This window comes from Agrobacterium sp. DSM 25558, from assembly GCF_900100825.1.
GTDB lineage: Bacteria > Pseudomonadota > Alphaproteobacteria > Rhizobiales > Rhizobiaceae > Agrobacterium.
In genome coordinates this window covers 114,973-172,093 of the sequence record NZ_FMUD01000002.1, presented here as the reverse complement: position 1 = coordinate 172,093, position 57,121 = coordinate 114,973, and the positions used below count along the sequence as shown (strand labels likewise).

The 57,121-nt window shown below is 56.8% G+C and carries 52 protein-coding genes, 1 tRNA gene and 4 pseudogenes (2 of these 57 running past the window's edge); 23 read left to right on the top strand and 34 right to left on the bottom strand.

The genetic code is table 11. The features are described from left to right. From DSM25558_RS03295 to DSM25558_RS03285, 3 genes and pseudogenes are all read right to left on the bottom strand, one after another. Positions 1-682 carry the 5' portion of an RlmE family RNA methyltransferase gene (locus DSM25558_RS03295; protein WP_077101758.1) on the bottom strand. 44 nt of this gene lie to the left of the window's left edge, so only the first 682 of its 726 coding nucleotides appear in the window; it begins with the start codon at positions 680-682; its stop codon lies beyond the left edge, outside the window. Next, positions 679-2,225: pseudogene (locus tag DSM25558_RS03290) on the bottom strand (Ppx/GppA phosphatase family protein). Before DSM25558_RS03290 ends, DSM25558_RS03295 begins: the two are co-directional and overlap by 4 nt. 187 nt (positions 2,226-2,412) lie before the next feature. Further along, positions 2,413-2,489, bottom strand: a tRNA-His gene (locus DSM25558_RS03285). A 399-nt stretch (positions 2,490-2,888) separates the two neighbouring features. Between DSM25558_RS03285 and DSM25558_RS03275 the strand changes: the two genes are divergently transcribed. From DSM25558_RS03275 to DSM25558_RS03260, 4 genes are all read left to right on the top strand, one after another. Next, positions 2,889-6,521 carry an ATP-binding protein gene (locus DSM25558_RS03275; protein WP_077101753.1) on the top strand — a complete coding sequence of 1,211 codons (3,633 nt, stop codon included), beginning with the start codon at positions 2,889-2,891 and terminating at the stop codon, positions 6,519-6,521. Between the two features lie 194 nt (positions 6,522-6,715). Beyond that, positions 6,716-8,302 (top strand): ABC transporter permease, encoded by a 1,587-nt coding sequence (locus DSM25558_RS03270; RefSeq protein WP_083716293.1) that lies wholly within the window; start codon positions 6,716-6,718, stop codon positions 8,300-8,302. A gap of 118 nt (positions 8,303-8,420) precedes the next feature. Further along, positions 8,421-9,518 carry a GSCFA domain-containing protein gene (locus DSM25558_RS03265; RefSeq protein WP_077101751.1) on the top strand — a complete coding sequence of 366 codons (1,098 nt, stop codon included), beginning with the start codon at positions 8,421-8,423 and terminating at the stop codon, positions 9,516-9,518. Continuing rightward, positions 9,511-10,230 (top strand): hypothetical protein, encoded by a 720-nt coding sequence (locus DSM25558_RS03260; RefSeq protein ID WP_077101749.1) that lies wholly within the window; start codon positions 9,511-9,513, stop codon positions 10,228-10,230. Before DSM25558_RS03265 ends, DSM25558_RS03260 begins: the two co-directional genes overlap by 8 nt. 224 nt (positions 10,231-10,454) lie before the next feature. Here DSM25558_RS03260 and DSM25558_RS03255 read toward each other — a convergent pair whose 3' ends face one another. From DSM25558_RS03255 to DSM25558_RS03235, 5 genes and pseudogenes are all read right to left on the bottom strand, one after another. Beyond that, positions 10,455-11,267, bottom strand: a complete 813-nt coding sequence (locus DSM25558_RS03255) for an ABC transporter permease (protein WP_077101747.1) — start codon at positions 11,265-11,267, stop codon at positions 10,455-10,457. Between the two features lie 2 nt (positions 11,268-11,269). Next, positions 11,270-12,178 carry an ABC transporter permease subunit gene (locus DSM25558_RS03250; protein ID WP_077101745.1) on the bottom strand — a complete coding sequence of 303 codons (909 nt, stop codon included), beginning with the start codon at positions 12,176-12,178 and terminating at the stop codon, positions 11,270-11,272. Positions 12,179-12,189: 11 nt separating this feature from the next. Next, positions 12,190-13,331 (bottom strand): annotated as a pseudogene (locus DSM25558_RS03245) (ABC transporter ATP-binding protein). 76 nt (positions 13,332-13,407) lie between these two features. Continuing rightward, complete coding sequence (locus tag DSM25558_RS03240; RefSeq protein WP_077101743.1) at positions 13,408-14,508, bottom strand: polyamine ABC transporter substrate-binding protein; 1,101 nt, start codon at positions 14,506-14,508, stop codon at positions 13,408-13,410. A gap of 134 nt (positions 14,509-14,642) precedes the next feature. Beyond that, positions 14,643-16,061, bottom strand: a complete 1,419-nt coding sequence (locus DSM25558_RS03235) for a helix-turn-helix domain-containing protein (protein ID WP_077101741.1) — start codon at positions 16,059-16,061, stop codon at positions 14,643-14,645. Positions 16,062-16,297: 236 nt separating this feature from the next. Between DSM25558_RS03235 and aceA the strand changes: the two genes are divergently transcribed. After that, positions 16,298-17,587 carry an isocitrate lyase gene (aceA, locus tag DSM25558_RS03230; protein WP_077101739.1) on the top strand — a complete coding sequence of 430 codons (1,290 nt, stop codon included), beginning with the start codon at positions 16,298-16,300 and terminating at the stop codon, positions 17,585-17,587. A 31-nt stretch (positions 17,588-17,618) separates the two neighbouring features. Further along, positions 17,619-17,864: an SMc00767 family acetate metabolism repressor gene (locus tag DSM25558_RS03225; protein ID WP_045229770.1), complete on the top strand. Its 246-nt coding sequence runs from the start codon at positions 17,619-17,621 to the stop codon at positions 17,862-17,864. A gap of 8 nt (positions 17,865-17,872) precedes the next feature. Here the strand turns inward: DSM25558_RS03225 and DSM25558_RS29205 are convergent. The 4 genes and pseudogenes from DSM25558_RS29205 to DSM25558_RS03215 all read right to left on the bottom strand — a co-directional run. After that, positions 17,873-17,974: pseudogene (locus DSM25558_RS29205) on the bottom strand (LysR family transcriptional regulator); the annotation flags it as partial. A gap of 54 nt (positions 17,975-18,028) precedes the next feature. Next, complete coding sequence (locus DSM25558_RS03220) at positions 18,029-18,664, bottom strand: LysE family translocator (protein ID WP_077101737.1); 636 nt, start codon at positions 18,662-18,664, stop codon at positions 18,029-18,031. Positions 18,665-19,097: 433 nt separating this feature from the next. After that, entirely contained in the window at positions 19,098-19,229 is a 132-nt protein-coding gene (locus DSM25558_RS29630) for a hypothetical protein (protein ID WP_256387052.1), read from the bottom strand. Positions 19,230-19,371: 142 nt separating this feature from the next. Further along, the gene (locus tag DSM25558_RS03215; protein ID WP_077101736.1) at positions 19,372-20,556 is read right to left on the bottom strand and encodes a BaiN/RdsA family NAD(P)/FAD-dependent oxidoreductase; all 1,185 of its coding nucleotides are present in this window, start codon (positions 20,554-20,556) and stop codon (positions 19,372-19,374) included. Between the two features lie 128 nt (positions 20,557-20,684). Between DSM25558_RS03215 and DSM25558_RS03210 the strand changes: the two genes are divergently transcribed. The 5 genes from DSM25558_RS03210 (at position 20,685) to edd (ending at position 27,663) form a co-directional block, all read left to right on the top strand. Then, entirely contained in the window at positions 20,685-22,121 is a 1,437-nt protein-coding gene (locus DSM25558_RS03210) for a glutamine synthetase family protein (RefSeq protein WP_077101734.1), read from the top strand. A 10-nt stretch (positions 22,122-22,131) separates the two neighbouring features. After that, positions 22,132-23,418 carry an NAD(P)/FAD-dependent oxidoreductase gene (locus tag DSM25558_RS03205; protein ID WP_077101732.1) on the top strand — a complete coding sequence of 429 codons (1,287 nt, stop codon included), beginning with the start codon at positions 22,132-22,134 and terminating at the stop codon, positions 23,416-23,418. A 155-nt stretch (positions 23,419-23,573) separates the two neighbouring features. Beyond that, positions 23,574-25,049, top strand: a complete 1,476-nt coding sequence (gene zwf / locus DSM25558_RS03200; protein ID WP_077101730.1) for a glucose-6-phosphate dehydrogenase — start codon at positions 23,574-23,576, stop codon at positions 25,047-25,049. Between the two features lie 10 nt (positions 25,050-25,059). Then, positions 25,060-25,758, top strand: a complete 699-nt coding sequence (gene pgl / locus DSM25558_RS03195; protein WP_077101888.1) for a 6-phosphogluconolactonase — start codon at positions 25,060-25,062, stop codon at positions 25,756-25,758. An 87-nt stretch (positions 25,759-25,845) separates the two neighbouring features. Beyond that, the gene (edd, locus tag DSM25558_RS03190) at positions 25,846-27,663 is read left to right on the top strand and encodes a phosphogluconate dehydratase (protein ID WP_077101728.1); all 1,818 of its coding nucleotides are present in this window, start codon (positions 25,846-25,848) and stop codon (positions 27,661-27,663) included. A gap of 62 nt (positions 27,664-27,725) precedes the next feature. On the opposite strand, the gene DSM25558_RS03185 is transcribed toward edd, so the two are convergent. The 6 genes from DSM25558_RS03185 to DSM25558_RS03160 all read right to left on the bottom strand — a co-directional run bounded on the left by DSM25558_RS03185 (position 27,726) and on the right by DSM25558_RS03160 (position 34,826). Then, positions 27,726-28,082 (bottom strand): hypothetical protein, encoded by a 357-nt coding sequence (locus tag DSM25558_RS03185; RefSeq protein ID WP_077101887.1) that lies wholly within the window; start codon positions 28,080-28,082, stop codon positions 27,726-27,728. A gap of 300 nt (positions 28,083-28,382) precedes the next feature. Then, positions 28,383-29,471: an ABC transporter ATP-binding protein gene (locus DSM25558_RS03180; RefSeq protein WP_077101726.1), complete on the bottom strand. Its 1,089-nt coding sequence runs from the start codon at positions 29,469-29,471 to the stop codon at positions 28,383-28,385. Between the two features lie 20 nt (positions 29,472-29,491). Next, positions 29,492-31,168, bottom strand: coding sequence for a beta-galactosidase BglA (locus tag DSM25558_RS03175; RefSeq protein ID WP_083716291.1), 1,677 nt, complete (start codon positions 31,166-31,168; stop codon positions 29,492-29,494). A gap of 6 nt (positions 31,169-31,174) precedes the next feature. Next, positions 31,175-32,335, bottom strand: a complete 1,161-nt coding sequence (locus tag DSM25558_RS03170) for a carbohydrate ABC transporter permease (protein WP_077101722.1) — start codon at positions 32,333-32,335, stop codon at positions 31,175-31,177. A gap of 1 nt (position 32,336) precedes the next feature. Continuing rightward, positions 32,337-33,350, bottom strand: a complete 1,014-nt coding sequence (locus DSM25558_RS03165; protein ID WP_077101720.1) for a carbohydrate ABC transporter permease — start codon at positions 33,348-33,350, stop codon at positions 32,337-32,339. A gap of 114 nt (positions 33,351-33,464) precedes the next feature. Beyond that, positions 33,465-34,826 (bottom strand): ABC transporter substrate-binding protein, encoded by a 1,362-nt coding sequence (locus DSM25558_RS03160; protein ID WP_077101718.1) that lies wholly within the window; start codon positions 34,824-34,826, stop codon positions 33,465-33,467. 280 nt (positions 34,827-35,106) lie between these two features. On the opposite strand from DSM25558_RS03160, the gene DSM25558_RS03155 reads away from it, so the two are divergent. Beyond that, positions 35,107-36,129, top strand: a complete 1,023-nt coding sequence (locus DSM25558_RS03155; protein WP_077101716.1) for a LacI family DNA-binding transcriptional regulator — start codon at positions 35,107-35,109, stop codon at positions 36,127-36,129. A gap of 5 nt (positions 36,130-36,134) precedes the next feature. Here DSM25558_RS03155 and folD read toward each other — a convergent pair whose 3' ends face one another. Beyond that, positions 36,135-37,034, bottom strand: a complete 900-nt coding sequence (gene folD / locus DSM25558_RS03150; protein WP_077101715.1) for a bifunctional methylenetetrahydrofolate dehydrogenase/methenyltetrahydrofolate cyclohydrolase FolD — start codon at positions 37,032-37,034, stop codon at positions 36,135-36,137. 82 nt (positions 37,035-37,116) lie between these two features. Next, complete coding sequence (locus DSM25558_RS03145) at positions 37,117-38,880, bottom strand: GumC domain-containing protein (RefSeq protein ID WP_077101886.1); 1,764 nt, start codon at positions 38,878-38,880, stop codon at positions 37,117-37,119. A gap of 230 nt (positions 38,881-39,110) precedes the next feature. On the opposite strand from DSM25558_RS03145, the gene flgB reads away from it, so the two are divergent. The 10 genes and pseudogenes from flgB (at position 39,111) to fliP (ending at position 45,281) form a co-directional block, all read left to right on the top strand. Then, positions 39,111-39,500: a flagellar basal body rod protein FlgB gene (flgB, locus tag DSM25558_RS03140; protein ID WP_077101713.1), complete on the top strand. Its 390-nt coding sequence runs from the start codon at positions 39,111-39,113 to the stop codon at positions 39,498-39,500. Next, positions 39,501-39,914 carry a flagellar basal body rod protein FlgC gene (gene flgC, locus DSM25558_RS03135; RefSeq protein WP_077101711.1) on the top strand — a complete coding sequence of 138 codons (414 nt, stop codon included), beginning with the start codon at positions 39,501-39,503 and terminating at the stop codon, positions 39,912-39,914. A 2-nt stretch (positions 39,915-39,916) separates the two neighbouring features. Further along, on the top strand, positions 39,917-40,261 hold the full coding sequence (locus tag DSM25558_RS03130) for a flagellar hook-basal body complex protein FliE (protein ID WP_077101709.1): 345 nt from the start codon (positions 39,917-39,919) through the stop codon (positions 40,259-40,261). Between the two features lie 18 nt (positions 40,262-40,279). Further along, a complete protein-coding gene (gene flgG, locus DSM25558_RS03125; RefSeq protein WP_077101707.1) occupies positions 40,280-41,068 on the top strand; it encodes a flagellar basal-body rod protein FlgG in 789 nt (262 codons plus the stop codon). 17 nt (positions 41,069-41,085) lie between these two features. After that, a complete protein-coding gene (flgA, locus tag DSM25558_RS03120; RefSeq protein WP_077101705.1) occupies positions 41,086-41,574 on the top strand; it encodes a flagellar basal body P-ring formation chaperone FlgA in 489 nt (162 codons plus the stop codon). A gap of 83 nt (positions 41,575-41,657) precedes the next feature. Beyond that, positions 41,658-42,695, top strand: a pseudogene (locus DSM25558_RS03115) (flagellar basal body P-ring protein FlgI); the annotation flags it as partial. After that, on the top strand, positions 42,692-43,222 hold the full coding sequence (locus DSM25558_RS03110) for a MotE family protein (RefSeq protein WP_371479376.1): 531 nt from the start codon (positions 42,692-42,694) through the stop codon (positions 43,220-43,222). The pseudogene DSM25558_RS03115 and the gene DSM25558_RS03110, both read left to right, overlap by 4 nt. After that, the gene (flgH, locus tag DSM25558_RS03105) at positions 43,219-43,944 is read left to right on the top strand and encodes a flagellar basal body L-ring protein FlgH (protein WP_077101701.1); all 726 of its coding nucleotides are present in this window, start codon (positions 43,219-43,221) and stop codon (positions 43,942-43,944) included. The genes DSM25558_RS03110 and flgH overlap by 4 nt, the downstream gene beginning before the upstream one ends. 69 nt (positions 43,945-44,013) lie before the next feature. Continuing rightward, positions 44,014-44,547 carry a flagellar basal body-associated FliL family protein gene (locus tag DSM25558_RS03100; RefSeq protein ID WP_077101699.1) on the top strand — a complete coding sequence of 178 codons (534 nt, stop codon included), beginning with the start codon at positions 44,014-44,016 and terminating at the stop codon, positions 44,545-44,547. Beyond that, positions 44,544-45,281 carry a flagellar type III secretion system pore protein FliP gene (fliP, locus tag DSM25558_RS03095; protein WP_077101697.1) on the top strand — a complete coding sequence of 246 codons (738 nt, stop codon included), beginning with the start codon at positions 44,544-44,546 and terminating at the stop codon, positions 45,279-45,281. Before DSM25558_RS03100 ends, fliP begins: the two co-directional genes overlap by 4 nt. 146 nt (positions 45,282-45,427) lie before the next feature. Here fliP and DSM25558_RS03090 read toward each other — a convergent pair whose 3' ends face one another. Genes DSM25558_RS03090 through flhA form a run of 6 tightly spaced genes read right to left on the bottom strand, consistent with a single transcriptional unit; the run spans position 45,428 to position 50,195 of the window. Further along, positions 45,428-45,961: a hypothetical protein gene (locus tag DSM25558_RS03090; protein ID WP_077101695.1), complete on the bottom strand. Its 534-nt coding sequence runs from the start codon at positions 45,959-45,961 to the stop codon at positions 45,428-45,430. Further along, a complete protein-coding gene (locus DSM25558_RS03085) occupies positions 45,958-46,323 on the bottom strand; it encodes a hypothetical protein (RefSeq protein WP_077101693.1) in 366 nt (121 codons plus the stop codon). Before DSM25558_RS03085 ends, DSM25558_RS03090 begins: the two co-directional genes overlap by 4 nt. Positions 46,324-46,343: 20 nt before the next feature. Further along, the gene (locus DSM25558_RS03080; protein ID WP_077101691.1) at positions 46,344-46,898 is read right to left on the bottom strand and encodes a rod-binding protein; all 555 of its coding nucleotides are present in this window, start codon (positions 46,896-46,898) and stop codon (positions 46,344-46,346) included. Positions 46,899-46,938: 40 nt separating this feature from the next. After that, positions 46,939-47,346 carry a hypothetical protein gene (locus tag DSM25558_RS03075; protein WP_077101689.1) on the bottom strand — a complete coding sequence of 136 codons (408 nt, stop codon included), beginning with the start codon at positions 47,344-47,346 and terminating at the stop codon, positions 46,939-46,941. Positions 47,347-47,355: 9 nt separating this feature from the next. After that, entirely contained in the window at positions 47,356-48,108 is a 753-nt protein-coding gene (gene fliR / locus DSM25558_RS03070; protein ID WP_077101687.1) for a flagellar biosynthetic protein FliR, read from the bottom strand. Then, positions 48,105-50,195, bottom strand: coding sequence for a flagellar biosynthesis protein FlhA (gene flhA / locus DSM25558_RS03065; RefSeq protein WP_077101685.1), 2,091 nt, complete (start codon positions 50,193-50,195; stop codon positions 48,105-48,107). Before flhA ends, fliR begins: the two co-directional genes overlap by 4 nt. A gap of 284 nt (positions 50,196-50,479) precedes the next feature. Between flhA and DSM25558_RS03060 the strand changes: the two genes are divergently transcribed. Continuing rightward, positions 50,480-52,657, top strand: a complete 2,178-nt coding sequence (locus DSM25558_RS03060) for a DUF1217 domain-containing protein (protein ID WP_077101683.1) — start codon at positions 50,480-50,482, stop codon at positions 52,655-52,657. Between the two features lie 99 nt (positions 52,658-52,756). On the opposite strand, the gene yacG is transcribed toward DSM25558_RS03060, so the two are convergent. From yacG to murA, 8 genes are all read right to left on the bottom strand, one after another. Next, positions 52,757-52,987 (bottom strand): DNA gyrase inhibitor YacG, encoded by a 231-nt coding sequence (gene yacG / locus DSM25558_RS03055; RefSeq protein WP_077101682.1) that lies wholly within the window; start codon positions 52,985-52,987, stop codon positions 52,757-52,759. Positions 52,988-52,991: 4 nt separating this feature from the next. Further along, positions 52,992-53,615 carry a Maf-like protein gene (locus tag DSM25558_RS03050; protein WP_077101680.1) on the bottom strand — a complete coding sequence of 208 codons (624 nt, stop codon included), beginning with the start codon at positions 53,613-53,615 and terminating at the stop codon, positions 52,992-52,994. Between the two features lie 30 nt (positions 53,616-53,645). Further along, positions 53,646-53,864 (bottom strand): translation initiation factor IF-1, encoded by a 219-nt coding sequence (gene infA, locus DSM25558_RS03045; RefSeq protein WP_027673809.1) that lies wholly within the window; start codon positions 53,862-53,864, stop codon positions 53,646-53,648. 105 nt (positions 53,865-53,969) lie between these two features. Next, on the bottom strand, positions 53,970-54,449 hold the full coding sequence (locus DSM25558_RS03040; RefSeq protein ID WP_077101678.1) for an arsenate-mycothiol transferase ArsC: 480 nt from the start codon (positions 54,447-54,449) through the stop codon (positions 53,970-53,972). 2 nt (positions 54,450-54,451) lie between these two features. Continuing rightward, positions 54,452-54,925 (bottom strand): UPF0262 family protein, encoded by a 474-nt coding sequence (locus DSM25558_RS03035; RefSeq protein ID WP_077101676.1) that lies wholly within the window; start codon positions 54,923-54,925, stop codon positions 54,452-54,454. A gap of 5 nt (positions 54,926-54,930) precedes the next feature. Beyond that, a complete protein-coding gene (gene hisD, locus DSM25558_RS03030) occupies positions 54,931-56,229 on the bottom strand; it encodes a histidinol dehydrogenase (RefSeq protein WP_077101675.1) in 1,299 nt (432 codons plus the stop codon). 152 nt (positions 56,230-56,381) lie between these two features. Next, on the bottom strand, positions 56,382-56,819 hold the full coding sequence (locus tag DSM25558_RS03025; protein WP_077101674.1) for a DUF2948 family protein: 438 nt from the start codon (positions 56,817-56,819) through the stop codon (positions 56,382-56,384). 110 nt (positions 56,820-56,929) lie between these two features. Beyond that, positions 56,930-57,121: the end of a UDP-N-acetylglucosamine 1-carboxyvinyltransferase gene (gene murA, locus DSM25558_RS03020; RefSeq protein ID WP_077101673.1), read on the bottom strand. The gene runs 1,101 nt beyond the window's last position; the window shows 192 of its 1,293 coding nt (coding positions 1,102-1,293); the start codon falls outside the window, past its right edge; the stop codon is at positions 56,930-56,932.

Here is a 57,121-nt window from a genome sequence, read left to right as displayed (position 1 = left end):
TGAAGTGCTTGGCCAGCAGGAACATTTCCACCGACTCTGAGCGTGACGACGCTGGCTTGATGTGGATGACCTGCTTGAAGTTCTGTTTCAGCATATCCAGCAGTGTTTTTTCCGTGCCGCCCTGGAAGGTCTTGGCCAGGAAGTGACCGCCTTCAGCCAGCACCTGCACGGCAAAATCCGCCGCCACTTCGCAAAGATGCATGGTGCGAATATGGTCGGTCTTCTGGTGACCGGTCGTCGGTGCTGCCATATCCGACAAAACCAGATCCGGTGTGCCACCGACAGATTCGATCAGAAGGTCAGGTGCACTCGGATCGAGGAAGTCGAGATGCAGGATCTTGACGCCGGGAATCGGGTCAAGCTCGAGGAAGTCGATGGCGGCGACGCGGATATCGTCTTCGGTCGAATCCGTAACCTTGGCGGCAATCTGCGACCAGCTTCCTGGTGCGGCACCCAAATCAATGATGCGGCGCGCATCCTTCAAAATCTGGTGCTTATCGTTGATTTCCAGCAGCTTGAACGCCGCGCGGGCACGGTAGCCCTCGAGCTTTGCGCGCTGCACATAGGGGTCGTTGATGTGACGCTCGATCCAGCGGCGCGAAGACGGCTTCAACTTCGCCTTCTTCACCTTCTGGCCGATCTTGCGTCCGGTACGATTGGTACTAATGGGCGCCTTGGTCATATCAAACTTTCCGTTCCGGTTTGCCTTGCATCTGTGCGCGGCGAATTCGTGTGCGACGCCATGCGCCATCATCTGCCATCATATCCGTCAAAAGCCCCTCGCGAAGCCCCCTGTCGGCAACCCGCATGCGCCTTGAAGGCCAGCGCTTGCGAATGGCCTCGAGAATGGCGCAGCCAGCCAATACCAGATCCGCACGATCCGGGCCGATGCAGGCGTTGGCGGCACGGCCGGCGAAATCCCAGGCCAGCAACTTGTCCTGCATGGCCGTCACTTCATCATCCGATAACCACAGGCCATCGACCTTGCGGCGATCATACCGTGGCAGATCGAGATGCACACCTGCAAGCGTGGTGACGGTTCCCGAGGTTCCGATCAGGTGGAAATCCTCGTGCGCGACCTCACCGAGAGGTGGGCAATGGAAGCCATCCAGCAGTCCCTCGACCTCGCCAACCATAGCCGCAAAGACTTCGGGTGTTACGTCTCGTCCGCCGTGCCGCTCTGACAGGGTCACGACACCGACCGGCAGTGACGTCCAATGCGTGATATGGTTGGCAAGCCGGTTGGAGCGATTTTCTCCGACATGAATGACAGCGATCTCCGAAGAGCCACCGCCAATATCAAACAGCACGACGGAACGCGCTTCGCGACCGACAAGCGATGCACAGCCGGACACAGCCAAACGGGCTTCCGTCTCACGGCTGATGATTTCCAGTTGAAGGCCTGTTTCTCGGGTGACGCGCTCCAGAAATTCTTCGCCATTGACTGCCGCGCGGCAGGCTTCGGTTGCAATCAACCGCATGCGACGAATGGAACGTCCTGACAGTTTCGATGCGCAGACACGCAAGGCCTCGACGGCACGGTCCATGGCATCATCGGACAGGCGACCGGTGGATACCAGCCCTTCCCCAAGCCGCACGATGCGCGAAAAAGCATCCACGACGCGGAACTGTCCGGGTCGTGTCGGCTGCGCAATCAGCAGGCGGCAATTGTTGGTGCCGAGATCGAGCGCGGCATACATGTCCGCGCTGCCATCAAACCCGCCGTCCCGATGAGAGCCCTGCGGACGGGAATGAACATGACCGCGCTGATCTTCCGACAAAACCGTATGAGTGGGCGAGGCCACGCCGTTTTGCCGTGCGGCCGGCTTGGGCGCATGCGTCGGTACAAGCGGTCTGCCTTGCGGGCCACGGTGATTGCGCTTCCCGCCACGGGAACTACGCTTACCTTGAGATGAAGGGGTCTGCGGTCCCTGTTCGACCTTTGCAGTGACAGCAGGTGTCGCCTGTCCACCGCCCTGCCCGCGCGAACGCCTGCGGCGCTTGCGCTTTCGCGGCTCCGCATCTGGCTCGACATGGCCATTGGATGAGGAATCCGGTGGGGAATCGGCATTGCGTAGCTGTGACGGAGCAGCAACGTTTCGGGGCTTCCCGTTACGCCTGCTTTTGCCACGACGGGAACGCTTCGCATCCCCTTTTTCCACCGCCGACGCCCCTGATTCCGACGGCGTTGTGCCGTTGCCGGGGTCTGTCACTGTTTTATCCATTCCGCCGCGCGAAAGCTGAAAGCAATGCTGCTGGCGTCCATAAGTTACGTTGCGCCCAGCATATCAGCGCCCATCATTTTAGCCAACCAGTTTTTGCAGGGCAAAAATGCGGGAGATATCAGACGCCCAACGATATCAATCGCAACAGGGATAAGGCGAGGATAAGACTATAGATGAAGTGGAGAAATGGTACGGTTGGCTGGAATCGAACCAGCGACCTCAGGATCCACAAACCTGCGCTCTAACCAACTGAGCTACAACCGCACATCAAACGCCGCGTCGGCGTCACGGGGGCTCACATACGGGGAGTTTTTCCGTTTTGCAAGTCCTTCGGCAATTTTTGCGAAAAAAGCTTTGGAAAGCAAGCGGGTTTTCACGGTCGGCCAGCGGCTGGCAAAAAGTCTTTGGATTGAGGTGAATACCGAGACATTGTCGATTGCAAAAAATGGCTGGCCAACCCACATTTCGGGTGATGTGCATATCTTGTCCAGGCGTTTGGTAAATTAACTGTAATTGGCAATTCCCGCCGCAGATGATGGACCAATCCGCCCTGTGAAGTTATTTAAGATTCTGTTAACATCGAGCCGATGCAGGCTGTATGGTACCTCATGATGAGGTCTTGCGGTTGTTTGAGGTCAGGTCGTGCCCAGAATAGGTCCCCACATGCCCGCCGTTCAATATCCGTTTATAGACATTGCAGTACATGAGCGTGTTCGAGATCATTTCGGTCGCGGCGAAGCCATGGCGCTGTTCTCGATGGACCTTCAAAGCGCACTCTGGGCAAATGGTCGCGGTGCGGCTTTGTTCGGCACCCCGATGATCTATGATTTTCTGGAGCGCGGGCCGAAACAGCAGGATGTGACCTTCCGCCAGCTTTCAGCAACCGTCGCTCGGCTGAAGACGACAGGCGACAGCGCGCAGTTTACGATCCGCATTCACTCAGGCTTCAAAAGCGTTTCGGTTGTCGCAACCGCCGAAATCATCGAAGCCGAGCCGGGCCAGCCAGCCATTTTGTTTACCGCACCCATCGACCAGAGAACCCCCTCGCTGCAAGAGCGCGCACGCCGGATGATCGAGGGGTTCGACGATCCCGACATTCACATGGCGGTGCTGGATGCCGACAGCAAGATTTTGGTGGCGTCCCAGGGTTTCGCTGGTCTCGGCATAACTCCGGTCACGACCCGCACATTGATTTCGATGGCATCCGGCCAGCCGGGCAAGCTGGTGAAAAGACCTGTGCCTGCTGGCAAAGGCTATCTTCCCGCCGCAGCCGGACAACTATCGCAAGATCCGGAACTGAACCTGCTTTTTGTCGTCGAAACCGTCATCGGCACTCTCGATCCATCCGCCGAGTTTACCCAAGCGAAGGCAGAGGTTAGCCAGCCCGTTGTGGTCGAAGAAGACGATCATGTAGAAACGGAACGTCAAGAGTTCGCCCCCGTGCTGGAGGCGATTGCTGATATAGAAGAGATTCCAGAGCCGCAGGACGCGAACGAAGATACCGACATCGTTGCTGAAACCACCACCACGGCGGACGTTCAGCCTGAAGAGGACAACGAGCCGGTTCCAGCGGATGATCAGGACGAGATCTTCCTTGATGAGCCACAGCCGCAGCAAGCCGAGATAGAACCTGAGCTTCCATTGATCGAACAGCATTCAGCCATTGAGGTTGAGCAGGTTGAGCAGGTTGAGCAGGTTGAGCAGGTTGAGCAGGTTGAGCAGGTTGAGCAGGTTGAGCAGGCGACCATACCTGCCGGAGAAGACAAGCCCTTTGTTTTCGATCCGCATCGACGTGCTTCTCGTTTCGTCTGGAAAATCGATGCTGCTGGCCGCTTCAGCTCCATTTCTCATGAATTTGCCGAAGCGGTAGGGCCAAAAGCTGCCAATGTTGAAGGCATGAGCTTTACCGACCTTGCGGCCCTGTTCAGCCTGGACCCGGATGGCAAGATCACCGAACTTCTGAACAAGCGCGATACGTGGTCCGGCAAGACCATTCATTGGCCGGTGGAAGGTACGTCGCTTACCGTTCCGATCGATCTTGCAGCCTTGCCGACATACACACGTGCCCGTGAATTCGATGGTTTCCGTGGCTTCGGTATTGTGCGCATTGCCGATGCGGTGGAAGATCCAAACGCTGTCGGCCTATCGCTGACCGGCGAAGCGCAACCTTCTGCACCGTCACAATCCGAGACGGCAGAAGAAACACATGTCGATGAGGACACGCTGTTTTCGCTACCGGATCCAGACGAAGAGACAGAGATTTCGTCATCCTCCATCCCGGAAGCTGTGAACGAAAATGTCGCTGACGGTGATCGTCCAGAAGACGATACCCGCACCTATGTCCCACCCGAGAGCGAAGTGCCCGCTCTCAAAATCACGGAGACGCCAAGCAGGCGTCACTCCGATAAGGTTGTGCAGCTCGAAGAGCGTCGCAGCAAAAACAGGGACCAGCTGAGCGCCACCGAGCAAGCCGCTTTCGATGAGATTGCACGCACCTTAAAGCCAGTCATCACGGATGAAGAGCATGTAGCGGATACGCTTGAGGCGGGTGATATCGCCCCGCCGCTGAATGATGTGCCCACCGAAGAAGATGTATCACCGTCTGAAGACGCTGTTTCACTGGAAGCTGAACCCGCTGTTTCGACAACGCAGGATGACGATGACTTCGCCGATTATACGCGCGGCGATACGGCGGTTAGCTTCGTGGCTCCGCAAAATCCGGTTCGTATCGCTGATGCGGAGAACTCCGTCGAAGCAGGTCCCGATGCACCTCTTCGTCCACACGCTGCCTTGAACGCAGAAACCGTGGACCAGATGCCGATTGCACTTCTGATCCACAGTGGAGATAGGCTGATCCATGCCAACCCGGAATTCCTCCGATTGACGGGTTACGCAACGGTGGACGAACTGGTCGAAGTGGGCGGCCTCGACGCACTGCTGCAACGTGACGAGCTCGACTCAGTTTCAGAGCGGTCCGGCGGCATGGTTGCCGTCAGCGCCGACAACGACCTCATCCCCGTCAAGGCAAGGCTGCAATCGGTTCGTTGGGACGAGACAAGCGTACTGATGCTGTCGCTTATCCCGACCGAGGAAAAAAGCACAAGCCATCTGGCCGCCAATGAAAATATGCATGTCGACGCGGTCGAGACTGAAACGGACAGGGAACTGACCGGCCTTAAAGGTCAGGTCGAGGAACTGCATTCCATTCTCGAAACGGCGACGGATGGTGTCGTTCTGCTGGGCGAAGACGGTACCATTCGCTCATTGAACCGATCCGCCAGCGCGCTTTTCAATTATGACAATGACGAAATATCTTCAAAACCCTTTGTCACGCTGTTTGCCCATGAAAGCCAACGAGCGGTGCTGGATTATCTCTCCGGGCTTGCCAATAACGGCGTCGCCAGCGTTCTGAACGATGGCCGCGAAGTCATCGGTCGTGAAGCATCCGGCGGTTTCCTGCCGCTGTTCATGACAATCGGCAAGCTGAAGTCCTCGAATGGATATTGCGCCGTCATCCGCGACATCACCCAGTGGAAGCGCACCGAAGAGGATTTGCGCAACGCCAAGCGCGCCGCCGAAACCGCAAATGCACACAAAACGGATTTCCTGGCACGCGTCAGCCATGAAATTCGCACGCCGCTCAATGCCATCATCGGCTTTGGCGACATCATGGCGACGGAACGTTTCGGACCGATCGGACACTCGCGTTACATCGAATATTCCAACGACATCGTCCGCTCCGGTCGCCACGTTCTGGATATCGTCAATGATCTCTTGGATATCTCGAAGATCGAAGCAGGGCAGATGGATGTGGACTTCAAGGCGGTTGCCTTGAACGATACGATCGCGGAAGCCGTTTCGATCGTGCAGCCGCAGGCGAATAATCAGCGCGTCATCGTCCGCACAGCGCTGTCCCAATCCGTGCCGCAGATCGTTGCCGATTTGCGTTCGATCAAGCAGATCATGCTCAATATTCTGTCGAACGCCATCAAGTTCACCCCATCGGGCGGACAGATCGTGGTGTCCACGGCCTATGAGGCCAATGGCAGTGTCGTGCTGCGCATTCGTGATACCGGCATCGGCATGAACCGCTCGGAGCTGGAACAGGCCATGAAGCCTTTCCGGCAGGTCTCCTCCTCCAGCAACCGGGTCCGTGGTGACGGCACCGGCCTGGGCCTGCCTTTGACCAAGGCGATGGTCGATGCCAACCGCGCCAATTTCTCCATAACATCGGCTCCCAACGAAGGAACGCTGGTGGAAATCAGCTTTCCCTCGCAGCGCGTGCTTGCGAACTAAGCACTTCCGGGATTAGCAATATCCGAGAGCGTCAACCGCTCTCGGATATTTTACGTCTAGGCATCGGGTCCACCGATGTCGGAAGGATAAGAGCATTGTCGCTGTCCCCACATTCGTCTGCCGGTTGGGTGATCCCAAGACTTAGACCTTCGGGACTGTCGCTTTGGACCATCCTGCTCGCATTAGCGGTCGCCATGCCGCTGATTGCCATCCTCTGCATCGCAGCCACGGGCGGAACGGATGGCTGGCGGCACCTGCTGGTTAATGTGCTGCCACGTGCAGGCGCGCAAACGTTGATGCTTCTCGTCATGACCGGGATGGTGACCGCATGTTTCGGCATTCTCACGGCATGGCTCGTCAGCACGTTTGAGTTTCCGCTGCGACGCGTCCTGTCTTTTGCGCTGGTGTTACCTCTCGCCATTCCATCTTATTTGGCGGCCTATGCCTTTGGCGAGTTTCTGGATTTCACCGGGCCGGTGCAAACAGCTGTTCGTACCCTGTTTGGCTACCACACGGTTCGGGATTACTGGTTTCCCGATATCCGCACGCTTGGTGGTGCCGTGCTGGTCTTGAGTTCGGTTCTTTATCCCTATGTCTATTTGTCCGTCAGAGCGGCATTCGGTCTTCAGGGGCGCTTTGCCACGGACGCGGCAAGGACGCTGGGCGCTGGCCCGGTGCGGATATTCCTGTCCGTGCAATTACCCATGGCAAGACCCGCAATCATCATCGGGCTCGCTTTGGTCATGATGGAAACATTGAACGATATCGGTGCGGTCGAATATCTCGGCGTTCGCACTCTGACGTTCGCCATCTACGAAACCTGGCTCAATCGCGGTAATCTTGCCGGAGCGACACAGATTGCATCGGTGCTGGTCATCATCGTGGCGGCTCTCATCATCATCGAGCGCAAGGCGCGCAGCCGTCAACGTTTTGCCGCCGCCAAATCCACCGCCATGAGCCAGCGCTTCGGACTGAAGCCGCTACCCGCTGGTCGCGGATGGGTAGCGACGGCTTTCTGCTTGCTCCCTATCCTGTCCGGCTTCATCATTCCGGTTCTCGTGCTCGGAGGCTACGCCATCAAACGCCTTGGCGCACTGGCGGATCCCAAGCTCGTCAAAGCACTCGCGCATAGTCTGGAAGTGTCCCTTTCGGCAGCACTGATAACGCTCATCTGCGGCTTCATCTTCGCCTATGTCCAGCGCGTCAGCACGTCATCGACTGCGCGCTCCGCAAGCCGCATCGGCTCGCTGGGTTACGGCATACCCGGCACGGTGCTGGCCATCGGCGTGCTTTTGCCGCTTTCAGCCTTCGACAATGCTCTCGACGGATTTCTGCGGTTTCATCTCAACTACTCTACAGGGCTCCTGCTTTCTGGAACCGCTTTCGCCATCATCTACGCGCACAGCGTACGGTTCATGACGCTTGCGGAAGGCACCATCGACGCCGGTTTCCAGAAGCTTTCGCCGCATCTGGACATGGCGGCGCGAACGCTTGGGCGCAGCCGCTTTCAGACGCTGATCACCGTGCTGTTGCCGAACATTCGCCCGGCAGCGATTACCGCAGCATTGTTGGTCTTCATTGAATCATTGAAAGAACTCCCCGCAACCATCATGCTGCGTCCCTTCAATTTCAACACGCTGGCAACCCTGGTCTACGAGGACGCTTCCCGTTCCAAAGTACAGGATGCCTCTATCCCCGCTTTGATCATCATCATGGCAGGGCTTATTCCTGTGGTTCTCGTCTCCCGTTCGCTGGACCATAGGGCAGACGACGGGCGGTAGCGGAACGTCAGCCTGAAGAAAGCTCTGGTCAATACTCTCGGGCAGGAAAGTCAATGTCGTTCAAACCAAAAAGCGCTTCCTTTCCATTGTGAAAACAGAAGCGGCTTGGAGGAAATGGATGGGTGTTGTGAAGTCTGAAGCGGAACCCGTTCTCGATTACAATGGTGCTCATCCTTACAGCGCCCTGCCCGACCGCGCCATCTGGCGCAAGGCTGTGGCCGAAACACACGCTTTGCAACTCGACAGCCTCTATCGCAAGAAATTCGAGATTTCCGCAAGCATGGCAATCTCGACAGCGGGTAGCTGCTTTGCGCAGCACATTGCCAAATCGCTGCAAAAGAACGGGTTCGCATTCAAGGATTTCGAACCGGCTCCATCGCTTTTCCCTGAAGCGCGGGCTCAAGAATACAATTATGGTGTCTACTCCGCCCGCTATTGCAACATCTACAGCGCACGGCAGCTATTGCAGACATTCGACCGGGCATTCGGAACGTTTACGCCCTATGAACCGGCCTGGGAAAAGCGCGGTGGTGTCGTTGATCCGTTCCGCCCCCTTCTCGAACCCGAACCATTTGGCAGCGTGGCTGAAATGGAACGGTCGCGCCAGTCACATCTGGCCGCCGCTCGAGCGCTTTTTGAAAATACGGAAGTGTTCGTTTTCACGCTGGGCCTGACAGAGGCATGGATTTCCAAACGAGACGGGGCCGTTTTCCCTCTATGCCCGGGAACGGTGGGCGGTCCGTTCGATGAGGCCGAATACGCCTTCAAGAATTTCAACTATTTCGAAATCTTCGAGGACCTCGTTGCATTCATCACCCGAATGCGAGAGCTTAATGCCGACGTGAAATTCGTGTTTACGGTGTCACCCGTTCCTTTGACGGCGACGAAAAGCGACCATCACGTCCTTGCCGCCTCGCTCTATTCGAAATCCGTGCTGCGCGCCGTAGCCGGCCATATTGCGGATGAGGCCGACTTCGTCGATTACTTCCCATCCTATGAGATCATTGCAGCGCCAAGCATGCGCGGCATCTTCTACGATCCAAATCTTCGAACTGTCACACCCGCAGGCGTGGATTATGTGATGTCCCATTTTTTCAAGGAGCACCGCGGCGGGCACCGCACTCAACCCGCCACCGAGAGGAAGTCAGTTTCGATTGGAGATCACGAAGCCGTTTGCGAGGAAATGATGCAGGCGCAGGAACTCGGCTATGCTTGAAATCATCGGCGATTCTCACATCATCGCGCTGTCGGAAGCGATCAGGCAGGGCCCTGTTTCCAGCCGCCACGGAGAAATCCGCATTGCCCAGATGGGCCATGGCTACAATTTTCTGGAGCCTTTCTTCGCGGTGGAAAATGATGCGGTGTCTTTCACCCAGCCTCCAGCAAAGACGATATTCGAGACAATCAATCCGAAAGGTCCCAGCGTCATTCATCGGGACGATCCCCGGCGCTTCGTCTTCATGTTCGGATTGTATCCGAGCTTCGGTTTCGACCAGAAGCACTGGACGACCCATACTGCGGCAATGTGGTCCCGCGATCGCCACTTCGTCTCGAAACGCGCTTTCGACGTCATTATCGATGAAACATTGAAACAGCCGATGGCGTTCTTTCACACGCTGCGTGACATGAATGTCGGGTTTTCCGTCGCATCCTGCTGCCCTGTTCCCGCAAGCTATCAGAGACTCGCAAACAAGCTCAACTTTGCGGATGGCGAGATCGCCTTCATCTATAACCGCTTTCGCGACCGGGCGACGGAACGGCTCGACGCCATGGGTATCGTCTGCCATCATCCACCCGCAGAGGCCTATGACGAGCATGGTGCGATGCACGACCTCTTTGCCAAGCAGCCAGGCGACTACCATGCCAATTCCCAATATGGTCGCCTGATGCTGGAAAAGGTCCTGCGCGAGACAGATGCGCTGGCATGAGTTGAGCCCTGTCTTCTTAGCTCAAGAAAAAAGGCAGCCGAGGCTGCCTTGAAAGTTTGTGCTTATAACGAGAGTAGGAATAAAACAACATCATGTCTTTGAGCCACCGGCCCGGTCACCCTCTCATTGAGTGCACCCACGTTGAGTTACATTTGTAACGGTGCCATTTAATAAACAGTTAAAACAGCACTAGACCATTTAGGGGCAAAAAATCCTAATCCAGGTCAGGGCGTCGCGGCGGCATGTTCATCACGCATCCGCTGAAGCTCTGTGCGTTTCGAGGCAATCGAAGCGCAGATGACGCCGACCGTAACCAGTGCAATCAGAATCGTGCAGATGGCGTTGATCTCAGGCGTCACGCCAAGGCGCACCTGCGAATAGATCTTGATCGGCAGCGTGGTGGCACCCGGCCCGGTGGTGAAGCTGGCAATGACCAGATCGTCCAACGACAGCGAGAAAGCCAGCATCCATCCGGCAACGACAGCCGGCATGATGATCGGCAGCGTGATGCGGAAAAACGTCTTGACCGGCGGGCAGCCGAGATCGAGAGCCGCCTCTTCCAGACTGCGGTCGAAGGTCAGCAGGCGCGATTGTACGACGATGGCGACGTAGCACATGGTGAAAGTCGTGTGCGCGATGACCACGGTCCAGAAACTGCGGTCCACGCCCACGGCCACGAAGAGCAGCAGCAGCGACAGGCCGGTAATCACTTCCGGCATGACGAGTGGCGCGTAAATCATTCCCGAGAACAGAATGCGGCCCGGAAAGCGGGAGAACCTCGTAAGCGACAGAGCCGCCAGTGTGCCGAGAATGGTGCCGATGGTGGCGCTGAGGACGGCCACGCGCGCGGTGATCCATGCCGCATCCATCAGACCCTGATTGGACCACATGGAGCTGTACCATTGCAGCGAAAACCCGCCCCACACCGTGACCAGCTTGGACGCGTTGAAGGAATAGATCACCAGAATGATGATGGGGATGTAGAGAAAGGCAAAACAGAAGGTGAGGATGGTCGTATCGAACTTGCCGCGTTTCATCGCTATGCCACCTTCTTCTGCTGGTTCTGGAAGATGGCGATAGGCACCACGAGCAATAACAACAACAGTACGGCAACGGCGGATGCCAACGGCCAGTCACGATTGCCGAAGAACTCCGTCCACAGCGTTTTGCCGATCATGAGTGTTTCTGCGCCGCCCAGCAGATCGGGAATGACGAACTCTCCGGTGATGGGAATGAAGCAGATCATGGACCCGGCGATGACGCCCGGTAGCGACAATGGAAATGTAATTTTCCAGAAGGCTTTCCATGGCGGGCAACCCAGATCGTTGGCGGCTTCAAGCAGTGTACCATCCAGCTTTTCCAGCGCCGAATAGAGCGGCAGCACCATAAAGGGCAAGTAGGAATAAACGATGCCGATGAAGACGGCGGTATCGGTGCGGAAGATGTTGACCTGTTCGTCCGGCCCCAAAAATCCGATGGTCTGGAACAGCAACGTCAACAGTCCCTCAGGCTTCAGAATGCCGATCCACGCGTAAACGCGAATGAGGAACGATGTCCAGAATGGCAGGATGACCAGCATCAGCAGCGTGGGGCGGATGGTGCTAGGCGCACGGGCCATGGCAAGCGCCATGGGATAACCGATCAGGAGCAGCAGAAAAGTCGAGATGAACGCGATGCGCAGTGACGACAGATAGGCTTCGATATAAAGCGGGTCTTCGGTCAGAAACAGATAGTTTTCGAAATCCAACTGCGAAAAGAAATCGCCGATCTTGGCAAAGCCTTCGAAAACCGGCGTGTAAGGCGGCATGGCGATGGCGGTGTCTGAAAAGGAGATTTTCAGAATGATGAGGAACGGCGCTGCGAAGAACAGCAGCAGCCAGAGATAGGGGAGAATAACCACCAGCCAGCGAGTGGGGCTTTGTCGGTTTTCCGGAGACGAAATCGCCATTTAACCCTCCCTCAGCGTGTGAGAACCAGACCGGAATCGGCTTTCCAGCTGAGCCAGACCATATCCCCGAAGGTGATGGGCCGATCAACGAGACGTGAGACATTGGCCTGCGCCGCACGAATGACGCGGCCATCGTCCAGCTTGACGATGAAGACCGAGAAGTCGCCGAGATAGCCGATATCCCAGACCTCGCCATGCGCAACGTTCGGCGATGTTACTGCAGGTGCATCCAGTGAAATGCGGACCTTTTCTGGGCGAACGGCAAAGGCCACCCTGTCGCCGGCTGCGGCGGCGCATTCCTGTTCCACCGTCACAGCCAGACCATCGCAATCCAGTTGCACGGCGGGGCCTGCCTTGGACGTGACCATCGCGTCGAAAATATTGATGTCGCCGATGAAATCCGCCACGTAGCGGCTGTTGGGTGCTTCGTAGATTTCAGCTGGCGTTGCCACCTGTGCGACAATGCCCTTATCCATCACGGCAATGCGGTCCGACACCGTCATCGCTTCTTCCTGATCATGCGTTACGATGAGGAAGGTGGTGCCGAGCGTTTGCTGGAGGTCCATCAGTTCGAACTGCGTTTCTTCGCGCAGCTTTTGTCCAGCGCGCCAAGGGGCTCATCCAGCAGCAGCACCTTTGGCCGCTTGGCCAGCGAGCGCGCCAGCGCCACGCGTTGCCGCTGCCCGCCCGAGAGCTGGCTTGGCTTGCGTTTGGCAAACTCGGTGAGCTTCACCATGCGCAACATTTCCTCGACGCGAACCTTAATATCGGCCTTGGGCAAGCCATCCTGCTCCAGACCGAAGGCGATATTCTTCTCGACCGACATATGCGGGAAAAGCGCATAGGATTGGAACATCATATTGGTGGGCCGCTTATAGGGCGGGACGCCGGAAATATCCTTGCCCTGCAACAGGATGCGACCTTCCGTCGGCTCTTCGAAACCGGCCAGCATGCGCATCAACGTCGTCTTGCCGCAGCCGGATGGGCCGAGCAGCGAAAAAAACTCGCGCTCGTAAATATCCAGCGTCAGATTGTCGACGGCAACGAAATCGCCGAAGCGTTTGGTGATGTTTTCGAACCGGATGAAAGGAACAGCGGCTGGATCTTCCCATGGAGAAAATTTGCGTTTTACCGGACCAAGAGATTTCGCCATGAACTGTCCCATTATTGAAGAAGAAGCTGAATGAGAAAGGGGCAGGCGTTTCCGCCTGCCCCCTATAACAATCCGGTCAGCTGCCGGTTTTTATCTGGGTCCAGACGCGGTTCAGAACGCGCTGTTCCTTTGGCCCATAAGGCGAAATGGTGAAGAGCTTCTTCATCGTCTCGGCGTCCGGATAAACGCCGGGGTTCTTGGACACGGCCTCGTCCATCAGCGCCTGCGATGCGAGGTTGCCGTTGGCATATTGCACATAGTCGGAGGCCTTGGCGGCCACATCAGGCTTCATCATGAAGTTGATGAAGGCGTGAGCGGCATCGACATTCTTGGCATCTTTCGGGATGGCAAAGGAATCCATCCAGATATAGGTGCCTTCCTTGGGAATGACGTAGTTCACTTCAACGCCATTCTTGGCTTCTTCGGCGCGGGTCTTTGCCTGAAGAATATCGCCCGACCAGCCGATGGTGATGCAGCTGTCGCCATTGGCGAGTTCATCGATATAGGCCGAAGAATTGAACGTCTTCACCGAAGGGCGGATGGCCTTGTAGACATCGCCGCCAGCTTCCAGATCAGCGGTTTCCTTGCTGTCCGGGTTCTTGCCGATGTAATTCATGGCGATGGCGAAGGTTTCGTCCGACGCATCGAGAATATTGATGCCGCAGGACTTCAGCTTGGCTGCATTTTCCGGCTTGAAGAGAATATCCCAGCTATCAACCTTAACATCATCGCCGAGTGCAGCCTTGATCTTGGCCACGTTGTAGCCGATGCCGGTGGTGCCCCACATATAGTTGACGGCATATTCATTGCCAGGATCGTACTGCGACAGGCGCGTGGTGATTTCCGGCCACATGTTCGTGAGGTTCGGCAGCTTGGACTTGTCCAGCTTCTGATAGACGCCAGCTTTGATCTGACGCGCCAGGAACGGCGATGTCGGAGCCACCACATCATAACCGGAATTGCCGGCCAGTAGCTTGGTTTCCAGAACCTCGTTGCCGTCATAGACGTCGTAGACGACCTTGATGCCGGTTTCCTTGGTGAATTCTTCCAGAAGGGCAGGATCGATATAGTCAGACCAGTTGTAAACGTGGACGACCTTTTCCTGCGCGAAGGCAGTGCCAGCGGCCAGAACGGCGGCCGCGACGGCGAGGCTGAAACGAAGCGAACGATGTTTCATGATATCTCCTGTTTGAACGCGCCGTGGGAAAGCGCGTGATCCCCTTGTTTTGCCAGAGACTAGAAAGGAAAACTTGTGTCGGCAAGCGGGAAATGTGCAGCGCGGCAATTTCAAACAATTGTGTTTGAAAGCCACTACTGAAAATCGAAAACGCTGAGGCCCGTCACCATTTCATCCAGCCCCAGCGGACGCGTCAGCGGTGCCTCTGCCCGCGAAAGACAGCCCTGCCGCTCGCACAGCCGACAGGACGGGCCGATGCCGATGCTGCCCGCCTTGAGGCCGACGACATCTCCGTAAACCGTCTCTTTCGCCAGCGCCGCATCACAGGCCACCATGACAGCCGTGCGACGAATGCGCTCTCCGAACCCCGCCTGCGGTCCATCCAGCGAACGGGCGATGGTGAGGTAAGCGCCGCGATCCGGCATCTCCACCTGTTCTGCCAGCACCTGACCCGGCTGGGAAAAGGCGGCGTGGACATTGAGCTTCACGCAGAGACCACCGAACCGCGCTTGCGGAAACCCTTGAGCACCTGCCTTGCGGAAGCGATTACCGGCACTGTCGACTTCCATCAGGAAAAACGGAATGCCGGAGACACCCGGACGCGCCAGAGTGACGAGGCGGTTTGCTGCCTGCTCGAAGGACACATTGAAGCGCCCGCGCAGAATATCGATATCGTATCGCGCACGCTGGGCGGCAGACAGATATGCACCATAGGGCATCATCAGCGCGTGGGCGGCATAGCGGGCAAGCTCGAACCGGGCGATGCGCTTTGCCTCTTCACCCGACAGTGCCAGGGCTTGCAGCTCAGTGCCGATCTCATCCGTCAGCGCCAGAAGACAGGCCTCCATCGCCATTTCGCGTAACTGGTCCTGCGGCGACAGACGCTCGGATAGAAACAGCCGCATGGAGTGGCGGTCATAACGACGGCGCAGGTTGGGCATGGCGTGAACAGGCATGGAGCGCACCACGATGCCGTGGTTTTTCTGGAGCCAGCTTTTCAGCGCCTGCGCCAAGTCGTCACCGGGGGAGAGCGTGGCATGAAACGCTTCCGCCGCCGCATCCAGCTGTGCGAAATGCGACGGTCGGCGCTCAAACATGTCGCGCACTTCGTCAATCGGCAAGCGCGCCGACGATAGCGTGGTCTGGTGCCCTTCCCGCGCTAGGAGATCGGAAAGATCGCTCAGGCGCTGCGCCTGCTCCTTATAGGCACGGTAAAGCTTGATCATGCCGCTGGCCGCATTGGGTGCTGCTTCCGCCACTTCGACCAGTTCCTGCCCCGATGGCACCTCGCCTGCCAGCAGGGGATCGGCAAAGACTTCGCGCAACTGGCTGGTAAGGCCACCGCTTTCGCCCTGCAAGTCGTCCAGATCGACCTTATAGACGGAGCTGAGTTTCAGCAGCAGTTGCACGGTAAGCGGGCGCTGGTTGCGCTCGATCAGGTTGAGATAGGACGGGGAGATCGACAGCGCCTCGGCCATGGCCGTCTGCGTCAAACCCAAACCATTGCGTACGCGCCGAACGCGCGGTCCTGCAAATATCTTGGTCTCCACCAAAACCTCCTCCCTTTACAAAATCACACAGGACATGCCGCGCCGAAATTTTACAAAATTTACAGATTTACAACTCCACCCTGTCAAAGACGATACAACATGACCTCTTTCAAGTCACTGATTTTCCTTTTTATCTGGCGTAAAAATCACAAAAATTGTAAATTCAGTCACATCGGATCGGTTGCTGGAGGAGTTCTCAAGTATCGATCCTATCCACGGTCATGACAAGGGAGAGAGATGTGACTGAATTTTACAATCTTGTTCCGAGCGCCCCCAAGGGACGGTTCGATGGTATCGAGCGCACCTATACGGCAGCGGATGTGGAAAAACTGCGCGGCTCCGTAACCATCCAGCACTCGCTGGCGGAAATGGGTGCGAACCGGTTATGGAAGCTCATCAACGAAGAGAGCTACATCAATGCGCTCGGCGCGCTCTCCGGCAATCAGGCCATGCAGATGGTTCGTGCCGGGCTGAAGGCGATATATCTCTCCGGCTGGCAAGTTGCGGCGGACGCTAACACCGCATCCGCCATGTACCCGGACCAGTCGCTCTACCCGGCCAATGCGGCACCGGAACTGGCAAAGCGCATCAACAAGACCTTGCAGCGCGCCGACCAGATCGAGACCGCCGAAGGCACGGGCCTGTCCGTCGATACGTGGTTCGCGCCCATCGTTGCCGATGCGGAGGCCGGTTTCGGTGGCCCGCTCAATGCATTCGAAATCATGAAGGCCTTTATTGAGGCCGGTGCGGCTGGTGTTCACTACGAAGACCAACTCGCGTCGGAAAAGAAATGCGGCCATCTGGGCGGCAAGGTTCTGATCCCGACAGCGGCGCACATCCGCAACCTGACGGCGGCGCGTCTTGCCGCAGACGTCATGGGCACGCCAACGCTCGTCATCGCCCGCACGGATGCGGAAGCCGCCAAGCTTCTGACCTCCGATATCGATGAGCGCGACCAGCCCTTCGTAGATTACGATGCAGGCCGCACCGTCGAGGGCTTCTATCAGGTCAAGAACGGACTGGAGCCCTGCATTGCCCGCGCCAATGCCTATGCGCCCTATTGCGATCTCATCTGGTGCGAAACATCCAAGCCGGATCTGGAGCAGGCCAAGCGCTTTGCGGAAGGCGTGCACAAGGTGCATCCGGGCAAGAAGCTGGCTTACAACTGCTCGCCGTCCTTCAACTGGAAGAAACATCTGGATGACGCGACGATTGCCAAGTTCCAGCGCGAACTGGGTGCCATGGGCTACAAGTTCCAGTTCATCACCCTTGCCGGGTTTCACCAACTCAACTACGGCATGTTCGAACTGGCACGCGGCTACAAGGACCGACAGATGGCAGCCTATTCGGAGCTTCAGGAGGCGGAATTCGCCGCCGAAATCAACGGCTACACCGCCACCAAGCACCAGCGCGAAGTCGGCACTGGCTATTTCGATGCGGTCTCCGTCGCCATCTCAGGCGGCACCTCGTCCACCACGGCGATGAAGGAATCGACCGAACACGACCAGTTCCGCCCCGCTGCGGAATAAGTAAACCAGCCCATTGAACGGAGGAAAAACAATGGCTTCGATTTCGAGAGTTAAGGAACGCACCGAGGAGCAGTCCTCATCCATGAGCCAGGATCAGCAAAGCGCCATCCGCATGCTGGCCAACGACCTGCACCGCCTCAACCAGGCAGTCATGAATGCGGTCGAAGCCGGTGTATCCGTCGAACTCGTCCGCTCCGCCCGCCACCACGGCGGCGATGGAAACTGGGGTGACCTGCTGATCCCGGTTATTGTTGCGCAGGGCAAGGCGGCGGCTTGAACGCGATCTCAAGCCAGGCGGTTGTGCCGTCCGGCAAAGAGATCGGAATGCCCCTTGATCAATTTCACCATACGATCCGCCACCGTCCTGATATCGCGACGGTGGCGGTCCACTTTTGTATGAGATGATGCTGGAGGTTGCTGCAGCAAAAGGGTTTTTTGAACTTAATCTCTGGCTAGTTTGTAAGCTGAAAAAGCAAATACCAGCCCCAAAGTACCATCTATCCAACGCCGCAGTCGACTATAGACAGAAACCATTTTCGGTGTCGAAAACAGAATAGCAATTAACGTGTAGAACACGACAGAAAACAAAATCGTACCTGAAAGGACTGCAAGTATTGTCCAGAAGGGAGCATTCGGTTCGACTGCAAGAGCGATTATCGCCACCCAAGTCAGAACTGCTTTTGGATTGGCGAGGTTTAGAGCACAGCCCCGTAAAAATAGGTCGATCGTACTGTAGTCCTTTTTGCCAGTGAGGCTCACGTTGAGATCGTATTTTGAGAATGCCGAAGGAAATGCCTTCCAAGCGAGGTACAAAAGATAGAAACATCCAAGGATGCGGATGATGTCGAGAATGCCGGCATAGGCTACGAGCAAAGTGGACAGACCGAGAAACGCAAGAATTCCCCATACTAACGCACTAGCCGCAATACCCAGCCCCATCGCGATACCGGCTTTCCGACCCGACTCCATGGCCGTTCCCATCGTTGCTAGCATCGCAGGTCCGGGACTAACTGCCGAAATAACATATGTCGTGAAAGCGAGCATAATGCCGGGCCAATAGGAATGAATTGAACTCATATTGTTTTTCCTGAAATCAAAAACGTCAATCGAGCAACACCTGACGCTCTCAGACTAGACGTGAAATTCCCAGTATAACAAGTGCCGAAATTGCAGCATTTACAACTTTGACGTCAGCAAAACTTAAATTGATGAATCCGCAAAATGACGCTCGCTGTCTGGATCCCCTTTTGACGAAGATAACCGGCGACAGAAACCGGAGCGAGTTGCTGATCCCGGTTTCTTTGCGCAGGGAAAGGCCGCTCCTCGATTATGATCTTATGCCGGGCAACTTTGCCACCTGGATTTGCCGGAAGACAAGTTGTACCCACCCACGACGTCATCCTTGGGCTTGTCCCAAGAATCTAATCACGTCGAATAAAATCCAGGCTTTGCAGATACTCGGGACAAGCCCGAGCATGACGGAAGAAGGCTCTTAGCGCATATTCAGCAATCAAAACATCAGCACCAAAAACGCAGCAATCGCGCCAGCCGAAATCAGGCTCAGGCGGAAGGCGTAAACAGCATTATCATTGGCGGTGCGAGCAATTGCGATGGCGCGGGCGGGTTTTCTGGACATCATCATGAGCGGCTTCCTGAACGAGAAACATAACCGATCGATGCCGGGTTCCGGCGTCCAGCGGGACATCATGTATCAACTTGCGTTGTGCTGGCATTCGATCAGCATGACTCCGCGTCTCTTAATAAGGCATTAAGATGTCGAGGCTTTACACAGATTCCCCGGCGGCGTGGCCGGATGCCCATGCCCATTGGAAATTATAGCCGCCCAGCCAGCCCGTGACATCCACACATTCGCCGATGAAATAGAGGCCGGGGACGGTTTTGGCCTGCATGGATTTGGAGTCGAGATGGGTGGTATCGACACCGCCGAGCGTGACTTCTGCGGTCCGATATCCCTCTGAGCCGGAGGGTTTTATGGACCACTCCTGCACGGCGGCGGTCAGCGCGGTCAAGATCTTATCCGACATATCGCCGAGATTGCCGGTGACCCCTGCCCGCTCCACCACATGCTGCGCCAGTCGCTTCGGCAGGATTTCGCCCAACACAGTCTGTGCAGACTGGCGGCCATTTGTCTTTTTTGCCGTTTTGAGATGGCCGATAATGTCCAGATCGGGCTCCATCTTCAAACGCACCTCATCGCCTTCGCGCCAGTAGGATGAGATTTGCAGGATAGATGGACCGCTTAGCCCTCGGTGGGTGAACAGCAACGCCTCATTGAACGATGTCTTGCCATGGGAAATTTCAGCTGGTACGGCGATGCCGGAGAGGGCCGAGAGCTTTTCAAGCTGCGTTGGCTCCAGCGTCAAAGGCACGAGGCCGGGGCGGGTTTCGATGATGCCGAGGCCGAATTTTTCGGCGATGCGATAGGCAAAACCGGTCGCGCCCATTTTTGGAATGGATTTCCCACCGGTTGCCAGAACCAGACTGTCCGCTTCAATGATGCTGGATGAGGTCGCAACGCGAAAGCCGCCAGTCGGAATGGCTTCCACCGAAGCAATCTCCGTTTGCAACCGTAGTTTCGCACCCACCGCCTGCATTTCCGCCAGCAACATACGGATGATATCCTTCGCGCTGTCATCGCAAAACAATTGGCCGAGCGTCTTTTCGTGAAATGCAATGCGGTGCTTTTCGACAAGGGCGATGAAGTCCCTCGGCGTGTAGCGGGCCAAAGCAGACTTGGCAAAATGCAGGTTACTGGAGAGATAGTTTTTCGGGGCCGCATGCACATTGGTGAAATTGCAGCGCCCGCCGCCGGAAATGCGGATTTTCTCGCCCGGTGCCTTGGCGTGATCGATGACAATGACGGAACGACCGCGCTGACCGGCACGGATGGCACACATCATGCCAGCCGCCCCTGCGCCTAATATCAGCACGTTACATTTTTCCGTCATGGAGTTTCCCTAGTTTCAGTGTACTTCCTCTTTTAGAAGTCAGGTCCGTTGTCAATGGCGCTGCCCCTTTTGCCAAATGACAAAGTCTGGCTATGATAGCCCCAATCGAAACACACAGCCGGTGATTTATGCCTCCCAAGAAAACCATGCTCCGTCCGAAAAAACCGGCAAACATGGCAAAAAAAATACAAGTCGATGTCTCTCCGACACGTGGTTGCTCTTCCTGGCGTGAAGCCGCGCAGTGGCTCAAGGCCCGCGGTATCGAAGACATTGAGTGCATCACTCCCGACCTTGCGGGCGTTCCACGCGGCAAGATGATGCCGACCTCCAAATTCACCGGCGATACATCGCTGGCGCTGCCTTCGGCCCTTTACCGCCACACGATATCAGGCGAATACCCGGATGAAACGGCGAACTTCCGTTATGAGCCGCGCGATAGCGACCTGAAGCTGGTTCCCGACTTGTCCACGCTCTGCGTCGTGCCGTGGGAAAGTGATCCCACCGCGCAGGTCATCTGCGATGTGGTGGATCAGGAAAGCGCGTTCGTTCCCTATACGCCGCGCAACGTGTTGCGAAACGTTCTGGAACTCTACAAGAACAAGGGCTGGAAACCGGTCGTGGCGCCGGAAATCGAGTTCTATCTCGTGGCCATGAATGACGACCCGGATTATCCGCTGCATCCGCCAAAGGGCCGCTCGGGCCGCTCCATCGTTGGTGGGCAGAGCTACTCGATTGCCGGCATCAACGAATTCGATGAGTTGATCGACGATATCTACCACTTCTCGGAAAAGCAGGGTCTGGAGATCGACACGCTGATCCATGAAGAAGGTCCGGCACAGCTGGAAATCAACCTGCGCCACGGCGATCCCATAGAGCTTGCAGACCAGGTGTTCCTGTTCAAGCGCACGATCCGCGAGGCGGCTCTGAAACACGGCATCTATGCCACCTTCATGGCCAAGCCCATGCAGGGCATGCCGGGTTCTGCCATGCATATTCACCAGTCCGTGGTGGACATCGAAACCGGCGATAACGTGTTTTCCAACAAGGATGGCAGCCCGTCCAAGGAGTTCTTCGCCTTCGTCGGCGGCATGCAACGTTATGTGCCGAATGCGCTGGTCATGCTGGCGCCTTACGTGAATTCCTACCGTCGCCTGACGCCTGATATGGCATGCCCGGTGAACAATGCCTGGGGTTACGACAACCGCACGACCGCCTTCCGCGTGCCAATTTCCGGTCCTTCGGCACGACGTGTCGAAAACCGTCTGCCCAGTTCCGATGCCAATCCCTATCTGGCCATTGCGGCATCGTTGGCCTGCGGCTGGCTCGGCATCATGAACAACATCGAACCGACGGAGCCGACCTATGAGACGGCAAACGAAGGCTCTATCGAACTGCCACGTGGACTTCTGGAAGCCGTTTCTCTGCTGGAAAGCGAACCGGAGCTCGAGCGTGTCTTCGGCCATGAATTCGTTGGCCTTTACGCCGGTTTGAAGCGCGGCGAATTCGAGACCTTCATGCAGGTTATCAGCCCGTGGGAGCGGGAGTTCCTGTTGTTGAACGTATGAGGGTTTGCACATGACATGGCAGAGCCCGATAGCGCCCGGCATTTCCTGGTACCAAGACAGTCTAGGCGCACGACCGCAATTTCCGGCAATGGATGGTTCGCGCACGGTGGACGTGGCCGTCATCGGCGGAGGGTTTACGGGCCTGCAGGCAGCTTATAATCTGGCCAAGGCTGGCGTTTCTGTCGTGCTTATCGAAGGCTATCGCGTCGGGGATGGTGCATCGGGGCGCAATGGCGGTCAGTTCGGCACCGGCCAACGTGCTTGGCCGGACGATCTGGAAAAAGACATCGGTTTTGAGCGCTCCAAGGCGCTGTTCGACATTGCGGAACATGCCAAGCACTATGTGCTGGATTTTGCCCGCGAACATGACATCGACATGGAGTTCCTGCCCGGCCAATTGAATGTCCTGCACAAGAAATCCTACGAAAAGGACTATCGCAAAAGCGTCGAGGCCATGACCAGCCGCTATGAATACAGCCATGTCTCCTTTATGGAGAAGGCTGAGACGGCGGAGCGGCTTGGGTCCGACCATTATCATTTCGGCGTTCGCGACACCGGCACCGGCCATATCCATCCTCTGAAGCTCATCGTCGGTCTGGCGAAGGCGGCGAAGGCAGCAGGCGCGCAGATTTTCGAGATGACGCCTGCCAAATCCATCAGGCAGGCCGGTGGCAAAACGCTGATCGAAACGTCTTCCGGCACCATCACCGCAGACCGCGTGCTGATCGCCACAAACGCTCATATCGGCAATCTGGAACCGGTGACGGCAGCGCATGTCATGCCGATCCGCTCCTTCATTGGTGCGACCGTGCCGCTGGATGACTTTCCAACGATCATTCCGGGAAAAGAGGCCATCGCCGACAGCCGTTTCGTGGTGCGCTACTTTCGCAAGACACTTGATAACCGGCTGCTGTTTGGCGGGCGCGAGGCCTATACGGCGGATTCACCGCGTGACATTTCCAAACATATCCGCAAGCAGATCGCGGAAATCTATCCGGCCCTCAACAATATCGAGATGACGCATGCCTGGGGCGGTTCGGTGGGCATCACCCTCAACCGCCAGCCCTTCGTGCGCGAGGTCATGCCAGGCGTCATGTCCATTGGCGGTTATTCCGGCCATGGCGTGATGCTATCCAATTATTGCGGCAAGCTTTATGCGGATATGGTCGTTGCCAAGGACAAGGCGCTGGAACAGTTCTCGTCTCTGGACGTGCCGTCTTTTCCTGGCGGCACAACACTGCGCGCGCCTCTGCTTTTCCTTGCACTTTCGTGGTACGCATTGAGGGACAGGTTCTAAAGAGGCGGAAATCGAAATTACTCGGCGGGGCATAGTTAAAAAGAGTAAAAACAATGCCTTATAAGAGAAAATCATAATTATTTACAACACGTCTGGCATTTTTAAATCGATTAGATTATGGATGCCCTCAACACGGAAAGATCGAGAGAATCGGTATGAGCAGTCAAATCATTCCAGTAGAGCCCTTCGATTGCGTCGTCTTCGGCGGCACTGGCGATCTGGCCGAGCGCAAGCTTCTGCCAGCCCTTTACCACCGCCAGGTGGAAAACCAGCTGTCAGAACCAACACGCATCATTGGCGCTTCCCGTTCGGTCATGACCCATGAGGAATACCGCAAATTCGCACAGGATGCCCTGAAAGAGCATCTGAAGAAGGGCGAATACGACGATGATCAGGTCGCAAAATTCTGCGCCCGCCTGTTCTACATCCCCGTCGATGCGAAGTCTGACGGTGGCTGGGACAAGCTGAAGAAGCTGCTGGACGAAGGCAAGGACCGCATTCGCGCCTTTTATCTGGCCGTTGCCCCCGGCATTTTCGGCGATATCGCCTTCAAGATCCGCGACCACAAGCTGATCACCAAATCCACCCGCATCGTCGTTGAAAAGCCGATTGGCCGCGATCTGGCCTCTGCGCTGGAACTCAACGACACGCTGGGCAATGTCTTCAAGGAAGAGCAAATCTTTCGTATCGACCACTATCTCGGCAAGGAAACCGTGCAGAACCTGATGGTGCTGCGTTTTGCCAATGCGCTTTACGAGCCGCTGTGGAACTCCGCCCATATCGACCATGTGCAAATCACGGTTGCCGAATCCGTCGGCCTCGAAGGCCGTGCCGGATATTACGACAAGGCCGGTGCGTTGCGCGACATGGTGCAGAACCATATTCTGCAATTGCTGTGCCTCGTTGCCATGGAACCGCCCTCCTCCATGGATGCGGAAGCCGTGCGTGACGAAAAGGTCAAGGTTCTGCGCTCGCTGAAGCTGATCGATGAATCCAACGTCGAGAAGCTGACGGTGCGCGGTCAGTACCGCGCCGGTGCGTCTGCTGGGGGCCCGGTCAAGGGCTATCTGGAAGAACTCGAAGGCGGCGTCTCCAACACCGAGACCTTCGTTGCCATCAAGGCGGAAATCGCCAACTGGCGCTGGGCGGGCGTGCCGTTCTACATCCGTACCGGTAAGCGTCTGGCGACCCGCGTGTCCGAAATCGTCGTGACGTTCAAGCAAATTCCGCATTCGATCTTCGATGATGCGGCTGGCAAGGTCGAGGCCAACAAGCTGGTCATTCGTCTTCAGCCGGATGAAGGCGTCAAGCAGTCGCTTCTCATCAAGGACCCTGGTCCGGGCGGCATGCGCCTGCGTCAGGTTTCGCTGGATATGAGCTTTGCCCAGGCCTTCAATGTGCGCAGCCCCGATGCCTATGAGCGCCTGTTGATGGACACGATCCGCTCCAATCAGGCCCTGTTCATGCGTCGCGACGAAGTCGAAGCGGCGTGGAAGTGGGTCGACCCTATTCTTAAAAGCTGGGAATCCGTGAGCCAGGGCGTTCAGGGTTACACATCAGGCACATGGGGCCCGAGCGGCTCGATTGCACTGATCGAACGCGATGGCCGCACATGGCACGAAGCCGACTGAGGATATGCCGATGACCGCACAAGAGCATATTTTCGCGAATGGTCCGGAGCTTGCGCAGACATTGGCGAAAGATGTCGCCGAGCGTCTGGAACGTGGTATTTCCGAGCGTGGAACGGCAAGCATTGCCGTTTCCGGGGGCTCAACGCCGAAGCTTTTCTTTCAGGCGCTGTCCAAGCACGAGTTGGATTGGAAGAACATTAGCGTGACGCTGGTAGACGAACGTTTCGTGCCGCCGGAAAGTGACCGTTCCAACCACAAGCTGGTGGCAGACAACCTGCTGCAGAACGCCGCGTCCTACGCCTATTTCGTTCCGCTCTACCAGTTCTTCGCAACGCCTGATGACGCTGCGACGCTGGCAACCGTCAAGACGGAAGCGATCTGCGATCCCTTCGATGTCGTCATTCTCGGCATGGGTACGGACGGTCACACCGCCTCGTTCTTCCCCGGTGGTGACAATCTCGAAGAAGCACTCGATCTGGATGAAGACCGTGCGGTGCTGCCGATGGCGGCTGAAACGGCGGGCGAGGAACGCCTGACGTTCAATCTTTCCGCGCTTCACGATGCCCGGTTTCTGGTGCTGCACATCGAAGGTGCTGCCAAAAAGGAAACACTCGAAAAGGCGAAGTCCGATCTGGACGAGGAAGAGATGCCCATCCGGGCCGTGCTCAACCGGGCGGAATCGCCCGTGCATATCTACTGGGCACCGTAAGCCCAGCGCTTGAAACAGCAACATGATCACCGGCCGACGTTCCCAAGCGTTTGGCCGATGATCTACAGAAGGACAGGATGAACGCCCATGGCTGCCGACCCTCGTATTCAGGCTATCACGGCCCGTATCGTCGAGCGCTCGAAACCTTACCGAGAGATTTATCTCGAGAGGCTTCGGCTTCAGGTGTCCAAGGGCGTGCATCGCTCCGTTCTCTCCTGCGCCAATCTCGCGCACGGATTTGCGGTCTGTTCCCCCGCCGACAAGGACATCCTTGCCGGCGACCGGGTCGGAAATCTCGGCATCATCACCGCCTACAACGACATGCTTTCGGCGCATCAGCCCTTTGAGGTTTACCCGAACCTAATCCGGGATGCCGCCAAGGAAGCGGGTGGCATTGCGCAAGTGGCAGGTGCCGTTCCGGCCATGTGCGATGGCGTGACGCAGGGCCAGCCGGGCATGGAGCTATCGCTGTTTTCGCGTGATGCGATTGCCATGGCGGCGGGTATCGGCCTTTCGCACAACATGTTCGATGCAGCCGTGTTCCTCGGCGTCTGCGACAAGATCGTCCCGGGTCTCGTCATTGCGGCCCTGTCCTTCGGCCATCTGCCATCCATCTTCATTCCTGCGGGTCCCATGACCTCCGGCCTGCAGAATGACGAGAAGTCGCGCATTCGCCAGCTTTATGCCGAGGGCAAGGTCGGTCGTGCGGAACTGCTGGAAGCGGAATCCAAATCCTACCACGGCCCAGGCACCTGCACATTCTACGGCACCGCCAATTCCAACCAGATGCTGATGGAAATCATGGGCTTTCACATGCCCGGCTCCTCCTTCATCAACCCCAACACGCCGTTGCGCGATGCGATGACGCGTGAAGCTACCAAGCGGGCGCTGGCGATTACGGCGCAGGGCAACGAGTTCACGTCAGCGGGCGAGATGATCGATGAGCGTTCCGTCGTCAACGGTGTCGTCGGTCTGCATGCCACAGGCGGCTCCACCAACCACACGCTGCACCTCATCGCCATGGCGCGGGCGGCTGGCATCGTGCTGACCTGGCAGGATATTTCAGATCTGTCAGACGTTGTGCCGCTTCTGGCGCGCGTCTATCCGAACGGTCTGGCAGACGTGAACCACTTCCACGCCGCAGGCGGTATGGGCTTCCTGATCAAGCAGCTTCTGAAGCAGGGCTTCGTGCATGATGATGTCCGCACCGTGTTCGGCCAGGGACTTGAGGCTTACACGATCGAGCCGACACTGGATGAAAACGGCGCGGTGGTCCGCACATCTTCGCCGGAAGTGAGCCATGACCCGAAGGTTTTGGCCAGCATCGAAACGCCGTTCCAGCCAACGGGCGGCCTGAAGATGCTGACCGGCAATCTCGGCAAGGCCGTCATCAAGATTTCTGCCGTCAAGCCGGAACGTCATGTCATCGAGGCCCCAGCCATCATCTTCCACGACCAGCAGAGCCTTCAGACGGCGTTCAAGGAAGGCAAGCTCAACCGTGATTTCGTGGCCGTGGTTCGCTTCCAGGGACCGAAGGCCAATGGCATGCCGGAACTGCACCAACTGACGCCACCGCTTGGCGTGTTGCAGGATCGTGGCTTCAAGGTGGCCCTGGTCACCGATGGGCGCATGTCCGGCGCATCGGGCAAAGTGCCAGCCGCTATTCACATGACGCCGGAAGCGGTCGATTGCGGCCCGATTTCACGCATCCGCGATGGCGACATGATCCGCCTCGACGCGATTACCGGCACTATCGAGGTTCTGGTGTCATCCGCCGAGCTTGCTGCCCGAGAGCCTGCAACGGCAAATCTTTCCGACAATGAATGGGGCATGGGCCGTGAATTGTTTGCGCCTTTCCGCCGCAATGTCGGTCCGGCCGATCAGGGTGCCAGCGTCTTTCATTGACGAATGACAGAACAACAAAAAAGCCGCGTTTCGGGTGAAACGCGGCTTTTTTTGTTTTTGTCTTACCAAGCTCGAATATCGAGCTTGCGGTCGCGGTGTGCCGGGTGTGTGCTGAACACGAAAATGCGGTCCATGTCTTTCTTGCTGAGAATATGCAGAAAGCGGACATGAATGGTGTTATTGGCGTTGACCTTCATCAGCACGCAGCCAATCTTGGTGATGCGGGCATCTGGAATATCAAGATAGAACTGCTTTGGCAGATTATATTGCGTCATCAACGCAAGGACCGCTTCCGATTGCGAGATCTTGAGAACATCGCAACGGCGCGAGGCCATGTTCATCACGGCTTTTTCGGTATATTCGATGCGCGCGGCATTCATCGTATCTTCCAGCTTGAACCGCCCCTCGCGGTCGTACATGAAAGATTCTTCCTTGCTGAGATAGCTGGGTTTACCGATGTCCGCCCGGGCGTTCAATGCCGTGATCCTCTTGTTATTTTTCAAGGATAAAGACTAGCTATAAGTCCTTAAGAATTTCTCACGCCGTTTCGATATGAAACACATGTGAAATCCGGCCGTCAGCAACCGCCGTTACCGATCTATGGCACAAGCCGACTTAAGACAAGCCATTGATCTGACATCATTATGGCGCTTGTGAAATCATTATGGCACAGCTGAACGGCTTCGTTTTATGCTTAAAAAGCCGTTCCTATACGCCTTTTAACGGCGATATGTCTGGCCTTCCGCGTCAAAGAGATGCAGCTTTTGGGACGGTGCGGAGAAGCGTAAAACCTGACCTTTTTTGGCCTGGGCAATGCCGGGGATTTTGACGATGATCGGGTCTTGTCCCGAGGGCGCTTCCAGATAGAGCAAAGTGACTTCGCCCAGCGCTTCAACGATGGAAACCTTACCCTCGAAAAGATAGTCGTCACCGGTGACGACGGCCAAATCTTCCGGGCGAACGCCGAAGGATGCGGCTTTGCCTTCTTCTCCCGGCTGGGTTGCGATATCGACGGAAAGCGCCTTGCCGCCCAAGAGTTCGATGGCCGTCTGAGCACCTGTTCCCTTAATCGTGGCAGCGATGATGTTCATGGCTGGAGAGCCGATGAACTTGGCAACGAAGAGATTGCCAGGATTTTCGTAAAGCTCGAGCGGCGCACCCACCTGCTCGACACGACCGCCGTTGAGCACGACGATACGGTCGGCCAGCGTCATGGCTTCCACCTGGTCGTGCGTAACGTAGATCATGGTCGTATCGGCCATCTGCTCGCCGAGCTTGGCGATCTCGATGCGGGTGGCGACACGCAGCGCAGCATCAAGGTTCGACAATGGCTCATCGAACAGGAAGACCTTGGGGTTGCGGCAGATGGCGCGACCGATGGCGACACGCTGGCGCTGGCCTCCAGAGAGCGCTTTGGGCAGGCGATCCAGATATTGCGTCAGTTGCAGAATATCGGCAGCGGCGCGCACGCGGCGGTCGATCTCTTGGCGGTTTTCCTTGGCGATTTTCATGCCGAAGGCCATGTTGTCGTAAACAGTCATATGTGGGTAGAGCGCGTAGGACTGGAATACCATGGCGATGCCGCGCCTTGAGGGCGGGATTTCGTTGACCAGTTGGCCATCGATATACATCTCACCACCGGTGATCTCTTCGAGACCCGCAATCATGCGCAACAGCGTGGACTTACCACAGCCGGAGGGGCCGACGAAGACGATGAACTCACCCTGCTTGATATCCAGATCGATACCGTGAAGGACTTTGACCTGTCCGTAAGCCTTGCGGATATCCTTGAGAATGACGCCGGTCATGTGGTGTTCCTCCCTATATTTCAGGCGTAACGGGCGAAAAATGCGCCCCATGCCGGTAGCTGGACAGTGTTGCCGTTCAACTCTGCCGCAAAGCCGTGGCCTTCGAGCACTTCCCAATTGCCGTCCGGCAGCGATGCCGTGGAGGGTTCCGCTGAAAGGTTGAACAGGCAGATCACCGTCTCATTGCCCAGCGTGCGTGTGTAGCTCGACACCGTGCCTTCGACCGGCTGGAATTCGATGCTGCCCTTGGCAAACGCCGGATGCTGCTTTCTGAAAGCTAGAAAGCGGCGATAATGCTCCAACACCGATGCCTCGTCGCCCTGCTGGGCGCTGACCGCGCGCTGCTTGTGTTCGGGCGGAATGGGAAGCCAACCCTTTTCGGCTGTCGAGAAGCCCGCCAGCGCATGGCCAGCATCCCAGACCATGGGCGTGCGGCAACCGTCACGACCCTTGAATTCCGGCCAGAACTGAATGCCGTAGGGGTCCTGCAAATCTTCGAAGGCGATATCGGCTTCCGTCAGGCCAAGCTCTTCACCTTCATAGATGCAGACCGATCCGCGCTGCGTCATCAGCAGGGCGGAGAGAACCTTGGCGAAAGCGTCCTTGTCCTCCACCACATCGCCCCAGCGGCTGACATGGCGCACCACATCATGGTTGGAGAAAGCCCAGCAGGCCCATCCCTCGGGTGCTGCGCGGGCAAAATCCGCCTGCACATCGGCCACGCGCTGCGGTGTCAGAGCGTCGGGGGCTAAGAATTCGAAGGCGTAGCACATCTGCATCTTGTCATCGCCGGAGGTGTATTCACCGACGATCTCAAGACCCCGCTGGCTATCACCGACTTCGCCGACAGCGGCAATGTCAGGGAACTCGTCCAGCACGGCGCGGAAGCGCTTGAGGAAGGCAATATTCTCAGGGCGGTTCTTGTCGTAGATATGTTCCTGGAAATTGTAGGGGTTCACGGCAGGCGCGGTGGAGGCATTGCGGCGCTCCGGTGCCAGCGCCGGATTGTTGCGCAGTTCCTTGTCGTGGAAATAGAAGTTGATGGTATCCAGACGGAAACCATCGACGCCGCGTTCCAGCCAGAAGCGGGTGATGTTCAGCAGTTCTTGCTGCACCTCTTCATTGTGCAGATTGAGGTCAGGCTGCGAGGTTAGGAAGTTGTGCATGTAATATTGCATGCGCGTCGGGTCCCACTGCCAGCCGGAACCGCCGAAGATGGAGAGCCAATTGTTGGGCGGCGTGCCATCCGGCTTGCCATCGCTCCACACATACCAATCTGCCTTGGGGTTCTGACGGCTGGAACGGCTCTGCACGAACCATGGATGCTGATCGGACGTGTGCGACAGCACGAGATCAATCATGACGCGAACACCGAGGCGATGTGCTTCTGCGATCAGCCCATCGAAATCCGCCAGCGTGCCGAACATGGGATCGACATCGACATAGTTGGACACGTCGTAGCCGAAATCCTTCATGGGCGACGTGAAAAAGGGCGAAATCCAGATCGCGTCTGCGCCGAGCTTGGCAATGTGTTCCAGGCGGGAGGTGATGCCCTTGAGATCGCCGATGCCGTCGCCGTTGGAATCCTGATAGGAGCGCGGGTAGATCTGGTAGATCACGGCACCGCGCCACCAATCCTTATCGCGCACGAGAGCAGAAGACGTCATTGTAGTTTCCTGTGTGGTATGGGCATTCATGATGGATCAGCCTCCCTTGACGGAGCCGGTCAACAGGCCGCGCACAAGGTAACGTTGGAGAGCGAAGAAAACGCAGAGCGGCACGACAATGGTGACGAAGGCCGATGCGGTAAGGATTTCCCAGTTTCCGCCGCGCGAGCCGAGCAGTGCATTCAAGGCACCCGTCAACACAAGTTCGTCCTTCTGTGTACCAAGGAACACCATGGCGACCAGAAGGTCGTTCCATGTCCAGAGGAACTGGAAGATCGAAAACGACGCGAGTGCCGGGAAAGACAGCGGCAGGACGATCTTGACGAAGATTTCAAAATCGCTGGCACCATCGACGCGCGCGCTTTCGATGATTTCCTTCGGCAGACCGGCAATGTAATTGCGCAGCAGATAGATGGCGAGCGGCAGACCAAAGGCCGTATGCGCCAGCCAGATGCCTGCATAGGTCTTGGATGGCACGCCAAAGACGTTGCCGATCCAGTTATAGAGCTGCAACAGCGGGATAAGCGACATCTGCAACGGCACGACGATGAGGCCGACGACCATGGCAATCATCAACGAGCGACCGCTGAACTTCATCCATGACAGCGCGTAGGCCGCAAAGGCCGCGATGAGAATCGGGATGACAGTGGCGGGAATGGCGACCGTCAGCGAGTTGACGAAGGATTGGCCAATCCCTTCTGATGTCAGAACCGTTCGGTAGTTATCCAGCGTGAAGATCGGTGGCGTCGCCACGGCAAGATAGACGCGTTTGGCGCGAGAGCCTTCGAAGCTCGCATTTTTGCTATATTGATAGGTTCCGTCTTCGTTGATGACGAGGCTTTCGCCGTCACCCAGGTCAGCCGCCTCGCCTGCCGGGAAGGCTTCGGGGTCCTGTACCCTGACGCCAAAAGCGGAAATCTTGCCACCGGCACCGTTTTCAAAAACGTTGCCGGCAATGACGAAGCGGTCGCCTTCCTGTTTTTGCGTTGCAGGGTCAGCAAGACGTGATGCCTGCGTCTGGCTGGAACTGGAAAACGCCGTCCACCAGCCGGAAACGACAAGCTGGTCCTTGTCTCGTAGCGAGCTGACGAGAATGCCGAGCGTCGGCAGCAGCCAGAGCAGCACCACGAACAGCACGCTGATGTGGACGATAAGGCGAGGCACGCCGATGCGGCGAATACGCGCTGCTATGCTCATCTCAGCGACCCTCCATCTCACGGTTTGCCTGGCGAATGTTCCAGATCATGATCGGCGTCACGGCTGCCATGATGACGAGTGCGATAACAGCGCTGCGTCCGCTATCGCCACCGCCCCGGAACATCCAGTCGAACATAAGGTTGGCCAGAACCATGGTGTTCCACTGGCCGTTGGTCATGGTCAGCACGATATCGAAGACCTTGAGAACGAGGATGGTGATGGTCGTCCAGACCACGGCGATGGTGCCCCATATTTGCGGCACGAGGATTTTCCAGAAAATCTGCCAGCCATTGGCACCATCGATGACAGCCGCCTCGACGGTCTCTTCGGGAATCCCACGAAGCGCAGCAGACAGGATGACCATGGCAAAGCCGGTCTGTATCCAGATGAGGATAACCATGAGGAAGAAATTGTTCCAGAACGGCATGGAAATCCACACTTCCGGGGTGCCGCCGAAATATTCGACGATGGCGTTGAGAAGTCCGATCTGAACCTGGCCCTCACCGCGATATTCGTAGATGAACTTCCAGATGACGGATGCGCCGACGAAGGAAATGGCCATGGGCATAAAGACGATGGACTTGGCGATATTGCCCCACCAGATACGGTCGGTCATAACGGCGATGACGAGACCGAAGAAGGTGCAGGCGGCAGGTACGACCGCGAGCCACAGGATGTTGTTGAAAATGGACTGGCGGAAACCGGCATCGAAAAACGCCCAACGATAATTATTGAGGCCGACGAAATTCGCGCCCGTGCGGTCGTAAAAGGACAGGATGAAGGTCGCGACGACGGGGTAGACGAGATAGACCACCAGCAGCAGAAGCGCCGGGCCGACGAAGAGCCAGGGGCGGATAGCCGCACGCCGGTTCAGATTGCGTGATGCGTGGATCACGTCACCGTCTTTGACCGGGAAAATGAGCTGTAGCGCCTTGTCCGACAGCCAGTAATAGGCGGCGCAGGCGAAGACGCCGACGATCATCACGCCGAGCGCCGAAACGATCTGGGTCATCATATTCCCTCCCCGTTATCCGTTCTGATACCCGGCCTGACAGCATGATCCTGTTATGGCAGAGACTTGTAGAAAAACGGCCCGGCAGTGATTGGCACTGCCGGGCGGAGTTTGTGATTATTTCAGGCCGTCCCAGGCCTTCTGGATATCGTCGCCAACCTGCTGCGCAGATTTGCCGCCAACGAAATCGACCATACCGGTCCAGAATGCGCCAGCACCGATCTTGCCAGGCATCAGGTCAGAACCATCGAAACCGAAGCTGGTGGCAGTGGTGAGAATTTCACCCTGACGCTTGGTCTGCTCGCTGGCATAGGTGTCGAGGTTGACGCCCTTGTATGGTGTCAGGAAGCCTGACTGTGCCATCCACACCTCATGCGCAATTGGCGTCTTCAGGAATTCGACCAGCGCGCGGGCAGATTTCGAATCCTTGGTGATGGTAAAGAGCGTGCCGGCACCCAGAACCGGCTTGCCGAGTTCAGGCTTGGAGGCGAATGTCGGCATGTAGAAGAAATCGACATCCGTTCCGACCTTGGTTCCTTCAGGGAAGAAGGATGGAATGAACGAGGCCTGACGGTGCAGGTAGCACTTCGGCGGAATGTCGAAGAGGCCCTTAGGGCTATCGCGGAAGTCGGTGGAGGCAACAGCGGCTGCGCCACCGGAGACATATTTGTCGTTCTTGGCGAATTTGCCGAATTCCTCGATGGCGGCAACCACACGCGGATCGTTGAACTGCACCTCGTTGGTCGTCCACTTCAGGTAGACATCCAGCGGCTGGGTGCGCAACATGAAGTCTTCGACCCAGTCGGTGCCGGGCCAACCCGTTGCACCGCCGGAACCCAGACCGATGCACCACGGCGTGCCGCCGTCCTTTACAATCTGATCGCTGAGCTTGACGAGGTCTTCCACGCTTTTGGGAACCTCATAGCCTGCTTCCTCGAAGTTTTCAGGCACGTACCAGACCAGCGACTTCACGTCTGCCTTGAACGGGAAGGCGAAATAAGCCTTTTGACCGTCCTTGCCGGGATACATGCCCAGATCGACCCAGGACTGGCCAGCGCCGTAGTTTTCCTTGACCCAGTTGGCGGTTTCATCGCCCAGCGGTGTCAGAAGACCCTTGGCAGCGAGGTCGGCCAGAAGGCCAGGCTGCGGAAGAATGGCAACATTGGGAGGAGAACCGGCCTGCGTATCGATGACGATCTGCTGCTCGTAGTTTTCCGAAGAGGAGTAGCGCACGTTCACGCCGGTCGCATCGGCAAAATAGGCCAGAACCGACTGGAACAGTGCCTCGTCTTCGCCGCGCCATGGTCCGAAGATTGTCAGCGTTTCGCCCTTCAGGCTGGAATTGGCGGTTTTGAAGTCTTCGTAGCTCTTCCAGTTGAATTTCGCGTCGTCACCCGGCTTGAACTTCAGGTCTGCCGCTAGGGCTGCACCTGACAAAAACGTGGCTATGGCCACGGTCGTCCAGAAAGTCTTTTTCATGTGATCCTACCTCCCATCACATTACAGGCTTTCGCCATTGAAAATCCTCAAAGCGCTTTGGCTGCCTATTCATCTCACTGACATGGAAGCCGAGTCAAGTGTCCGGTTGAACTTTGGCGCTTTGGTAAATACACCGCAGTGCAGCATGCAAACTATGCGCGAAGAAACTCAGCCTTTCCAATTGTGGCGCAGGATAAGTGTTGCTATCATCCAAAGCGGTTTGAACGCTTGGAGGAGCAATGCGTCAAGCTGATGCTGGAACCATGGAGGGCTGCGAAACATGAACCTGAAACAACTGTCGCAGCACCTCGGCATTTCCCAGACCACGATCAGCCGCGCGCTCAACGGCTACCCGGAAGTCAACGCCGAAACCCGTCGCAAGATCATCGAGGCCGCGCAGAAGACCGGCTATCGGCCCAATGTCGCAGCCCAACGTCTGGCAACCGGCAAGATGGGCTCCATCGGCCTGGTCATGCCCACCGGCCCCGACTATCAATCCGATGTGCATTTCGGCGAGTTTCTCAGCGGCTTGGGAGAGGCATCCGCCCGCAACGGCTTCCACCTTGTCATCATGCCGACAGATCCCGCCAATGAGGAAAATGCGCTGAAGGAACTTGCGGTCAGCGGCAGCGTCGACGGCATCTACCTCGCCTATATGAAGAAGAACGACCCCCGCATCGAGATGATTAAGGGCCTTTCGATACCCTTCATGGTGCATGGCCGCTCCTGGGGCGTGGAGACGGATTATCCGTTTTTAGACGTCGACAATGAGACCGCCTTTCGAGATGCGACGTCGCTTCTGTTGCAGTTGGGCCATCGCAACATCGCGCTTCTGAACGGTCCGGAAGGTTATGATTTCACCTTTCGCCGTCACCGGGGGGTCGAGGCCGCCTTGACGGAGCAGGGATATGCGCTGCGTCAGGACAATGTCAGCCACAGCATTATGAATGATGAAGCGGGATTCCTGAAAATGGAAGAGTTGCTGTCGCACGCCGATCGCCCGACGGCGATCATCTGCGCATCCACGGCACTGGCGTTGGGTGCTGTCCGCTCTCTCAATCATCGTGGGCTGAAGCCGGGAAGAGATATTTCGCTGATCGCGCATGACGATGTGTTGCCATTGCTGAAGCCGGTCAACTTTTCCGTACCGTTGACGACGACCCGGTCGTCCCTGCGGGCAGCCGGCCTGAGAATTGCCGAGCGGTTGATCAACCAGATCAAGTCCGGAAAGCCCGACACCCAACAGGAATTGTGGAAAGCGGAGCTTGTCGTGCGCGGATCGACCGGCCCCGCCCAAAGCTAAGCCGGTTAGAACTTCGGCGCGGTTTTGCCCAGGGCGCGATGGGCTGCGATGACCGTGTTTGCCATCAGCATCGCAATCGTCATGGGGCCGACGCCACCGGGAACAGGGGTGATGGCCGCGGCGACAGCGCTCGCCTCGTCATAGGCGACGTCGCCGACCAGCCGGGACTTGCCCTCTCCTTTTTCCGGAGCCGGAATACGGTTGATACCGACATCGATGACAGTCGCACCGGGCTTAACCCAATCGGCCTTGACCATCTGCGGACGACCAACGGCGGCAACGAGGATATCGGCAGTTTTGCAGACCCCAGCCAAGTCTTTGGTCCGCGAATGCGCCATTGTGACTGTCGCGTTGGCGTTCAAAAGCAGTTGCCCCATGGGCTTGCCGAACAGGTTGGAGCGGCCGATGACAACGGCGTTGAGGCCCGAGAGGTCATCGCCATGAATGCTGCGCACCAGCAGCATGGAGCCAGCGGGCGTGCAGGAGATCAACCCTGTCTTGAGGTCACCAGTGGCAAGCTTGCCGGCGTTGAGAACGCTCAGGCCGTCCACATCTTTTTCCGGCAGAATGGACTGGATAACGGTATCGGAATTGAGATGCCCGGGCAGCGGCAGTTGCACGAGAATGCCGTGAATAGACGCATCGGCATTCAATGTGGCGACCAAAGCCTCCAGCTCGGCCTGCGTCGTTTCTTCCGGCAGCGTATGCTGAATTGACTTGAAGCCGCATTCCTTGGCCGTCTTGCTCTTGGAATTCACATAGGCGTGGCTGGCCGGGTCATTCCCCACGATAACCACGGCAAGTCCGGGCTTTACACCTGTCTGTTGCTCAAGATTTTCTGCCGCCTTGCGAACAGTCTCGATTACAGATGCCGCTTTTGCCTTGCCGTCGATCACCACTGCCATATGCCTGCCTCCTGGAAACTAGATAGCTATCTAGCGCCGGAACGTCGCGCAGCATAGTGCATTTTGATTGAAAATCGGCGCGTCAGGCGCGATTGCGGTCGCGTTCTTCTCGGGCATGTTCCAGCAGGCGCGTTCGCAGCAAAGCAAGTTCCTGACGCAGTATCCGCAACTCCTCGGTTTCAGCCTGCGCATGGTCTGCCTGACCGGCCAGAGCCGCTGCCAACAGTGGTGGAAGCTTGAAAACCGGCACATCCCTTTCCTGTGATGGACGGGCAATAGCGTTTTGCATCAAAACCTGCCGTACGCGTTCATCAAGCGGTATGTCGTTGGCAGCCTCGTCATAAGCGGCTTCCGTTTCAGCTTCATCTTCGACCACTATAGAGGACGCAGTCTCAGCCATGACCGGCTCTGGCGTCGCTGGATATTCCACGGACAGGTCATCGAAAATACTGGGCTCTATTTCAATCGTCTCATGAGACGGCATCTCATCGACGTGCGTATCCAACGCCGTTTCGGGCTCGATCACAGCAGGCAGTTCGGCAGTTTCGTTCGCTTCTTCCTTGCGACGGAAGCTCAAGACGAAAAGCGCGATCAGCAATCCCGCAGCGCCCCCTGCAACAGACATCGCATTTGCGGTGAAGCTATCGTAATTGGCAACGCCCGGCTCAGCCGTCACCGCAAGAGCGGCGCTGACGCGCGGTGCGCTGGAGAATGTGCCTGCGGCGTCGCTTGAGATGATGTAATCCGTTCGTGCCTTTTCAAGGGCCGCCTCCAGCCGCGCGAGATCTGCGGGAGCATCCCCCAGGGCCTGCAACTGATTGTCCAGTTCGGCGCGATTGGCAGCCCGCACTTCCAGTGCTTCGGTTACAGTGATCTGCTCTTGCTTCAAAGCTTCCAGCGCCCGGCGAAGGCTGGGCATGGCTGTCGCTCTTGCCGCATCCACGGTTGCCTGTGCAGCGATAGTACGCGGATGTTTCGGTCCGTGATCGACGCTGACTTCGGCCAGTGCAAGTTTGGCGGCGGTATAGTTCTGGCGGATCGTCTCCAGCGGTGCAAAAGCGGCCATAGCCGGCAGGTTTCCATTGAGAACATCAGCCACCTTCATGGACGTGGCGGCCGAAATGCCATCGGCAAGCTCTGTGCTCTTGGCGCTGAGAGTTGCAGCGTTTGCTTCGTCTTCACGAATTTTCTGCTGCAAGCCTTGAATGCGGGAAACGGCGTCATTGCCATGCCGCATCTGGAAACCGGTCAACGCGGCCTCGGCGCTATCAAGGGCAACACGCGCCCGCTCGACAGCCTGAAGTTCCGGGTCGCGTTGCTCGGCACCGATGTTCTTGACGATGCGAGCGGCGAAATAGTCCGCGATCCGCTGCGATGCTTCGGGCGTGGCGGCGGTGACGTCGATCTCGATCTCATTGCTCGAAGGCGCAGACGAGATGGAGACCGCGTTTTTCAGGGCCGTTTCCGTTGCCCCGACCAGCACGTCGGCGTTTTCTCCTCCACCTGCAAGCAGGTCCAGAAAAACGGCCAGATGCCCCGGCGTCTGCATGCCTGTGAGGTCCTGGGGTTGAAGCTTCAGGTCGGAGACCATGAGGCCGAGCGCCATCGGCGACAGAAGATTTTCACCAAGCTGCGATGTCATTCGCTGTACGCCGGCGGCGGTGGCGTGGGGATTGGAGACTTTGACGCGGGCTTGAGACACGTAACCCTGCAGGCCGGGTTCCAAAAGCATCGTCGGCAGAAAAAAGCCCGATGCCGTCAGGGAAAGCACAAGGCCCGCCGAGAGCAGATATCGCCGCCACGACGCCGCAGCGAGCTTCTCGCGAAGCGCGCCCCGATTCGGCATCACAAATCTGTCGATCTCAAAAACCATCGCAAACCCATAGGGTTACATACCGCCCAGACCGGAAAATCCGCTGGTGTAAATATAAACGAAGCCTAAAGCGACAAGGCAAACAAATGGTTAACGGCGACCAAAGCATGGGGCCTGGGCAGCCTGGCAGAAAGCCATCGTCCGCAAGTCCCGCGCAAGATTGTCGCCCTAAAACAGGATCAAGTTAAACACGGAGAATTGTCATGCAGCCGATTCAGCTGTTTGCGCTGGCATCCCGGCAGGCCGAATGGCTTTCTGTCCGTCAAGAAGTCGTCGCCGGTAACATTGCAAACGCCAGTACGCCGAAGTTCCGCGCAAAGGACGTCGTGCCATTCGATTCTGAGTTGCAGTCGGTCGGCATGCAGATGGCACGCACCAATGCCGCCCATATGGAACTGGCTGTTGCAGGCGGTGGCAAGGTTGCCTTGGAAGACGCTGACCTGACCAACGAAATCGGCGTTCAGGAATCGGGCAACACAGTTTCTCTTTCGAAGGAAATGGCCAAGACGGGCGAAATCAAGGGGCAGTTCGAACTGAACGCGCAACTCGTTCGCTCTTTTCACAGCATGATGCTGACAGCGGTGGGCAAGTAAATGGATCCTTTAAAATCCTCGATGAAAATTGCAGGAAATGGAATGGAGGCGCAGGCTACGCGTCTGCGTATCGTTTCTGAAAACATTGCGAACTCGCGTACGACGGGCGACACGCCCGGTGCAGACCCCTATCGCCGCAAGACAATCACCTTTGCGAACGAGCTTGATCGCGCCAGCCAGACCAACCTTGTCGAGGTCAAGAAGCTGGGTGTCGATCGCTCCGACTTTACGCAGGAATACGATCCCGACAGCCCGGCTGCCGACGAAAAAGGCATGGTCAAGCTTCCCAATGTGAACATGCTGATCGAGATGGCCGACCTTCGCGAAGCAAACCGCGGCTACGACGCCAATTTGCAGGTCATCAAACAAACACGCGACATGGTCGCCTCCACCATCGACCTATTGAAAGCTTAAAGATGATTGATTCTATTAGCAGCTTGAAGTCGCTGACATCCGCCGCAACGGACGGACTGAAAGAGGTTACATCCAGCCTCGGTTCACTTGCCGAAAACGCAGTGTCAACCGCAGCAACTGCCGCCACCGGCCCCAGCTTTGCAAGCGTAATGGGCGGCGTGGCGATGGATGCCGTTGAGTCCCTCAAGAAGGGTGAAGCCATGTCCTTCGCCGGTATTCAGGGCAAGGCCAATACGCGTGAAGTGGTGGATGCCGTCATGCAGGCGGACCAGACCCTCAAGACCGCCGTGGCTCTGCGCGACAAGATCGTCTCGGCCTATCTCGACATCGTGAAAATGCAGATTTGACGCTTAAGGATATAAAAAATGAGAGCACTAGCCATTGCAGCGACGGGCATGGATGCCCAGCAGACAAACCTTGAGGTCATCGCGAACAACATCGCGAACATCAACACGACTGCGTTCAAGCGCGGCCGCGCCGAGTTTACCGACCTGCTCTATCAGACCGAGCGTGCGCAAGGTGTGATGAACCGCGCCAACCAGTCCGTGGTTCCGGAAGGTGCCAATATCGGTCTGGGTGTGCAGACGTCCGCCGTCAGAAAGCTTCACATTCAGGGCGAAATCTCCCAGACCAGCAACGATCTCGATGTCGCGATCGTCGGCAAGGGCTGGTTGCAGGTCGATGGTCCCGATGGCACGACGCTTTATACGCGTGCCGGCGCTCTCAACAAAGATTCCAACGGTCGATTGGTGACGATAGACGGTTACGGTGTTCAGCCGAACATCACCATTCCGACAGACGCGACAGAAGTCACGATCAGCACGGATGGTATCATATCGGCCCGTATCGGAACCGCGACCAACCTGACCGAACTCGGCCAGCTGAACCTCAGCAACTTCGCCAACGAAGCGGGCTTGAAGCCACTCGGCGACAACCTGTTCTCGCAGACAGAGGCTTCCGGAAACCCTGTTGAAGCAGCGCCGCAGTCCACTGGCTTCGGCTATATCAAGCAGGGCTACCTCGAAAGCTCGAACGTCGATTCCGTCAAGGAGATCACCGACCTCATTTCCGCGCAGCGCGCCTATGAAATGAACTCGAAGGTCATCACCACCGCAGACGAAATGGCGACGATCGTCAGTCAGAACCTGAAGTAACGCAAAGGTAGGGTAACATGAAGTTCCGCCCGAAAATCGTGCCTGGCAGTCTCTGCAAGATGGCGCTGGCGCTCATAGTCAGCCTGGTGGCGTACGCGCCGCAGGCTGCTCTCTCGCAGCAGAAACACGCCGTTGTTCCAACAAGCACGATTTTCCCCGGCGACGTCATCACCCGCGACCGTGTGACGGAAGTTCTCGTGACCAACCCCAATCTTTCCCCGGGCTACGCAGACGACACGCAAGTCGTCGTGGGTAAGGTTTCCAAGCGAACGCTGGTTGCCGGCCGCACCATTCAGGTCGGCGATCTTCGCGATCCTTTCGCTGTCCAGCGTGGAGCAGCCATCAGGATCGTCTACAGCGTAGGCGGCATGAACCTTTCTGCATCCGGCACCGCCATTGAAGACGGCATGGCGGGTGAAGTTGTGCGCGTTCGCAACCGCGACACCGGCGTCACGATCAGCGGAACGGCCCTGCAAGACGGGACTGTGGAGGTTTTCCAGAAATGAGTTTTCGTCGAGGCCTGATAGCTGCCACGGTGATGATCGCCACGTTCTTCGTGACCGCACCCATGGCCTATTCCCAGTTCAACGCACGGGTAAAAGACATAGCCTCCCTGCAGGCCGGTCGTGAAAACCAGCTGATCGGTTACGGTCTTGTCGTCGGCCTTCAAGGGTCCGGCGACAGCATGCGTTCCTCGCCCTTTACCGAACAGTCGATGCGGGCGATGTTGCAGAACCTCGGCATCTCCATGCAAGGCAACCAGTCCGGCTCGAAAAACGTCGCTGCCGTCATGGTCACAGCCAATCTGCCGCCATTTGCAAGTCCGGGCAGCCGTCTCGACGTCAATGTCAGCTCGCTCGGTGATGCGTCTTCTCTGCGCGGCGGCACGCTCATCATGACCTCCATGTCGGGTGCCGATGGCCAGATCTATGCGGTGGCACAGGGTTCGGTCATTGTCTCCGGCTTCAACGCAGAAGGTCAGGCTGCGCAGTTGACACAGGGCGTGACCACGGCCGGACGCGTTCCAAGCGGCGCGATCATCGAGCGCGAACTTCCCTCGCAGTTCAAGGATTCGGTCAATCTGGTCCTGCAACTGCGCAATCCCGATTTTTCGACATCCACGCGCATTGCCGATGCGATCAATGGCTATGCCCGCACCGCCTTTGGCGAGCCGATTGCCGAGGCCCGCGACAGCCAGGTCGTCTTCATCCAGAAGCCGCGCACCGCTGACCTTACCCGTCTAATGGCGAGCATTGAAAACCTCTCCGTTGAGACTGATACGCCGGCCAAGGTCGTCATCAACGAACGGACGGGGACAATCGTCATCGGTGCCGATGTCCGCATTTCGCAAGTCGCCGTCAGCTATGGCACGCTCACCGTGCAGGTTACCGAAACGCCACAGGTCATTCAGCCACAACCGTTCTCACGCGGCGAAACCGCTGTTCAGCCGCAGACCGATATAGCCGCGCAGCAAACCGGCGGGCCCGTTGCCATTCTCAACGGACCAAACCTACGCTCGCTGGTGGCTGGGCTGAACAATATCGGCGTCAAGCCGGACGGCATCATCGCCATCCTTCAAGGCATAAAGTCAGCCGGCGCGCTGCAAGCAGAACTGGTGTTGCAATGATGGTCAAGGTCTCTGAAATCCTAACGCCCCGCCGCACGCTGCTTGCCATTTTCGTTATGGTCGCAGCGCTTCCATCCGCACGCGCACAGGAACAGGTGCGGGTGACATCCGGTGATACGAGCGGCCAGGAAATCCAGCAATATTGCACCAATGTCATCGACCAGGCGCGTGATCAGCGCTACGTCCTGCAAAAGCAGGACCTGGAAAAGCTGCAACAGGACGTCGACAACCGTATCGCCGTCATGGAAGCGCGCAAGGCAGAGTACGAAGACTGGTTGAAGCGCCGCAACGACTTCATGCAGCAGGCCGAGGCAAACCTCGTCAATGTCTACAAAACGATGAAGGCGGATGCCGCTGCTCCGCAGCTGGCGGAGGTCAACCCTGCCCTTGCTGCCGCGATCATCATGAAGCTGCCGCCTCGCCAGTCTGGCCTGATCCTTGCCGAAATGGATGCCAAGAAAGCCGCCATCGTTGCATCGATCATGTCCAGCGCGACCGACAAAACAACATCAAGAGATCCGTCATGAACAAAGCGCTCATTCTTTTCCTTTCCGCCGCAAGTGTTCTGACTGGCTGCTCCAGCATCACGCAGAACCAGACGCTGAAGGAAATCGGTAACGCGCCGGCCATGAGCCCGATCGGCAGCGGACTGCAATTCAGCCAGGCACCGCAACTGGCGTCCTACCCGAAGCAACCATTGCACTCAGCCAGCGGCTATTCGCTCTGGAGCGACAGCAAGGCGGCCCTGTTCAAGGATGCGCGTGCGCTGAACATCGGTGACATTCTGACGGTCAACATCCAGATCAACGACAAGGCAACGTTCGACAACGAGACCGACCGCACCAAAAAGAACAATCGTGCGACGGGTTGGAAAGCTGACGCCGAAATCCTCGGCTGGAAGCCACAGGCCGATTCGTCCCTGAGCTTCGACAATACCAGCGAGTCCAACGGTAAGGGCTCCATCAGCCGTGCCGAAAAGCTGACCCTGCTCGTTGCTGCTGTCGTGACCGGCATTCTGGAAAACGGCAACCTGCTGATCAGCGGATCACAGGAAGTGCGCGTCAACCACGAAGTCCGTATTCTCAACGTGGCTGGTATCGTGCGGCCGCAGGACGTCAATTCCCAGAATACGATTTCCTATGAGAAGATTGCCGAAGCCCGCATCTCCTACGGTGGTCGTGGTCGCATCACGGAAATCCAGCAGCCGCCGGTCGGCCAGCAGGTGGTGGATCTGTTCTCGCCGATCTGACATGAACCAAGCATACGGCCCGCCGCATTCCGCACGGGTTGCTCTCCAAGACAGACCTAAGAAGCGATCATGAGCCTCACGACAACCGAACCTGCTGCACCAAAGAAGCCGTCGATCGTCGTAACCGCCGGTGCCATCGCGGTGCTCTCGCTGCTGGGCCTTGGGGGTGGATGGTTCGTGGGCAACACATTGCTCGTGCCTGCGTCTCCTGCTGCCGCGACGCCAGCGCCAGCCGCGGCGGAACACGCGCCAGCAGCAGCAGAGGGTGGCAAGGGCGCACCAGCGGCTGGTGGTGAGCATGGCGCAGCCGGTGCCGCCGCACCCAGCCTGATTGCGCTCGACCCGATCGTGACCAACCTCGGTTACCCCACGGATAAGTGGATACGGCTCGAACTTGCCTTGCAGTTTACAGGCCCCGGCAACACGTCGCTCGCCCAGGACTTGCATCAGGAAATGCTGACATATCTCAGAACCGTTTCCTTGCAGCAGCTTCAAGGCCCGCGCGGCTTTCAATATCTTAGGGATGACCTGAGAGAAATCGTTGACCTCAGATCAAAAGGGCGCGTATCCAAGGTTCTCTTCAGAACCTTTGTGATCGAATGATTCGAAAAATTATCCTTCTGCTTGTTCTCGCCCTCACTCCGGGGCTTGCATTCGCACAACAGTCGCCGGCTGACTTGCTGAATCTGCCGCTCGATGGTTCTGCGGCGGCGTGGATCATTCGCACCTTCGGGCTGCTGACCATCCTGTCGATCGCGCCCGGCATCCTCATCATGGTGACGAGCTTTCCGCGGTTCATCATTGCTTTTTCCATCTTGCGGTCCGGCATGGGTCTGGGAACCACCCCATCCACCATGATCCTGACCAGCATGGCGATGTTCATGACCTTTTACGTCATGGCACCGACCTTCGAACGGTCCTGGCAGGATGGCATTCAGCCGCTTCTGCAAAGCCAGATCACCGAGGCGGTCGCGCTCGAGCGCGCCGCTGAACCGTTTCGCGGTTTCATGGTGAACAACACCCGCCCGAAGGATCTTGCCCTGTTTGTCGATCTGGCAAATGAGCGAGGTCAGGAAACGATGAACGGCACGGTGCCGCAATATCGGGTCCTCATCCCGGCCTTCATGCTGTCGGAAATCCGTCGTGGCTTCGAAATCGGCTTTCTCATCATCCTGCCATTTCTCGTGATCGACATGGTCGTGGCAACCATCACGATGGCAATGGGTATGATGATGCTGCCACCGACCTCGATCTCACTGCCCTTCAAGATTCTCTTCTTCGTCCTGATCGATGGCTGGAATCTGCTCGTCGGCTCTCTGGTCAGATCGTTCTATTGAACGTTTCATTCTGATCGAAACGGGCTACCTCTCCTGCCCGCTTAAATTCTTATTGTGATACCGCTGACGGTTTGAGCTGCCCACGTTACGCAAACGAAAACCGCCCGAACTGGCACAGTTCGAGCGGCTTGGATGGCATCAGATCTTCAGTGGCCGGAGCTTGCCCCAGCGGCTGGTTTCGGCGGTGGCGGATCGGTATTGACGACGATCTGCTGAGGTTTCTTGTTGGGATCCCTCGCCTCGATTTCCTCTTTGGAGATGAAATCCATCTGCTCGATGAGAACCTGCTTGACCAGCGGCTTTTCAAGGCGGGCATTCAAGCCATCCTTGATCTTTGCCTTGAAGCCGTTCACATCGAATTTGTCGGCAGCCTTCACGTCCACCAGTTTGTCTCCCACCAGCAACGTGTAGAGCTCATCCGTCAGGAATGTCGGCACGGGGACATTGACTTCCTTCAGTGCATCTTCATCCACCTGAAGGCTGGCGCGAAGAATGAAGTAGCCTGAAACCTTGCCATCCACCACCACGGGCAACGTCACGGTTTCGCTTTGAACGAAATGCGGTGGGTGAACGACTTCGGCAGTAGGGTTTGCACCCTTATTACCGAAAGTCACGGCGGCATAGACGCCGCCGAGTGTTACGACGAGAATCCAGATCCCTGTCGCTATCAGCTTGATCATTGCGCCCCGCTTGCGAACTGTTCCTGCGAGTAGGTGCCGTCATCTTCGGCGCGTCTGGCAGCGGTCTTCAAAAGGTCAACCACGGCCCTGACGGCGTGAAGGTTGGCTTCGACGCGGCGGGTATTGATGGCCAGTTTGGCCTTGATATCAAGAATTTGCCGTTTGTGAGCCGCGGCGATCTTGGCACCGTCGACGTCGCGCAGCAACATGCTGAGCTCATACAGGCAACGGCTCTTATGCGCGTTCGACAGTTTGAAATCAAATTCCGGATCTTTTCCAATCCGCTGGTTTTCGTTGTCGATAACCGTTTCGAGGCGGCCGAGAATGGCCTGCGTTCTATAGTCGTTGTTTACAATTTCCATAATCTTCAGCGCTCCGCCGCTTAAGTTTCAGTCTTGTTTGGTTCAGCTACAGAAAAAGTACGCCGCTGGAAGTCTGTCACCATGCTGACGGCGAGGCTCTTGTCGTCCTCGTTCATCTTGGTGGGCGCTTCAGCATTTCGCACCTTCTGCATGGCCTGGTTATAGGCCTGTTCGGCAATGCCGATGCCGCCGCGCTTGGAAACGGCATCTGCCATCTGTTCAGCCATCATGCTTTTCCAGAAATCACCGGCGGAACCCTTGCCGTAAACGTCTTCGCTTTCCTTCGGCATCATGTTCTGGAGCATGGTCGACAGAACACTGGCCTCGAACTTGCGGTAGGTTTCAGGAATTTTCTCGTCGCTCTTCACATGGTGAATGTTGCCGACGCCCGCCTTCCCGGCAGCCGTATCGATGCTGTTGATAGCCGATTCAAAGCCGGCATTGCTGGCAGTCAGCACCGACGCTTCGTGCGAGGCGCTCACCGAGCGCAGTTTTTCTCTAGCCGCCATGACCTGTGTCGGGTCGGCTGCATTCACAACATCAAGCACAAGATCGCTTGGAGGAGAAATGGCCACGTCGTCATCCTTTTCCGTTTTATCGGATGACGATACCGTCCTAACCTTGCTGGAGGCTGGAGTCTTTCAGGCTCATATGGAGATCGATCAGCTCGTAGACGCTGTTATCTTCGCGGACACGCAACTCGTCCGCGCGGGCTGCATCCCTCTTGTCTTCCAGACGTTCACCCTTCTTCGTCTCCTTCATGACCTGCTGCTCCTGCGCCTTCTCGATCGACTCGAGGCGGACGTCACGGGACATCAGTTTTCCATGGCGGGTGGCGTAATGCTTGAGCATCTGCTGGTGCATCGGGTCGAGCGACGTCAGATACCCGCTCAGCGCGTCGATCTTTTCTGCGATCTCGTTGCGTTCGCGGGTGGTGATCGCCAACTCGTTTTCGGCCATCTTCTTGAGATGCCCTTGAACCTTGGCCAGTCTGTTGAGCTTTTTGGATTTCGAATCATCCATTCCCGTTCCTCACATATTTGCAAAAACGCGGAAAAACCCGCTCGCGAACTGGTTCACCAGCGCCGCGATGCCGAAATAGAGCAACAACAGACCCCCACCCAGCGCGTAAGGGGTGGATATGAAGTAGACCGGTATCTGGGGGGCGAGCTTGTTTATGAGGCCGATCGCCACATTGAACAGAAAGCCATAGAGAATGAACGGGCTGGCCACACGAAGAGCGATATTCATGGAGGCGACCAGCGTATCCGTCAGCGAGATCAGCATTCTTTGCACACTCATCGCCCCGCCCAGAGGGATGGATGCGTATGAGTCCACGATGGCACGGAAAACGACATGGTGGAAATCGAGAATGAACAGGAGCAACAGAACGCCATAGGACAACATGCTTGAAAGCTGGTTTTCCGATGTGTCCTCGAGCGCGTCCTGGACTGGTGGACCCGTGAAGGAAATCGCGGTGCCGATGGCCGTCGCGGCAAACTGCATTCCCAGCACATAAAGATGGGCGATCATGCCGAAGGTGGCACCGACCAGCGATTCAAAGAAAATGAATTTGAGATAGGTGATCGTGTCGGTTTTCACCAAGGGATAGATCGTGTCCCATAATAACGGCAAAATGGCCATCGAAAGGGCCATGGCAAGCAGCAAGCGTATCTGCATGGGAAGGCGCGCCGAAGAAAATCCCGGCATCACCATCAAGCAGGCACCAATCCGGCAAAACGCCAGAAAGAGTGCCATAACCGTTCCCTGCGGGTCTGAGATCATGAGATCGAGCCGAGTATCTTTATTTCCGTGCCCTTGGCCAATTCGACATGTGACAGCACCGGCAGCGTGCTGAAGAGGCGTTCCGTAATCATTCGAACATAAGACCGGGTTTCAGGCAAAGTAACAAGTACGAATGGCAGACCGACATCCATGTATTCACGGATTACTTTGCTCGCCTCGTTGGAGAACTCTTCGACCTGGCGTGGATCGATATCGAATTCGATCACTTCGCCCTTCGGATCGCGCTTGAGAGCCTGCTGGAACACGACATCCCACTTCGTTCCCAGTCTTAAGACCCGCAGAACGCCGTTGTCCGAAAGATCGCCGCAGATTTGCTGCGCCATGCGGATACGGACGTGTTCGACGATCTGCTCGGTTCTGCGAAGATGAGGCGCGAGTTCCGCAACGGCTTCCAGAATGAGGTGGAGGTTGCGGATGGAAACGCGCTCTGCCAGCAGCAGCTTCAGGATGGCCTGCAAGCCGGAGTAAGACATGTGCGACGAGCAGATTTCATCGGCCAGCTTCTTGTATTCCGGATCGAGCCTGTCGATGAGAACCTTGACGTCCTTGTAGGACAGCAGCATCGGTAGATTGTTGCGGATGACTTCGCTGACGTGGGTCAGCAAGGCCGAAATATTATCGATGGGGTGGAAGCCTTCGCGCTTGAGGTCTTCCACAAAGTTTTCCAGAACCGAAACGGCTGGCATGCCGAACGCTGGTTCGCGCACATCGTCGCCTGGAACGGACGGTCTGCGACCCTTGCCGGTGATGACGAGAACTTCGCCGACCCGCAGCGTGCTTGCCGCGACCGTCGTGCCGTGAATTCTGATCTGGTAGGACTTGTCGGGAATGGCGATATCGTCGGTGACCTTGATTTCCGGAACGACGAAACCGTACTGGGTGGCGAACTTCTTGCGCATCTTGCCGACCCGGAAACCAAGCTCCTGATGCGCGCCGAGCAGCCTTGGAGATACCTGCTTGCCGAGGGCAAGCTCGATCTCCGTCGTGCGCAGGGAGTTCTTGACCGTATCTTTTTCCGCTTCGTGCGCTTTGTCCGTCTGCTGTTGTTCGGCAACGCGCTCTGCGTCCTTCTCCTGCGCCAGCTGTCTTGGAATGAACCATGCGCCGAATGCGAGCATGAGACCAAGAAACATGAACGGTACTAACGGCAGGCCCGGAACGAGCGAGAGAACGAACATCAGGCCAGCAGCCACACCCAGAGCCTTGGGATATCCGCTCAGCTGATTGATCACGGCTGTGTCAGTGGAGCCCTTCGCGCCACCACGGGTAATGATAAGACCGGCTGCCAACGAGACGATCAGCGCTGGCACCTGCGAAACGATACCGTCACCGACGGAGAGCTTCACGAACACGTCCGCAGCTTCGCCAATCGGCATACCGTGACGGAAAACGCCAATGATGATGCCACCGCAAATGTTGATGGCCGTGATCATCAGACCCGCGACCGCGTCACCACGAACGAACTTGGACGCACCGTCCATAGCACCGTAGAAAGCGCTTTCTTCCTCCAGCTCACGGCGTCTTAGCTGGGCTTCTTTCTCGTTGATGATACCGGCGGACAAGTCAGCGTCGATCGACATCTGCTTGCCGGGGATGGCATCGAGAGTGAAGCGGGCACCGACTTCCGCGATACGCGTCGCGCCCTTGGTGATGACGATGAAGTTCACCACGATGAGGATGAGGAAGACGATCAGACCGATGACGAAGTCGCCCGACATCACCAGAGTCGAGAAGCCGGCGATCACGCCACCGGCAGCTTCATGGCCCTGATTGCCGTGAGACAGAATGACACGCGTCGTCGCAATGTTCAGCGCCAGACGGATCATGGTCGAAATCAGAAGGATGGTCGGGAAAGACGAGAAATCCAGCGGTCGCTGAATCCACAAGGACACCATCAGGATGAGGACTGAAAAGGCAATCGAAAATGCCAGGCCCATATCGATGAGGAAGACCGGGATAGGCAGGAAGAGGATACAGAGGATGGACACGATGCCCACAGCAAACCCGACGTCGCGGCCACCTGGTGCGGCCTTTGGAAGGGGCAATATGCTCGGAGGCGTCGCCATTCTAACTCCATCTCTTCATGAGAACTGCAGACGTGTCCCGGCTATCCCGTCATGAAAAAAGCCGTGCCGACCGATTGGACACAGATCGACGTCGCAGCATTATTGGATCAAGCTTGCGCGAGAGTGGACGAAATTACATTGGCGGCGTTTCCGTCTGACAGTGATCACTCGTCAATATTTAGGCTTTGGTTCAGACTATTTTTGTAATATAAAGGGAGCACTATTCGCGCGATGATGGCGTGCACGCTGGCCGATGACCAAGGCCAAACTTTGCAAGGCTACCTATGGCGATTTCCACCTATACAAGCTATCTCAGCGTCAACCGAGACCTAAAGTCCTCGTTGTCGTCGGTCGCAAACCAGTCAGCGGTTGCGCGAGATACTGCGTATTACGAGGAAAATATTGGTAAGGTCACCACGGTCGATGAGTTTCTAGGCGACTATAAGCTCTATTCCTACGCCATGAAGGCCTATGGGCTTGAGTCGATGACGTACGGCAAGGCCTTCATGCGAAAGGTGCTGGAAAGCGATCTGAGCGACAAGTCCAGTTTCGCCAATTCCGTGTCAGACAAGCGATATCTCCAGTTTGCAGAAGCGTTCAATTTTCAAGGCGATGTGAAGACCGCGCAGAACTCTGCGCAGGCTGGCAGCCTGACCGACGCTTACAAGGCATCGTTTACAGCAGAAGAAACATCGCTCAAAACCGAATCCACCTATTTTGCTGCGCAGATCGGAAAGGTCACTGATCTCGACAGCCTCGTCAACAACTCACGGCTTCGCACCTATATGCTCGACGCGGTTGGCCTCGATTCCAGCTATACGTCGAAGAGCTATCTGAAACAGGTTCTGACAAGCGATCTCGACGACCCGGACAGTGTTGCCAATCAGGCCAAGAACCCGGCCTGGAAAAAGCTCGCCGAAGCCTTCAATTTCAATACGGATGGCAGCGTTGACGGCAGTATGCAGACCACAGACCAGACAGAAGATCTGAAGCTCGACTACATCTACAACAAGTCGACGTTTCCGTCTGATACACTGGCCGATGCCAACAAACGCTACTGGGAAAAGAACATCGCGACGGTGACCACCGCAAAGGATTTGGTGGCTGATACCAGGATGTTGGATTACGTTAAAACAGCGTTTGATCTCAATCCGACGATTATGGCCAGCAGCGTTGCAAGCCTGATGTCCAGCGAGAATTTTGCGACGACATACGGCAACACGAAGCTGCTGGATTATTTCAATTTCGAAACTGATGGCACTTTGGCTGATGGGAACACCTCGCAGACAACCACTCAGACGACCGATATAAACAAGCTCTACAAGACGGCCTTTGTGAAAGAGCAGTCAACGGCAGTTGACGAGGCGATTTCGAATTACGAAACGCGCGTTGCCGGATTCACGAGCCTAGATGACTTTTTTGTTTCCAACAAAAAAGACGACGACAAAAAGAATGACAGCGTCACCGAAGTTTGGGACGTGGCGCTGAGGGCGTTCGGGATCGATCCTGATGAGGTCAGCCAATCCGAACTCAAGCGTGTTTTGACAAGCGATGTGACCGACAAGAAAAGCTACGTCAATTCTTTGAAGGACGACCGGTTCGTTGAGCTCAACAAGGCGTTCAACTTTACCACAGATGGCGGATTGAAGGCACCTGTTCTCGCCCAATCGGAAGGCATTACCGACCGATATGCGTCGGACTATGAAAGTGCCAAAGTAAGAGGCCTAACCGGTAAGGCCAAAGAAGCCGCAATCGACAAAGCGGATAAGGAAACGGAGTATTACAAGGAGCAAATGAAAACCGTCACGTCGGTGAAGGATTTGCTCTCTGACAGCCGTTTGACGAACTACATTCTTGAAGCAAACGGCGTAGACCCGGAAACTATGACGTCCGACGAGCTCAAGAAAATGTTCTCATCCGATTTATCGGATCCAAAAAGCTATGTGAATTCTCTCTCAGACAACAAGTTTTCCGAGATCGTCGCATCTTTCAATTTCGATGCCGAAGGCAACCTCACGTCTGACGCGGTGAGCGGTGGACAGCAGCGTGGTGCCGTTCTGGAAACCACCAACCATTATATCCGGCAGACACTGGAAGAGGACCAGGGTGAATCCAACCAAGGCGTCCGGCTTGCTCTGTATTTCGAGCGAATGGCTCCGACAATTTCGAGTGCCTATGGCTTCTTGAGTGATGACGCTCTGTTCCAATTCGTCAAGACCGCATTCAGCCTGCCGGACTCGATTGCAAATATGGATGTCGATAAACAAGCTAAACTCGTAACGTCCAATATCGACATATCGAAGCTTCAGGATCCTGATTATATTACCAAGATCCTCAAGCGGTATACGTCATTGTACGACGTTCAAAACAGCACGACATCATCGAGTCTGTCTATTCTGAATGGCAGCACGTCGATCAGCGCGGATACGCTCCTTGCGGTTGCCCAGCTGAAGGCAGGGTGACGAGCCTTTCCACCGAATTCTGACTGCACAGTGAAAAGGCCCGAAATCCAAGAGATTTTCAGGCCTTTTCGTTGCGCTATAAAATGATTTGCGTGACGCCTAATATTCGTCGTCTTCTGCGCGCCTTGCAACGCCCTCTTCATCCGCATTGCTCTCATCGTCAGCCACGGGAATGGCGTAGGAGCCTTTCAGCCAGCGCGAGAGGTCCAGAGAGCGGCAGCGATCCGAGCAGAAGGGATAGTCTTCCCGCGTGGATGGACGTTTGCATTCCGGGCATGGCTGCGCCTTGCGCAGCGGAGTGACGGTGGATTTGCTGGATTCATCTGTCATGGGATCAACCTTCCGGCCAAGCGGGCGCGACCTCAAAACCTTCTCCGGCCAGAAGCGACACCGTTTCATAGAGCGGAAGACCAACGACATTCGTGTAGGACCCGGTCAGCTTCTGCACGAAGCAACCGGCAATGCCCTGAATACCGTAGGCACCCGCCTTGCCACGCCATTGCCCAGACGCGATGTAGCTGTCTATCTCGTGCTGGGAGAGGCGTTTGAAGCGCACCTTGGTCTCTACGACCTTCTGGCGCACCTTTCCGCTGGGAGTTACAAGGCAAACGCCCGTATAGACCCAGTGGCTGCGGCCCGACAGCAAATGCAGCGCGGCAGACGCATCCTCGATGTACTCCGCCTTGCCGACGATACGGCGGCCGACGGCCACGACGGTATCGGAGCCCAGCACATAGGCACCCTTCCACGCAAGCTCACCCTTCACTGCCTTGTAGGCAGCTTGGGCCTTCTGCGAGGAAAGACGGCGGCAGAGAGTACGGGGGTGCTCCAGCCGTGCAGGCGTCTCGTCGATGTCCATCGGCATTAGCCGTACGGGCTCGATGCCAACCTGATGCAATAGCTCAAGACGGCGTGGCGACCCGGAAGCCAGAATCAGCTTTTGTTTTGCGTCTGTCATGCTCTGCCAGTCGTCCGATTTTCCGGACGATTATTTGAAACGGTAAGTGATGCGACCTTTAGTCAGGTCATAAGGCGTCATTTCGACCAGCACCTTGTCACCTGCCAGAACGCGAATACGGTTCTTGCGCATGCGGCCAGCGGTGTGGGCGATGATTTCGTGTTCGTTTTCCAGCTTTACGCGAAAGGTCGCGTTCGGCAAAAGTTCGGTAACAACGCCCGGAAACTCAAGGACTTCTTCTTTTGTCATATAGTGTTTTTCTTCCTGTTGATAATGCCAGCCAGAACAGGCCGGGAAAATTGCGCGGAAACTACACAATCGCCGCACATTTGTGAACCTAAATTGTCGATCGTTTTAAAGTGTCTCGGAAAACGGTCTGGCACGTTGTGGCAGACGCTCCGAAATCAGCTTTGTCAGGTGCTCTCGCACCTCTCGGTAGGCTTCCAAAATCTGATCCCGGGTGCCGGTTGCGACAGTCGGGTCCATGGTTGGCCAGTAGACCACATCGAGAGAATTGGATCTGGTCAGTTCAAGTGCTTTGTGATGTGCCTCGGGTGTCAGGGTAATTATAAGATCGAAGAAATCGTCCTCGATCTCGTCCATCGTGCGCGGCTTATGCTTGCCCAGCGCCAGCCCGGCTTCATCCAGCACGGCATCAACGAAAGGGTCGCGCTCACCTGCGCGCACGCCCGCCGATTGAATGTAGATGCCTGGAGCGACCAGCTGCTTGGCGATGACCTCTGCCATGGGAGAGCGAATGGCGTTCATTCCGCACATGAACAATATGGCGCGCGGCACCTTTTGTTTCAAGTCGACACCAGCAGGATCCTGCATGCCTACCCCCGCCAATACAGCACACAGACAAGTGTGAACAGCCGCCGCGCCGTGTCGAAGTCCACCTTGATCTTACCGGATAACCGGTCCATCAGCGTCTGCGAACCATCATTGTGGATACCGCGCCGGCCCATGTCGATCGCTTCGATCTGGCTCGGTGTCGAAGAGCGTATCGCCTCATAATAGCTCTCGCAAATCATGAAGTAGTCTTTGATGATGCGCCTGAACGGCGTCAGCGACAGGATGTGGGTCGCGACGGCCTGCTCGTCTTCGGTCTTGATCGAGAACACCAGCTTGGTATCAACCAAGGAAATATTGAGCTTGTAGGGGCCGCCCGCGTGGCCGATCGGCTCGAAACTGTTTTCCTCGATCAGATCGAAAATGGCGACGGCACGTTCATGCTCCACGTCAGGCGTGGACCGGCCGATGCTCTCGTCCAGAACCACATCGCAGAGCCTGAAAGTGCTTGGGTCCATCTCCCCTACCCTTCCAGATTGAGACGGATGGCGACGGAGCGGGCATGCGCATCCAGTCCCTCGGAATGGGCGAGCGTAATGGCGGCGGGCGCAAGCTTTCGCAACTGCTCCGGTCCCAGCCGCAGGATCGACGTGCGCTTGACGAAATCCAGCACCGACAGGCCGGACGAGAAACGCGCAGAGCGCGCCGTTGGCAGAACGTGGTTGGAGCCACCGACATAATCGCCGATCACTTCCGGAGTATGGCGGCCAACGAAGATGGCACCCGCATTGCGAATGCCCGCCATCAAGGCATCGGGATCATCGACTGCCAGTTCCAGATGCTCGGCGGCAATGCGGTTGGCGAGAGGAACGGATGCTACAAGGTCCTCGACCAGAATGATCGCTCCGAAATCCCGCCAGCTGGCCGTCGCCGTCTTCGAGCGCGACAGCAGCTTCAACTGGCGCTCGACCGCCTGCTCCACCGCTCTGCCCAGCTCGGCATTGTCGGTCATCAGAATGGACTGCGCACCTTCGTCATGTTCAGCCTGCGCCAGAAGGTCTGCAGCCAGCCATTCGGGATTGTTGTTCTTGTCGGCAATAACGAGCACTTCCGATGGCCCGGCAATCATATCGATGCCGACAGTGCCGAAGACATGCCGCTTGGCCGCCGCCACATAGGCATTACCGGGACCGACGATCTTGGCAACCGGTGCAATGGTCTGCGTGCCGTAGGCCAAGGCCGCCACGGCCTGCGCACCACCGATGCGGTAGATTTCCTCGACGCCGGCGATGCGCGCTGCTGCCAGCACTGCCGGGTTGATCGTACCGCCATTGGCCGGGACGACCATCACGACGCGCTCCACACCCGCGACTTTGGCCGGAACCGCATTCATCAGCACCGAACTGGGATAGCTTGCCGTACCGCCGGGCACGTAAAGCCCGACTGCCTCGATCGCCGTCCAGCGCGAGCCGAGGCCAACGCCGATATCGTCTTCATAGATATCGTCTTTCGGCATCTGCCGTGCATGATGCTTTTCGATGCGCGCTGCGGCAAAATTCAAGGCATCCAGAACGCTGGAATCGACCTGCGCAATCGCCGCGTCGATTTCCTGTGCCGTGACGCGCATGGACGTCTTGGTAAAATCCAGGCCGTCGAATTTGAGTGAATAATGCGCCAGCGCCTCATCGCCGCGCCTGCGGACATCATCGATAATGTCACGCACGACGACGTTCACGTCTTCGGACACTTCTCTCTTCGTCGTCAGGAATGCTGCGAAAGCCTGTTCAAAATCTTGAGAAGCCTGCTCCAGCCAGATTGCCACGTCACTTACCCTTTCACGGCCCCGTCCACCGGAAGGAGCAAAATGCTTGCTGCGCATATGCACTGCGCTTTTGGGTATGTGGCATAAATTAAAACAGGCGGGCAAGGCAATTCCCTGTCCGCCAATGTATAAGGTAAGTCCTGGTTACAAGGTCAGGCGTCCGGATGATGCGGTTTCGACGCGGTTTCCCAACCACCGCTGACATCTGCCATTTGAGCCTCGATGCACTCCACATCAACCGCAATGGCACCGCCGCCGGAAAGCGTAAGTTCCACCGTACCCTCGGGGCCTTCGCCGTTTTGCGTAAAGCGAACCGCCAGCAGAGACAGAACCTGCTCTTTGTTATCGCGATCGAACCCCTGCGAACGCGCGTTTCCGACACGCTTTAACGCAAAGACGGTGCGGCATCGCTCAAGCGATTCGCCCTTTTTTGCACCTTTTTCCCAAACGAAACGGTTTGCAGACAGCAGGAATTGCCCATGCTTGGAATCGAAAGAAACGTCTTTCAGCTTGAAAACGCTGTCCTGCATATGCGTTGAAATGACGGAGAGGTCTTCGCTATCCAGCGCCATCAATTTAAGGCCACTCATCGTGTCTATGTCCTCTTTGTGCGGACAGAGCCGCTTATTTCCAATCGTGACTTGGAGATAGGCAGTCGAAGCCCGCTCTACAACCAGCGGGCTTCGATGAGCAATGCGTATTAGTCGCTGACGCGCTCAACCTGCGCACCGCAGCGGTTGAGCTTTTCTTCCAGACGCTCGAAGCCACGGTCGAGGTGATAGACACGCGAGACCACTGTTTCGCCTTCCGCCACAAGACCTGCAATGACGAGGGAAACGGAGGCGCGCAAATCGGTCGCCATGACCGGCGCACCCTTCAGGCGCGACACACC

What these genes read in the sequence shown, in the direction of transcription:
- flgG (WP_077101707.1), top strand. Translation starts at nt 40,280, where the DNA reads ATGAGAGCACTAGCCATTGCAGCGACGGGCATGGATGCCCAGCAGACA.
- DSM25558_RS03155 (WP_077101716.1), top strand. Translation starts at nt 35,107, where the DNA reads ATGAACCTGAAACAACTGTCGCAGCACCTCGGCATTTCCCAGACCACG.
- flgB (WP_077101713.1), top strand. Translation starts at nt 39,111, where the DNA reads ATGCAGCCGATTCAGCTGTTTGCGCTGGCATCCCGGCAGGCCGAATGG.
- DSM25558_RS03170 (WP_077101722.1), bottom strand. Translation starts at nt 32,335, where the DNA reads ATGAGCATAGCAGCGCGTATTCGCCGCATCGGCGTGCCTCGCCTTATC.
- DSM25558_RS03110 (WP_371479376.1), top strand. Translation starts at nt 42,692, where the DNA reads ATGATGGTCAAGGTCTCTGAAATCCTAACGCCCCGCCGCACGCTGCTT.
- DSM25558_RS03265 (WP_077101751.1), top strand. Translation starts at nt 8,421, where the DNA reads ATGGGTGTTGTGAAGTCTGAAGCGGAACCCGTTCTCGATTACAATGGT.
- pgl (WP_077101888.1), top strand. Translation starts at nt 25,060, where the DNA reads ATGACCGCACAAGAGCATATTTTCGCGAATGGTCCGGAGCTTGCGCAG.
- zwf (WP_077101730.1), top strand. Translation starts at nt 23,574, where the DNA reads ATGAGCAGTCAAATCATTCCAGTAGAGCCCTTCGATTGCGTCGTCTTC.
- DSM25558_RS03040 (WP_077101678.1), bottom strand. Translation starts at nt 54,449, where the DNA reads ATGCAGGATCCTGCTGGTGTCGACTTGAAACAAAAGGTGCCGCGCGCC.
- infA (WP_027673809.1), bottom strand. Translation starts at nt 53,864, where the DNA reads ATGACAAAAGAAGAAGTCCTTGAGTTTCCGGGCGTTGTTACCGAACTT.
- flgC (WP_077101711.1), top strand. Translation starts at nt 39,501, where the DNA reads ATGGATCCTTTAAAATCCTCGATGAAAATTGCAGGAAATGGAATGGAG.
- DSM25558_RS03145 (WP_077101886.1), bottom strand. Translation starts at nt 38,880, where the DNA reads ATGCCGAATCGGGGCGCGCTTCGCGAGAAGCTCGCTGCGGCGTCGTGG.
- DSM25558_RS03225 (WP_045229770.1), top strand. Translation starts at nt 17,619, where the DNA reads ATGGCTTCGATTTCGAGAGTTAAGGAACGCACCGAGGAGCAGTCCTCA.
- DSM25558_RS03165 (WP_077101720.1), bottom strand. Translation starts at nt 33,350, where the DNA reads ATGATGACCCAGATCGTTTCGGCGCTCGGCGTGATGATCGTCGGCGTC.
- DSM25558_RS03035 (WP_077101676.1), bottom strand. Translation starts at nt 54,925, where the DNA reads ATGGACCCAAGCACTTTCAGGCTCTGCGATGTGGTTCTGGACGAGAGC.
- DSM25558_RS03050 (WP_077101680.1), bottom strand. Translation starts at nt 53,615, where the DNA reads ATGACAGACGCAAAACAAAAGCTGATTCTGGCTTCCGGGTCGCCACGC.
- DSM25558_RS03175 (WP_083716291.1), bottom strand. Translation starts at nt 31,168, where the DNA reads ATGAATGCCCATACCACACAGGAAACTACAATGACGTCTTCTGCTCTC.
- DSM25558_RS03130 (WP_077101709.1), top strand. Translation starts at nt 39,917, where the DNA reads ATGATTGATTCTATTAGCAGCTTGAAGTCGCTGACATCCGCCGCAACG.
- DSM25558_RS03100 (WP_077101699.1), top strand. Translation starts at nt 44,014, where the DNA reads ATGAGCCTCACGACAACCGAACCTGCTGCACCAAAGAAGCCGTCGATC.
- fliP (WP_077101697.1), top strand. Translation starts at nt 44,544, where the DNA reads ATGATTCGAAAAATTATCCTTCTGCTTGTTCTCGCCCTCACTCCGGGG.
- DSM25558_RS03090 (WP_077101695.1), bottom strand. Translation starts at nt 45,961, where the DNA reads ATGATCAAGCTGATAGCGACAGGGATCTGGATTCTCGTCGTAACACTC.
- flgH (WP_077101701.1), top strand. Translation starts at nt 43,219, where the DNA reads ATGAACAAAGCGCTCATTCTTTTCCTTTCCGCCGCAAGTGTTCTGACT.
- DSM25558_RS03270 (WP_083716293.1), top strand. Translation starts at nt 6,716, where the DNA reads ATGCCGCTGATTGCCATCCTCTGCATCGCAGCCACGGGCGGAACGGAT.
- DSM25558_RS03275 (WP_077101753.1), top strand. Translation starts at nt 2,889, where the DNA reads ATGCCCGCCGTTCAATATCCGTTTATAGACATTGCAGTACATGAGCGT.
- DSM25558_RS03250 (WP_077101745.1), bottom strand. Translation starts at nt 12,178, where the DNA reads ATGGCGATTTCGTCTCCGGAAAACCGACAAAGCCCCACTCGCTGGCTG.
- yacG (WP_077101682.1), bottom strand. Translation starts at nt 52,987, where the DNA reads ATGACAGATGAATCCAGCAAATCCACCGTCACTCCGCTGCGCAAGGCG.
- DSM25558_RS03085 (WP_077101693.1), bottom strand. Translation starts at nt 46,323, where the DNA reads ATGGAAATTGTAAACAACGACTATAGAACGCAGGCCATTCTCGGCCGC.
- DSM25558_RS03210 (WP_077101734.1), top strand. Translation starts at nt 20,685, where the DNA reads ATGCCTCCCAAGAAAACCATGCTCCGTCCGAAAAAACCGGCAAACATG.
- flgA (WP_077101705.1), top strand. Translation starts at nt 41,086, where the DNA reads ATGAAGTTCCGCCCGAAAATCGTGCCTGGCAGTCTCTGCAAGATGGCG.
- DSM25558_RS29630 (WP_256387052.1), bottom strand. Translation starts at nt 19,229, where the DNA reads ATGATGATGTCCAGAAAACCCGCCCGCGCCATCGCAATTGCTCGCACC.
- fliR (WP_077101687.1), bottom strand. Translation starts at nt 48,108, where the DNA reads ATGATCTCAGACCCGCAGGGAACGGTTATGGCACTCTTTCTGGCGTTT.
- flhA (WP_077101685.1), bottom strand. Translation starts at nt 50,195, where the DNA reads ATGGCGACGCCTCCGAGCATATTGCCCCTTCCAAAGGCCGCACCAGGT.
- DSM25558_RS03240 (WP_077101743.1), bottom strand. Translation starts at nt 14,508, where the DNA reads ATGAAACATCGTTCGCTTCGTTTCAGCCTCGCCGTCGCGGCCGCCGTT.
- folD (WP_077101715.1), bottom strand. Translation starts at nt 37,034, where the DNA reads ATGGCAGTGGTGATCGACGGCAAGGCAAAAGCGGCATCTGTAATCGAG.
- DSM25558_RS03185 (WP_077101887.1), bottom strand. Translation starts at nt 28,082, where the DNA reads ATGTACGACCGCGAGGGGCGGTTCAAGCTGGAAGATACGATGAATGCC.
- DSM25558_RS03215 (WP_077101736.1), bottom strand. Translation starts at nt 20,556, where the DNA reads ATGACGGAAAAATGTAACGTGCTGATATTAGGCGCAGGGGCGGCTGGC.
- DSM25558_RS03260 (WP_077101749.1), top strand. Translation starts at nt 9,511, where the DNA reads ATGCTTGAAATCATCGGCGATTCTCACATCATCGCGCTGTCGGAAGCG.
- DSM25558_RS03160 (WP_077101718.1), bottom strand. Translation starts at nt 34,826, where the DNA reads ATGAAAAAGACTTTCTGGACGACCGTGGCCATAGCCACGTTTTTGTCA.
- DSM25558_RS03060 (WP_077101683.1), top strand. Translation starts at nt 50,480, where the DNA reads ATGGCGATTTCCACCTATACAAGCTATCTCAGCGTCAACCGAGACCTA.
- DSM25558_RS03180 (WP_077101726.1), bottom strand. Translation starts at nt 29,471, where the DNA reads ATGACCGGCGTCATTCTCAAGGATATCCGCAAGGCTTACGGACAGGTC.
- DSM25558_RS03075 (WP_077101689.1), bottom strand. Translation starts at nt 47,346, where the DNA reads ATGGATGATTCGAAATCCAAAAAGCTCAACAGACTGGCCAAGGTTCAA.
- DSM25558_RS03220 (WP_077101737.1), bottom strand. Translation starts at nt 18,664, where the DNA reads ATGAGTTCAATTCATTCCTATTGGCCCGGCATTATGCTCGCTTTCACG.
- DSM25558_RS03255 (WP_077101747.1), bottom strand. Translation starts at nt 11,267, where the DNA reads ATGAAACGCGGCAAGTTCGATACGACCATCCTCACCTTCTGTTTTGCC.
- edd (WP_077101728.1), top strand. Translation starts at nt 25,846, where the DNA reads ATGGCTGCCGACCCTCGTATTCAGGCTATCACGGCCCGTATCGTCGAG.
- DSM25558_RS03025 (WP_077101674.1), bottom strand. Translation starts at nt 56,819, where the DNA reads ATGAGTGGCCTTAAATTGATGGCGCTGGATAGCGAAGACCTCTCCGTC.
- DSM25558_RS03205 (WP_077101732.1), top strand. Translation starts at nt 22,132, where the DNA reads ATGACATGGCAGAGCCCGATAGCGCCCGGCATTTCCTGGTACCAAGAC.